Genomic DNA, 57,083 nt, shown 5'->3' with positions numbered 1-57,083 from the left:
AGCGCAGCGCGGACATGCTCAGCGTGCCGTATCGGCCGGACCAGCCGCTGCGCGAGCAGCTGTTGCAGTTGCTGCAGCAGAAGCTGCGGCTGCTCGACGATCCGGCCTTCATCGACCTGTCGCGCGTGGCCATCGCCCACGGCGTGCACTCGCCCGAGCGCGCCCGCGACCTGATCGCGCAACTGGGCAGCAAGGAAGAGGGCGCCACGCGCTGGATCCGCGCGGCCCTGGACGACGGCCGCCTGCAGCCGCTGGATCCGCAGTTCGCGTCGCAACAACTGGAAGCCCTGGTCAAGGGCTTCGCGTTCTGGCCGCAGATCGCCATGGGCCAGCCGGCGCTGAGCGCCGAGCAGCAGGCGCAGGTGGCGGAGTCGGCGGTGGACATGTTTTTGCGGCATTACGCGGGTGGGTGAGTGCGGGTGGATGCTGAGCTGCCTATGTGGCAGGCAGCTGCTAGCACTGATCGCTCTCGGGGTTCACGCCTTTTGAGCTGCCTATGCGGCAGTGAACGTTGCTCGCCGGCTGCGCTGCCAGCAGCTCGGTTCCTGAGCTATCTACGCGGCAGTGTGAACCTACGCGAAGCTGAAGGGTCGGAAAGACCCCATTTCTGGGCTGCCTACGCGGCAGTGAACGTTAGCAGGCAGATGTTCGAGTGGGCGCAGATTTTCTGAGCTGCCTACACGGCAGTGAACTCGCCGCCGCGCCGGCGCCGGAGGTGTCGGGTTTTCTGAGCTGCCTACACGGCAGTGAACGGCTGCTGGGCCGCCGCCGCGGCCTTTCCCTTTTCTAAGTTGCCTACGCGGCAGTGAACGCAGGGGCAGGCTATGCGTCCTTCGATAGCAATTTCTGAGCTGCCTACGCGGCAGTGAACGATCGACGTGGGTATCCCCGACGAGCTGCGATGTTCCTGAGCTGCCTACGCGCAGTGAACTCTGTGCCGGGCCGCCAGGACTCACGACCTGTTTTCTGAGCTGCCTACGCGGCAGTGAACCTGTGCAATCTGCCACTTCTCGCCGCGCTCCATTTCTGAGCTGCCTACGCGGCAGTGAACTTTTAGGAGCAGCACATGAGCAGCGAACCGAATTTCTGAGCTGCCTACGCGGCAGTGAACCCGCAAAGATCCAACTGGACCCGTTGTCGGAGTTTCTGAGCTGCCTACGCGGCAGTGAACGCAGGTGCAGGCACTGCGGAACTTCTACGACTTTTCTGAGCTGCCTACGCGGCAGTGAACTACAACCGGGAGAAGCGCGAGGTGCGCGCGCATTTCTGAGCTGCCTACGCGGCAGTGAACCTCAGCGATGAATTTTTTACGCTGCCATCCTGTTTCTGAGCTGCCTACGCGGCAGTGAACACTACCTGACGTCGCGGCTGATCCAGACACTTTTTCTGAGCTGCCTACGCGGCAGTGAACCATGTGTTCTACACCGCAGAGCAGGGAACCGATTTCTGAGCTGCCTACGCGGCAGTGAACACCGGAACATTCTTGGCCTGGAATGCACAGATCTTCTGAGCTGCCTACGCGGCAGTGAACGTGATGCGATCCTTGCGATCGCCAAGTTTGCTTTTCTGAGCTGCCTACGCGGCAGTGAACTCGCCGATGATCTTTAGCGGAATACCGTGCAATTTCTGAGCTGCCTACGCGGCAGTGAACCCGAAGATGAGGCCCACGATGAAGGTGTCCATTTTCTGAGCTGCCTACGCGGCAGTGAACCAGTAGCGGTTCACCGATGGCGGCCACGGGAGTTTATGAGCTGCCTACGCGGCAGTGAACTGACCTCCACTCGCAGCGTGCCGTCGCTCGTTTTTCTGGGCTGCCTACGCGGCAGTGAACATGGCCGAAGATCATCAGCCGCAGTAGGACCAGTTTCTGAGCTGCCTACGCGGCAGTGAACATGTACGTGCGCCGCCACAGGAACCGGTAATGTTTCTGAGCTGCCTACGCGGCAGTGAACTACGCGCACTGGCTCGTGTTCGGCACCTCCCTTTTCTGAGCTGCCTACGCGGCAGTGAACATGACGGCGCAGACCAAGGGCATAAATTTGCTTTATGAGCTGCCTACGCGGCAGTGAACTCGTCAACGTCTTCCAGGTCGCGCGCGACCAATTTCTGAGCTGCCTACGCGGCAGTGAACAAGCCCATCAGCGACTTGCCCATGTTCGAACGTTTCTGAGCTGCCTACGCGGCAGTGAACCCCATGCTGGCGGCGCGATGCGCGACTGCTGATTTCTGAGCTGCCTACGCGGCAGTGAACCGGCACGGACGCCTGCCACAGCAGGTTAGCTTTTCTGAGCTGCCTACGCGGCAGTGAACACGCTGGTACTTCGTGGACATCGGCCGCATCCTTTCTGAGCTGCCTACGCGGCAGTGAACTCGTTCCGGCCCTGGAAGTTCGGCCGCGCGAATTTCTGAGCTGCCTACGCGGCAGTGAACTCCGCAACGACCGGTGACTACAAGGCCGATCATTTCTGAGCTGCCTACGCGGCAGTGAACTGCCCATCATTGATGTTTGCGGCACTGACGATTTTCTGAGCTGCCTACGCGGCAGTGAACCTGCACCAGCTGCTTGACGTTCGCGTTGACCTTTTTCTGAGCTGCCTACGCGGCAGTGAACGAAGTGAAGTTGCGTTTCAACGATGACGAACTTTTCTGAGCTGCCTACGCGGCAGTGAACGTGTACGCGATCAGCTCGCCGTTGACGCGGGTTTTCTGAGCTGCCTACGCGGCAGTGAACCTGACTGTGCTCGCTCCGTCGGTTGCCGGCGATTTCTGAGCTGCCTACGCGGCAGTGAACACGCAGTTGCGCAACTCTTTCCTGGACTACGTTTTCTGAGCTGCCTACGCGGCAGTGAACATTCCCGGCGATGGCCTGGGCGAACTCGGTCGTTTCTGAGCTGCCTACGCGGCAGTGAACGATGGTCAGGTTCTTGGCGTACTCTGCGGCACTTTCTGAGCTGCCTACGCGGCAGTGAACATATTCAAAGACCCGCCGCCACTTTCTTGCGATTTCTGAGCTGCCTACGCGGCAGTGAACGCGATTGCCAGCGGCGACAGGGCCAGGCTCTTTTTCTGAGCTGCCTACGCGGCAGTGAACCCCCGAGGCCGGCGTGACCTACACCGCCCGGTTTTCTGAGCTGCCTACGCGGCAGTGAACATCCTGACCGGCAACGGGTTCGCCGTGATGGTTTTCTGAGCTGCCTACGCGGCAGTGAACCGCGGCGCACTCTCAATCGGCCGCCACTTCATTTTCTGAGCTGCCTACGCGGCAGTGAACAAACAAGGGGAAGGGCATGAATGAGATTGAGCTTTCTGAGCTGCCTACGCGGCAGTGAACTGTTCTTTGGGCTAGCGAAGGCCAAACCGAATTTTCTGAGCTGCCTACCGGCAGTGAACTTGGACATTCCCACGCTTGACTGCGCGGTCTTTTTCTGAGCTGCCTACGCGGCAGTGAACGGATGGCGGCCCGTAGCCGTTGCAATGCGAGCTTTCTGAGCTGCCTACGCGGCAGTGAACAGCATTTCATCGGCCGCCGGCGGCGTGTGCATTTTCTGAGCTGCCTACGCGGCAGTGAACATCGACGTAGTGAAGTGTGTCCGGCCGATCGTTTTCTGAGCTGCCTACGCGGCAGTGAACCCTTCTTCTGGGCAACGGTCATGTTCTGGTACTTTCTGAGCTGCCTACGCGGCAGTGAACTCGTCAACGTCTTCCAGGTCGCGCGCGACCAATTTCTGAGCTGCCTACGCGGCAGTGAACAAGCCCATCAGCGACTTGCCCATGTTCGAACGTTTCTGAGCTGCCTACGCGGCAGTGAACACCGCAGACCTGGTCTGGGTGCACCGCGATCGTTTCTGAGCTGCCTACGCGGCAGTGAACGCACCTACATCCCATCCGACGTGATCGGCAAGTTTCTGAGCTGCCTACGCGGCAGTGAACGTGCCCGGTCGCCGCCGCGTAGTCGCCGATGTTTTCTGAGCTGCCTACGCGGCAGTGAACCATGGCGTCGGCCCGTCGCGCCGTCTTGTCCATTTCTGAGCTGCCTACGCGGCAGTGAACCCATCACTTACGGCAGCCAGTACCGTGCAATCTTTCTGAGCTGCCTACGCGGCAGTGAACGTGGTGTCGTCCACGCCCTTGCGCTTGGTCCATTTCTGAGCTGCCTACGCGGCAGTGAACCATTTGGTGCAACGCTCCGGCTTCAGGTGCCATTTCTGAGCTGCCTACGCGGCAGTGAACATGATGAAGCGCCTGGGCGTGACGCCGGAGATTTTCTGAGCTGCCTACGCGGCAGTGAACAAGACAAAAATTTACCCAAGTGCTTGAAAGCTATAGTAACCAAGCGCAAAAAAGCCATCCTCCCTTCCGAGAGGATGGCGTCTAAGTGGTTGATTGTTTGAGTATTTTACTGGTGCGCTAAAAAAGGGTCAGAACCAGGGAACGGTGGCCTCATGGCTAAGGCCATAGCTGTTGAACAGACCTTGCCTGGCTTCTTGCAGCATTGGCCCATGCCGAATGAACAACGGAAAAGCCGCCTGGCCAGTGCTTCGGCTACCAAGTGTGACGAAGGGAAGCCGGAGGCGCTCGGCTGCCGCGTCGGGGAGGCGTTCGATTGCGGTATCGGCGTCCCAGCCGTGCCGTCGCATAGCGCGGCGTCGGAGGCGTGCGGGGCTGCTCTTGGCCTGGACGCGCGTCACCTGCCGGTGCGAGGTTCCGCCAGGTACTAGGGCAATGCCGGAAATCGACAGATGGTCGCCCATGCCCTTGAGCCAGGACGTCGCCATCAGCCCCTGCAATGCAGATTCTGTACCGTGCAGGCGCAGGTGCGAACCCAGGCTTGGCGCCTTGTCGTCGTAGCCGGGGAAGCTGACGCCTATATGCGAGGTGCCCAGTTCCACCAAGCCACGGTGCAGGCGTGCGTACAAGGCTCCCAACAGGTGATGGGGCGCGATGTCCGGGTCGGGCCTGAGCTGGAGGTCGAGATAGTGCTGCATCGTGCCACCTCAGCCTGCGTCGCCGAATACGCCGCCACGGATCAGCGTGGCGATGACGAAATGCTGCTGTTCCAGGCCCGGCGTCTTGTCCTTGATCACCCAGGCGTCGAGCAGGTTGTAGAAGTCCAGCTTCTCCTTCGGCTGACGGTAGGCCTTGCCTTGCGTGGTGACCGAGCCGTACGGTTCCACCGCAATCGCGCCATTTTCCTCCGCCTCCGGGTACCAGGTGTCGATGGTGCGCAGCGCATTGCCGATCTTCTGCGAATGAATGGCGGCCACCGCCTTGTCGCCTTCGCCGACCGCGTAGAGGGTCTTGCTCTTCTTGCTTGTGGCCTTGTCCAGGATCAGCTCCTGCGACGGGAACACCTCCTGGCCTGCGCCGAGGCGAACGAAGGCCGTGACTTGCAACAGCACGTGCGAGCGGCCGGCCAGTCCGGCGGCGATCAATTCGGCCAGCGTCCGCAGGTCGTCGGTTTCGCCTGCCGGTGGGGTCAGGGTGCGCAGCGCGTGGTCGTGTGCCTGGAAGCTCCATTGCGCGGCAGCGCTGCCGTCGCGCAGGTGGATCACCTGTACTTCGACCTGCTCAGCGCCGATCCGGTTGCGCCACAGGAAACGGCCATTGGCCAGGTTGGCGGCGTAGCGCCGGGCCAGCTCGTCGAAGCCGTGTTGCTGCGCATAGCCGCCGACGGTGGCGAGGAGCTTCTTGCGGTAGTCGGCGTCGTTGCAGGCCGAGGGTTCGCCGGCACCGCCCAGGATGCGCAGGGTGAACTGCACTTTCAGCGTATCGGCATCCAGCGGCAGCGCGGCCACGTCCACGGTCTGCAGGTTGGGGTTCTGGATGGCGGCATCGAGCTTGGCCGGGTCGGTCTGCTCCTTGCTCTTGTCCTTGAGCCGGTTGGAGATGGTGCCGCGCACGGATTTCTCGCGCACCTTCACTGGCTGCCAGTTGCCGGCATCGCTGCGGCCGTTCCAGCTGCCGGCGAAAAACAACGCGTCGGAGGGATCGAGCTTGCGCTCGAAGGCGAGGACGGAAGCGGTCTTGAGGGTGTCGTTGGCCATGATGGAATTCCTTGTCGTGATGGACGATCAATCGAAGTTGGTGTCGGTGGCGGGGCGGTAGTCGTTGCGGCAGCGATACAGCCCGGCATCGGGCTGGCTGTCGGCGTACCAGAGCAATTGTTGCGGGGAGTGCAGTCGGTGCGGGCTGAGCCATTCGCCGGCCGAGTACAGGCTCTCGACGAAGCGGAACGGCGTGCTGGCGTCGCGTGCGTTGGCGATGCTGCCGGGCGCATGCAGGTCGCCTAGCGCGCCATAGCCCACCGGGATCGGCACGATCCAGCCTCGGCCGGTACGGTCGTTGCGCCATTCGCCTTTGCCGTCATCTGGGTCCTGCGTGTAGCGCCAGTTGATGCGTGCCAGCGACAGCCATGCGTCCAGTCGGGTGCTGCCGGGCGCGTGTGCCTGAAGCTCGGCCAGCCGCATGTCGAGCAGGTCGTCGCGGGCCACCAGCGTGAAGCCGGGCAGCAGGCGTAGGCGCAGTTTGCGGAAGACTGCGTGCCGGTCGTCTTCGGTGCCGGTCAGGGCGATAGCTTGCGGCTGTTGGCGATGGCGGCCGACTTGCAGCGGTGGCAGCACGCTGCCTCCGGCCACGCGCATGCCTGCCAGAAGGTTGGCAACGGTGGCGAGGTCCAAGGCCTGGGTGGCCGGATCGCGTACCCAGCGTTCGCCTTGCACCGCGAACACCAAACTCAGCTCCAAGTGGATGCGGCCTTCCTCGACGATGGCGGCGGTGCCGCCGTCCTTGCTCACCGGGTTGCGGGTGAGCCGGAATGCCTTGACGAAGCCGCCCTCGGTGACCTGCTCCTGGTGGTCGTGGCAGACCACGCCGACGGCATGGAAGGCGATGTCCAGTCCGGCGGCCCGTGTCTTACGCTCCAGCGCCCACATCAGGCCCAGGAAGGCGGTCATCGATGGAAAGCCGTGGGTGAGTGGGCTGGAGACGGCGTTGGCGTTCTGTACCCGCAGGCGCGGCAGCACCAGCAGATGATCGAATGCCGGGCAGGCGCTCATGCTGCACCTCCTGCCGACGCACGGCGGCGCATCGGCACAGGCCACGCCGCATCGACGATGGCTTGGGCGGCCCAATGCTGGAACTGGTCGTCGCCGAGGCCCGCAATCCTCGCCTCGCGTAATTGGTCGTTGAGCCAGTTGGCGAAGCGCCCAGCGATCTCATCGGGCCAGTCGCCGAAGTCGTAGGCTTCTCTGAAATCGCGATCGTCTTGCTGCCATTCTGGGCGTTGCGGGTCTTCGCGGTCCGGCAGATCGATCCGAGCCGGGTCTAGCCACAGTCGCTCGCACAACGGCAGTTGGCAGTTGGGATCGCGCGTCCAGCCAGGCTCGAAACGGGCGTGGATGGTACTGGCGAAGTAGGCCAGTTGCAGGCCTAGTGCTTGCTCGATCGCTTCTCGCGTTTTCCTGATGGCGTCGTTCTTGGGAGGATTAGTCAACAGGAAGTCGCTCAGCGTCTTGATCAGTTGCCGCACGCCCTCGAACCAGGCGAAGCGTTCCAGCGCCGAGTCCAGATCAAGCAGGCTGCGCGGACGCTCCTGGGTCCAGCGCGGCGGCAGTGAGGCCAGCAGATAGTTCACGCCGCCGCGATCGCTGTTGAGCTGGCTGATGTTCTGTGGCTTGGTGCCGCCCAGCTTGCGTGCGACCAGGTGGCGGTAGTCGCGATAGATCTCGTCGAACGGCTGCTTGTCGCGATAGGCCTGTCGTGCCGCTTTGTTGTCCTCGCCGAAGCGCGCCTCCCGGATCTCGGCATGTACGGCATGTGTCAGGCTGCTGGAGAACAGCGGCTGCAGCAGGTGGTACTGGGTGTCGTCGGCCGGCTCCTCACCGGCCAGCCAGTAAACCTGCTTAGCTGCCTCGTCCGAGCTGGGCTGCGGGTCGCTGCGCACCAGGCTGCCAAATGCTCGCATCCAGTCGGTCGCCACTGCGGCATCGGCGTTCAGCGCGTCGCGCAGGTCGTCGTCGCCGGCCTGCATCCAGTCGAGCAGGCGCCGCCCCTCGATGTCCAGTTTGAGGAACTTGAACACGTCCAGCGCAGCGGCATTGCCGACCACGTCCTCGGCGTAGTCGTCGCCAAGGACGTGGCTACCGATTTCGACGTGTCGCGGTAGTGCGGCAGGCGCGACATGCAGGCTACTGCCACGTGCATCTGGGTGTGTGGCCTTGAGCACATGGGTCACCGCCTGGATCTGTCCGACCCGGCGCGCCGCATCGGCCAGCCAGATGCCATATTCGTACTTGGATGCCGTGTCGGCACCGTCGTCCTTGCCCTTCAGCTTGGCCTCGCGCCGGGTGTCGATGAATGTGGCGATGGCGGAGCGGAAATTTTTGCCTCTATCGGTCAGTTCTTTCATTCCCTCTATTCCCCTAAGATCGTGTTCCATTGATCCAAAGTGCTGTCGATCTTTACTACCCTGCTGTCTGTCCTCTTCTAGTGGATATTTACTTCTGCTTGGCGAATCCTAGCCATGGGTGGAACCTCCATCCTTGCTTGCTCTCCGGAACCTCCACCGTCGCCAGCCGTTCGGCGCAATGCTGCAGGGAGAGGTTGAGGTGCTCGGCCTGCTCGGCGAGCAATGCTATGAGGTCGAACTCGCCCCACGGCGCGATACGCGGGCCGGGATCGAGTTGGATGTCATGGCGCTGGCTGCGCTCGACGGCGGTATAGAGCTTCTCGTCGCGGCGGATGTTGCTTTCCTCGATGCGGTGCAGGACAAGCTGTTCTTCTTCATCGTCGGGTAGCAGGACCAGCGTGATCGAGGGCAGCGGATCGTCGCGGAATGGCTGTTGTTGCGGCAGTACGCCGGTCAGTGCGGCCCTTGGGTATTGCCAGGCGCACGCGGCATCCAATGGAAATGTGACGGCACTGCGGACCGAAGTGGATACGCTGGTGCGGGGCTTGGGTAGCATGCTGTCGGCCATGCGCGCGTGTTCCAGGTCTACCAGATTGTGCTGGGGCTGCTGCTTGGCGTGAGGCAATGGCTGGATACGTGGCAGCGCGGTCAGCGTGGTGTACTCGTCGGCCCGCAACAACTTGCCGAGCCGGTGGGTCTGCAGCCGGAAGCGTTCCGTGCGTGCGCCGTGGGCCTGCTCGAATCCAGGATGCACGAACGCTGGTGCGTCCTGTCCTATCTGTCGAAAATGGCGCAGATTGGTGTCGAAGATCAGCACGTTCGGCGCGGTGCCCGGCGTCCCGCGATGGCGCTGCACGCGCCCGGCAAGCTGGATCAGCGAGCGCATTGACGACGGTTCGGCCACCGCCCAGTCCGCATCCCAGTCGCGGCCGACTTCGCACACCGGGCTGGCGAGCACGATGAACACCTGTTGCTGCTCGGGGCCGGCGTCCAGCGCGGCGCGGATCGCGGGCAGGCGATAGACCGTCAAGCCGTCGCCACGACGATCAAACGCCGCGTCGAGCTGCTGCTCGATCGCCGAGCGTTGCAGCAACGGGAAGCGCGCATGGTAGACGCACAGGTGGATGCGCGTGCCCTCTGGGGCGCCAAGCCGGAACAGCGCCTGTGCCACGTCGAACAGCGGATCGATATTGGCCATGCGCACCAAGCCGAAGCTGACGCGCTTGCCGCTGACCGGATCGGCTTGCGCGTGAGCGGCGTGCAGGTCCAAGCAGGCGGTGCGGACGTGCCCCGCGAATTCGGCATGGATCTGCTCGCGCTGGCGCGACTGAAGTTGCAGCGGCAGCAGCGCGCCCCGCCGCAGCGGCTCGGCCTTCTGCAGCCGCGTGGAACGCCGGCCGACGAATTGCAGGTGCTGCTGCGCGAAGGACGCCGCGTCTGGACAGGCGGCCGTCTGCACACCGAATTCATCGGCCCACAGGCATTGCACCATCACCGCCGCATCCGCGTTGCCGCCGTCGGCGCCGCGGTTGCGTTGGTAGTGCATGCGCCCGGCGCGATAGGCCGCATACATTCCTTCGAGCAACGCTGGCGGCAACGTTGCCGAGGACAGCAGCACACGCGTGCCCAGCATCCCGGCCCAATGCACCAGTCTGGTTAACGCGGGCAGGTCGTCCAGATCGTAGTCATCCAGTTCGTCGAGGATCAGGTCGGCGCTCATCAGCCGCAGCATCGGCGCGATTTGGCGTCCTGCGCGCAGCGATTCGGTGGCCGGAACCATATGATCCACGGTGCAGACCAGCATCGGCGCGGACAGCAGCTTGCGAATTTCCGGGTCGTGCAGCGCGCGGGATAGTAGCGGGTGGTCGGCGGTGGTGCCGTCGTACAGGATGTGGCTGTCCTCCTCCAGCAGCGACTGAACCGAAGCCGATCCGTGGGACTCGGCTTTCTGTTGGTAGTAGTCGAACAGCGCTTGGCTGGCCGAGCCGCCTACGCGAATGGCCAGTTCGTCGTCGCTCAAGTGCAGGTCGGTGCGGTAGCTACGGCCGGTCTGCAAGGTCAGCGAGCGCAATCCGAGTGCATAGGTCGCGCGCATGCCGTGTTGCGGATCGGCCAATGCATAGAGGATGCGTGCATTGCCCAAGGTCTTGCCGCAGCCGGTGGATGCCATGTTGACAATGAACGCACCCTGCGCACGTGCCGCTTCGCGCAACGCGGTCGCCGCATCGGCCGCCTTGTCCTGCCAGGCGAAGCGGGGATCGGCACTGCGCTTGCGCAGGCCGCGGTGCTGAGCCAACCGAGGCAGGTGGCGCTCGAAACCGGGCAGGGCATGGGCGATCAGGCCGGTGGTATGGGTCACGCCCAGCAAGTGTTCCACCAAGGACTGGTTGGGCACCGTGGTACCGGCCTGGTTGCGGGTCGTATTGGCCATCAGCCATGTATCCGCTTGCAGATGCGGCCTGCGCTCGGGGACAGGCTGGTCGTTCTTGTCCAGTCCCAGTCTGGAGTAGGCATGATCAGCCAGCATCAGGCTGAGTCGCGCCAGGTGCATCACGTATGGATTGCCCAGCCAGTCGTCGTCGCGACGCCCGCGCAGTTCAGCCAGGCGCTTTGCCAGGCGCGCAGCCTTTGCACGCCACGCCGGCGTGGCGACCGGCAGTGGACCTGCGGGATTCCAATACGGCTCTATCCTGGTGCGTTCGAAGGGCTGGTGGATCTCGTTCCAGTCGTGCCCGACCAGCGATAGCGGCGCCTCCAGCCACATGGGATTGAAGGTGCGGGCACGGCGCCCTAGCCAGCCCTGAGTGCCGTCCTCGTTAGCGACCGGTATCAACGGCAGGCGGTGGTGCGTCAAGACCAACCAGGCTATCGCCGCAGCGAGGGGCGGCAACTGTTCGAATGGACGCCCAGGGTCGGTATCCAGGCCATCGCGGCGGTAGCGTCCGTCCGCTGTCCAGCTGAGCGCGTCGCTGCCATCCGGATCGGACAGGCGGCGTAGCCAGCCTGCATCGTCGTCCTGGCCGACGAAGGCCTGAAACATGCGCAGCGACACCCATTCGTGGCGATAGAGGTTGCGTTCCTGCAAGTGCCCGCGCAGCCGCGCCTGGAAGGCAACACTTACCTTGCCCAGGTCATGCAGCAATGCGGCTAGTTGCGCCAGCAGCTGGATGTCTTCCGCGCGATGCCAATCGTTCTCGTCGCCGCGACGCAGCACATTGCGCGTGGTGGTGCCTGTCGGCACTGCACCCTGCGCGTTGAAGCGGCCAGCGTCCCCAACGATCCACAAGAGTTCGCTGTGGTCCAGGCCGCGGATCCAATGGCAAGCGACGGCGGTATTCTTGCGCGCGGTGCGGCGCAGGAGCTTGCGCAGGGTATCCAGGCCCGTTTGGGTAATCGGCGTCTGCCAGGTGCGGTCGCCGCGGCGCTCGGCGAACTGGTCGAGGATGCGCCGGGTCTCGGTCAGTGCGCGCTTGTCGCACTGGGACACCAGCAAGATGTTCATGCTGCACCGTCGCGCTTCAGCGAGGCCGTCGCCAGCGCCACCTCCTTGAGTGTCTCGATCATGAAATCCAGCGATTCGCTGCGGGCAAGCGCTTCGATGCAGTTTTGCCGAAACGCTTGTTCGTCGTCCCCGCGCATGGCCGACAAGAACGCCTGCGGGAGGATGCTGGCATCTTTGACTAGGTCGGCGGCATCGAACACCAGCCCGCCGCGCCGGGTTTTCCCGTGCAGGACTGCCAAGCCATGCGGCAGCCCCAGCACCCATGTCGCGGTCGCCCCCAGCCCATAGGCGAGATAGTTGCCGTGATCGAGAAAACGGTTGGCCGGATCGTTGCCGGCGCCGCGTTTGGCGCGGGTGAACTCGCCGTAGCCGACGGTGTCCACGGCCAGCTTGAACAATGCCTTGGTCAGGCGTGCCTCTTCGGTCAGCAGGGCCGTGTTGTCCTGCGCCAGTTCGATGTTCCTGGAACTTCTTTCCAACAACTCCTGCAGGCGGGCGGCGGGAGGGGCGAAACCAGCATCCTTTAGTGGGCGCAACAGCCATTGCTCGCCGATGCGCCGGTTGCGTGCTTGTTGGAATGCTTTGGCCGCGCATAACCGCAGGTCGTCATCGAACCAGAACCTGACCCAGGCCTGTAGATATTCGGTAGGCCGGTATTCGCTCTGGGGAGAGAACCAAGTGACCTCGACGTCCATTTCGTTCGCCGTGAACAGCGGCGTACCGCCACCGCCGCAGAAGCCCACCAGCACGCCTGCCTTGGCCAGCTCGCGCATGGCGGCCTGGGTAATCGACGTGCCCGTTCCTAGTAACAGCGTTGTGGTGTTCGCGATCGGAATGTTCCAGTACAGCGAACGCTTTCCCGCGTCGGTCACATACTCGACGCGCCCGCCGTTGACCAGCACACGGCAATGCTGGAGATAGTAGAGATTCGCCCGTTTGGAATGCAGGATCGTTTTCAGATCCGAAGCTGGCAGTGCGTCCATGTACCCCTTGTGGGCCGGCAGCCGTTGCGCTCGCATCGGATCCGCGGCCTGTTCAGGCTTGGATATTAGACCCAAGTTGTCGTGTTCTTGGGTCTAGGTTGTGGACAAATTTTTTGGCGAGCATGGACCACTGCAACAGATGGCCGACATCGGTCGTGATCGCTCCGCCCCGTGCGCAGGTGTGGTGCTTGTGGCTCAGTCCTCCGACCACACCGCCAGCTCGTAGCCGTCCTGGTCGGCGAAATGGAAGCGGCGGCCGCCGGGGAATTCGAACAGCGGGCGGACGATGCGGCCGCCGGCGGCTTCGATGCGCGCCTGGGTGTCGGCCAGGTCGTTGGAGTACAGCACCACCAGCGCGCCGCCGGGCTGCGCGGTGCCGTGGAAGAAGCCGCCGCTGAGGCGGCCGTCGCGGAATTCGCAGTAGTCCGGGCCGTAGTCCTGGAAGGTCCAGTCGAACGCCTGGCCGTAGAACGCCTTGGCCGCGGCGATCGAGGCGACGGCGAATTCCAGGTAATCGATGCGGTGCTGCTGGTCGGCGCGGCTCATGGCGGGCTCCGTGAAAAGGGAGGCCAGTATCCATCGCCACGCCGTCGCCGGCTTGGCGAAAACGGCCAGCTCAACGCGCGTGCCGCCGCACCAGCTCGCGTGGGCTGAGCCCGGTCAGCTGGCGGCTGTCGCGAACCAGGTGCGGCGCGTCGCCGTAGCCGGCCTCCAGCGCCGCCGCGGTCAGGGTGGCGTGGCCCGATGCCAGGCGCAGGAAGCGTTGCAGGCGCAGGATGCGCTCCAGGGTCTTGGCGCCGTAACCGAACGCGTCCTGGCAGCGGCGCCGCAGCGAGCGTTCGCTGATGCCCAGGCTGCGGGTCAGTTCGGCCATCCGCGGCGCGGTGTCGCCGGCCAGCTGCGCGAACACCCAGGCCATCGGCAGGTCCGCCGCGAGCGGGCGGCTGGCGCACAGCGCGTGCAGCAATGGCAGCGGATCGGCGCCGTCCTCCAGCCGCGTCTGCCAGTCGCGGCCGCGTCCGTCCCACAGCGCCTCCAGGGCGATGCGTTGGTCGGCGATGGCATGCAGCGGGACGCCGAGCAGGCTCGCGCCCGCGCCGGCGGCCAGGCGCACGCCGCTCAGCACGCTGCCCGGTGCCAGCGCCACGCTGCTGGCGCCGCGGTCCGGCCCGGCCACGAACAGCGCGCACCCGTCCCAGATCAGGTCCACGCAGCCGTCGGGCAACACTTGTGTCGGCAGCGGATCGGCATCGCCCTGGCGGAAACGCCAGCTGCAGCGCAGGCGGTCGCGCAATGCCGGCGGTGCATCAATTTCGGCGTAACGGGAGGGCGTGGGCAAGGCGATGGTCATCGGGGCGATCGGCGTTGTGTGCACGGTACGGCCTGCGCGCGGAAGACACGAGCAGCATTCGCCAGCCGCGCGCGCTGCCGGTTCGCCGAGGGCACTGCGGCGCCGCTCGGCCGCCGGCGCTCAGCGATGGGAGCGGCCAGCGCCGAGCGCGTCGCTGCCGGCCTGCCGCTGCCGGTGGAACCAGGCCACCATCGGGGAGGCCATCAGCGTGGTCACCAGGGTCATCCCGAACAGCAGGGTGAACAGGTCCGGGCCGATCAGGCCGCTGTCCAGGCCGATCTTGATCACCACCAGTTCCATCAGGCCGCGCGCGTTCATCAGCGAGCCCACGGTCAGGCTGTCGCGCCAGTCGTGGCCGCTCAGGCGCGCGCCCAGCGTACAGCCGAGCAGCTTGCCGAGCACCGCCACGCCGATCACCAGGACGAAGCCGGCGATGCCCGCGCCGGCGAGCGCGCTGGGGCTGGTGGCCTGGCCGGCGACCGCGAACAGCACCGGCATCAGCAGGGTGATCGCCAATGGCTCGATGCGTCCGGCCAGATGTTCCAGCAGGCGGTCCTCGCGCGGCAGGCAGATGCCGAACAGGAACGCGCCGAAGATCGCATGCAGGCCGATCCACTCGGCCGCCGCCGCGCACGCCAGCAGGCCGATCAGCACCCACACCAGCGCGGTGGGCGCGTAGCCGCCGTCGCCCACGCGCGGCCTCAGCAGGCGCGCATAGAGCGGGCGCAGGACGCCGAAGACCACGGCGACCAGCACCAGCACGCCCACCGCGGTGAAGCCGACGCCGCCGTGCGTGTTGCCGCCGGTCAGGGTCAGCACGATCGCCAGGAAGATCCACACGGTGGCGTCATCGATCACCGCCGCGCCCAGCGCCAGGCGGCCGGCCGGCGTGCGCGTCATGTTGCGGTCCTTGAGGATCCGCGCCAGCACCGGAAACGCGGTGACTGACATCGCCGCGGCGATGAACAGCGCGAACGGCCAGAAGCCGATGCCGTGCGGCGCGAAGCGCGGATACAGCCATGGCGCGGCGGCCAGGCCGAGCAGCAACGGCAGCACGATGCCTGCCAAACCGACCGTCATCGACGCGCGCACCTGCGCCTTGGTGCCGTCCGGCGCGCGCAGTTCCACGCCGACGACGAACATGAAAAGCACCACGCCGATGTTGGCCAGGCCGGACAGCGGCGGCAGGCTGGCGTGTGCGAACAGCGCGCCGTGCAGCTCCGGCAGCCAGGCGCCGAACGCGATCGGCCCGAGCAGCAATCCGGCGGCCATCTCGCCGATCACCGGCGGCTGGCCGACGCGTTGCAGCAACGCTCCGCACAGGCGCGCCACGCCGAGGATCACCGCCAGTTGCACCAGCAACAGCGTCGTTGGATTCATCGCATCAGCCCTTCCACTGGATCGGAGCGGCGCGTACCTGCAGGCGGTCCGCGGTGTGCATGGTCATCGGTCCTGTCCCCGGCGCCACCCGCCGAATGCGCCGCGCGCGGACGGTGCAGCGTCCTGGCTAGTCTATGCCGACCAAGGCGCGCGAAGCAGTCGCCGCCGGTGCGGGCATCCAGCTCGCCGGCCATTGGTCCGGCCCCCCGCAGGCAGCCGTGCGGCGGCGGCCGATCCGCCACCGTTGCAACCACGCCGATCCGCACGCACCGCCATGCAGGCGTGGCGGCAGCTTGGCTCAACGCTCCGACGGCCCGCTCTCGTCGTAGCCGCGCGGGGTGAACAGGTCCGGCTGGATCAGCTCGATGAAGGCGCGCGCCTGCGGCGACAGGAACTTGCCCTTGCGCACCACCACGCCATAGCTGCGGGTGGGGAAATAGTCGCCGAGCGAGCGCGTGGCCAGCTTGCCGCGGTCGGCCTCGGTGACGCAGATGGAGCTGACGATGGAGATGCCCATGCCCATCGCCACGTACTGCTTGATCACTTCCCAACCGCCCACTTCCAGCGCCACCGTGTACGGCACCCGCGCCTGCTGGAACACCAGGTCGACCAGGCGGTAGGTCACCTGGCGCTTGGGCGGCAGGATCAGTGGATACGGCGACAGGTCGTCCAGGGTGAGCTTGGGCTTGTTCGCCAGCGGGTGGTCGCGCGGGGCGATCAGCAGTTGCTCGAAGCGGTACACCGGCGCGTAGCTGAGGTCGGCCGGCACGTCGAGCATCGAGCCCACCGCCAGGTCCACCGCGTCCTCGCGCAGCAGGTCGGTGCCGTCGGCGCTGATCGCGTTGTGCAGGGTCAGGCGCACCTCCGGGTGGCGGGCGCGGAAGTTCTCCACGATCTTCGGCAGCAGGTACAGGATGGTGGAACTGTTGGCGGCGATGTTCAGTTCGCCAGCATCCAGCCCGCGTGCCTTCTCGCGGAAATCGGACTCCAGCCGGTCCAGGCTCTCCACCAGCGGCTGCGCCATTTCGTACAGCAGCTGGCCCTCGCGGCTGGGGATCAGGCGCCGCCCGCTGCGCTCGAACAGCACCACGCCCAGCTCCCGTTCCAGTGCCTGCAGCTGCAGGGTCACCGCCGGCTGGCTGACGAACAGCGCCTCGGCGGCGCGTGAGACCGAGCCCAGTCGCACCGTCTGGCAGAACGCGCGCAGCGGCTTCAGCCGGTCGGATTTGTAAGGAAAACGAGGGGTTGCGGTGCCGCGCGTAGGCATGGCGTGATAGATATAAGGTGAGCTTATTTAATGCATTGATAAAACTGTATTGTCAAATACTTGTGGCGGACGCACGGTGGCAGCCCGGAAACATCGAGGAACCCCACCATGTACGCCGCCGCCTTCGCCGCTTCATCCCCCTCCGCCGACCGCTCCACTCCAGGCATCACCCTGACCGCCTCGCTGGCCGGCCAGGACGCCTTGCTGCCGCCGGCGGCGCTGGCCCTGCTGGTGTCGCTGCACCGGGTGATCGAGCCCGAGCGCCAGGCGCGGCTGGCGGCGCGGCGCGAGCGCCAGGCCTGGTTCGACGGCGGTGGCCTGCCGGACTTCCGCGCCGACACCCAGGCGATCCGCGACGGCGACTGGCGCGTGGCGGCGCTGCCGGCGGCGCTGCAGGACCGCCGCGTCGAGATCACCGGCCCGACCGATCCGAAGATGGTCATCAACGCGCTGAACTCCGGCGCCAAGGTGTACATGGCCGACTTCGAGGACTCGACCGCCCCGACCTGGCGCAACCTGGTCGCCGGGCAACGCGCGCTGGCCGAAGCGGTGGCCGGTACGTTGACCTTCAGCGCGCCGCCGGCGCGTGACGGCAGCCAGGGCAAGCGCTACACGCTCAAGCCATACGACGAGCAGGCGGTGCTGATCGTGCGCCCGCGCGGCTGGCACCTGGACGAGAAGCACGTGCTGGTCGATGGCCAGCCGCTGGCCGGCGGCCTGTTCGACGCGGCGCTGTTCGCCTTCCACAACGGCCGCGCGCTGCTGGCCAAGGACCGCGGCCCGTACCTGTACCTGCCCAAGCTGCAGTCGATGGAAGAGGCCGCGCTGTGGGAGGCCGCGCTGTCGCACATCGAGGCGATGCTGGGCCTGCCGCAGGGCCAGATCAAGGTCACCGTGCTGATCGAGACGCTGCCGGCGGTGTTCGAGATGGACGAGATCCTGCATGCGCTGCGCGAGCGCATCGTCGGCCTGAACTGCGGCCGCTGGGACTACATCTTCTCCTACCTGAAGACCTTCCGCCGCCACCCCGACCGGGTGCTGCCCGAGCGCGGCCAGGTGACCATGACCCAGCCGTTCCTGAAGGCGTATTCGGAACTGCTGATCCGCACCTGCCACCGCCGCGGCGCGCATGCGATGGGCGGCATGGCCGCGCAGATCCCGATCGGCCACGACGAGGCGGCCAACGAGCAGGCGATGGCACGGGTGCGGGCGGACAAGCTGCGCGAAGTCAGCGCCGGCCACGACGGCACCTGGGTCGCGCATCCGGCGCTGATCCCGATCGCCCGCGCCATTTTCGACGAGCACATGCACGCGCCGAACCAGCACGACGTGCGCCGCGAGGACGTGCAGGCCGACCGCGACACGCTGATCGCGCCGTCCGCCGGCACCATCACCCGCGCCGGCTTCGAGGGCAACATCGAGGTCTGCGTGCGCTACCTGGCGGCATGGCTGGACGGCAACGGCTGCGTGCCGATCCACCACCTGATGGAGGACGCCGCCACCGCCGAGATCAGCCGCAGCCAGCTGTGGCAGTGGTTGCACGTCGGCGGCCTGCACCTGGACGACGGTACCGCGATCGACTTCGCGCTGTTCGACGCGTGCATGCGCCAACTGCCGGCGCGCCTGGGCGAGCGCGCGCTGCTGCCCGGCGGCAATCGCCTCGACGACGCCATCGCGCTGCTGGACGAACTGACCCGCAGCGACGATCTGGCCGAGTTCCTGACGTTGCCGGCGTACCAGATGATCGATTGATTGGACGGCAGGGATTCGGGATTGGAGATTGGGGATTCGCAAATGCGGATCCGGCGTCTTCCGAATCCTGCGCCACGTCCTTGTCTCCACCGCACCACCGTTTCATCGCCGTATCCATTCCGAGGAGAACGCAAGATGAGCACCACGCTGCAGACCGCCGAACAGATCCAGCACGACTGGGCCACCAATCCGCGCTGGGCCGGGATCACCCGCAACTACACCGCCGCCGACGTGGTGCGCCTGCGCGGCACCGTGCACGTGGAGCACTCGCTGGCCCGGCTCGGCGCCGAGAAGTTGTGGAAGTACCTGCACGAAAAGGACTTCGTCAACGCACTGGGCGCACTGACCGGCAACCAGGCGATGCAGCAGGTCAAGGCCGGGCTCAACGCGATCTACCTGTCCGGCTGGCAGGTCGCCGCCGACGCCAACCTGGCCGGGCAGATGTATCCCGACCAGTCGCTGTACCCGGCCGACTCGGTGCCGGCGGTGGTCAAGCGCATCAACAACACGCTGCTGCGCGCCGACCAGCTGCACCACGCCGAGGGCAAGGACGAGATCGACTTCCTGCAGCCGATCGTGGCCGATGCCGAGGCCGGTTTCGGCGGCGTGCTCAACGCCTTCGAACTGATGAAGGCGATGATCGAGGCCGGCGCGGCCGGCGTGCATTTCGAGGACCAACTGGCCTCGGTGAAGAAGTGCGGGCACATGGGCGGCAAGGTGCTGGTGCCGACCCGCGAGGCGGTCGAGAAGTTGAACGCGGCGCGCCTGGCCGCCGACGTGCTGGGCGTGCCGACGCTGCTGGTCGCGCGCACCGATGCCGAGGCCGCCGACCTGGTGACCAGCGACATCGACGCCAACGACCGTCCGTTCACCACCGGCGAGCGCACCGTCGAAGGCTTCTTCAAGACCAACAAGGGCCTGGACCAGGCGATCAGCCGCGGCCTGGCCTACGCCCCGTACGCCGACCTGATCTGGTGCGAGACCGGCAAGCCGGACCTGGAGTTCGCGCGCCAGTTCGCCGAGGCGATCCACGCCAAGTTCCCGGGCAAGCTGCTGGCCTACAACTGCTCGCCGAGCTTCAACTGGAAGAAGAACCTGGACGACGCGACGATCGCCAAATTCCAGAAGGAGATCGCGCGCTACGGCTACAAGTTCCAGTTCATCACCCTGGCCGGGTTCCATGCGCTGAACTACTCGATGTTCAATCTGGCGCACGGCTATGCGCGCCGGCAGATGAGCGCCTTCGTCGAGTTGCAGGAAGCCGAGTTCGCCGCCGCCGATCGCGGCTTCACCGCGGTCAAGCACCAGCGCGAGGTCGGCACCGGCTACTTCGATGCGGTGGCCCAGGCGATCCAGCAGGGCCAGTCCTCCACCACCGCACTGAAGGGCTCGACGGAGGAAGAGCAGTTCCACGGCGAAAAGGCCGCCTGACCTGCAGCCGGGCGTTCGTTGTCGCCGATCCCCACGGGAGGGGAGAGCCCGGGTTCGCCCGGGCTTTTTTTGTGCCGGCCGCGGTGCGTGCCGCCCTCTGTGTGGTGTCTACGAGATGCGCCAGCTCGCATCCGGCCAAGGCGCGCTCGCCAGCCTGGCGTGCGTTCTTTTGCCATCTCCGCTGCCGCGAGATCGGCTGTGACCTGGCCGTCGGTGCGTCGTGCAGATGCTATGCTTTGTGCACGATGGCGAGCGACGCCAGGAGCCAGTGGGGGCCCGGATGAGTTGCGACAGCGCCGCATCCAACGTACGCGAGACAATTCCGACGGTTGGTGTGGTCGCCCCCAAGCCTAGCGAGCTGGCGGTGCTGACTGCGGCGGAGCTGCGCCTGTTCTCCGAGTTCGGCCGCACGCGGACGGTGCGTGCCGGCGACGTGCTGTTCCGGCGCGGCGACGGCGGCAGCGCCATGTTCGTGATCAGCAGCGGCGTGATCGACCTGGATTTCGGCGAGGACCTGGTGGTCAAGCATCTCGGACATGGCGAGTTCTTCGGCGAACTCGGACTGTTGATCGGCAGCCACATGCGCAGTGCCGATGCGATCGCCGCCAGCGACGGCGTGCTGGTGGAACTGGACCACGACGACTTCCAGCGCCTGGTGGAGCGCGACCCGGGCCTGGTCGCCTACTTCCTGCGCCGTACCATCATGCGCGTGGTGATGAACGAGCAGACCCTGATCCGCCAGTTGCGCCGCCGCAACCACGATCTGGAAGCGGCGCTGGACAATCTCTACGCCACCACCCACCAGCTCAGCCAGACCGAAGAACTGGTGCGCACCGACGAGCTGACCGGCCTGCACAACCGCCGCGGCCTGATCCTGCGTCTGCAGGAGTGCCGCCGCGACGGCCGCTCGCCGGGACCGGGCCTGCTGCTGATCGACTGCGACCGCTTCAAGCACATCAACGACGAACACGGTCACCTGGTCGGCGACCGCGTGCTGCAGAACGTCGCCAACATCCTGCGTTCCGTCGCCGGCGAGGACGACATCGCCTGCCGCCTGGGCGGCGACGAGTTCTGCCTGCTGGTGGCGACCGGCAACGCGGAAGACCTGCGCCGCATCGGCGAGTTCGTGATCGCCACGGTGCAGAACCTGCTCGGCGTGCCGCATCCCTCGCCGCATATCTGTCCGGTCAGCATCGGCATCAGCCGGGTCGATCCGCAGTCCGACTGGAACGACTGGTACGCCAATGCCGACGCCGCGTTGTACGAGGCCAAGCGCCTCGGCGGCAACCGGCTGTACTGGCACGACGTCGCCTCCGCCCCCTACTGACGCGCGCGCGTCCTCGAGCCGCCATGAACGACGCCCACCAGCCCCAGCCCGAGGTCCCGCAGCTCCGCACCCTGCTGCTGACCGACCTGTGCGATTCGGTGGCGCTGGTGGAGCGGCTCGGCGACGCCAACGCCGCCGAACTGTTCAAGCTGCACGACTCGCTGGTGCTGGAACTGCAGCAGCGTTGGCGCGGGCGCCTGATCGACCGCTCCGACGGCCTGCTGCTGCTGTTCGAACGCCCGATCGACGGCCTCGGCTTCGCCCTGGACTACAGCCGCGGCCTGCACGCGCTGGGCGCGCAGCGCAAGCTGGAGCTGAAGGTGCGCGCCGGCCTGCACGTCGGCGAGGTGCTGACCTGGCGCAACAGCGATGCCGCCGTGCAGGTCGGCGCCAAGCCGCTGGAAGTGGAGGGCCTGGCCAAGCCGACCGCGGCGCGGCTGATGACCCTGGCGCGGCCCGGGCAGATCCTGCTGTCGGCGGTGGCCGAGTCGCTGACCCACCGCGCCGCGCGCGAACTGGGCGAGCGCGGCGAACGCCTGCTGTGGAAGTCGCACGGCCGCTGGCGCTTCAAGGGCGTGCCGACGCCGCAGGAGATCTACGAAGTCGGCGAAATCGGCAACACCCCCCTGCGCGCGCCGAAGCCGACGCCGAAGGCGTGGCGTGACATCCCGCTGTGGCGCCGCCCGGCGGCGCTGGTGGCGGAGGCGATGCTGACCCTGACGGTGGTCGCCGCGCTGCTGTTCTTCGGCCGTCCGGAGCCGGCGATCGCGTTCGCCGAACGCGACTGGATCGTGGTCGGCGACCTGCGCAACCTCACCGGCAACGCGACGCTCGACGCCTCGCTCGACCAGGCGTTCCGGATCAGCCTGGAGCAATCGCGCTACGTCAACCTGCTCAGCGACCTCAAGGTGCGCGACACCCTGGGCCGGATGAAGCGCAGCCCCGACAGCAAGATCGATCGCGCGCTCGCCTCGGAGATCGCGCTGCGCGACGGCGCGCGCGCGGTGATCCTGCCGACCGTCGCCGAAGTGGGCGGGCGCATCCGCGTCACCGTGGAAGTGGTCGATCCGGCGACGCAGGCGACGGTGTATACCGAGACCCAGACCGGACGCGGGCTCGAATCGGTGCTGGCGTCGGTGGACACGGTCAGCGGCCAGTTGCGGCGCCAACTCGGAGAAGCCATCCAGTCGGTCGATCAGGCGTCCAAGCCGTTGCCGCAGGTGACGACATCCAACCTGGACGCGTTGCGTGCGTATGCGCTTGGCATCGATGCCACGGGCAACGCCAACTGGAAGCAGGCCGAACAGAATTTCCGTGCGGCGCTCAACCTCGACCCGCAGTTCGCGCTGGCCTATGTCGGCATTGCCCGGGTGTTGATGGCGACCTCCGACCGTGCCGCGGCGGTACCGTACTTTCAGAAGGCGCTGGCGTACAAGGCGCGTCTGCCAGCGCGCGACCAGCTCTATCTCGATGCCTATTCGGCCGAACTCAGCGACAGCCCGGCCGCACTGGGCGGGTGGCAGCAGTTGGTGCATCTGTATCCCGACAGCTTCGCCGGACACGGCAATGCGTTCTGGCACCTGTTCCAGGCCAACCGCTTCGCCGACGCGTTGCCGCATGCCGTTGCCGCCGACACCGCGCAGGATCCGTATCGGTCGATCGCCATCGACGACATCGGCCGCATCTACCTGGTGCAGGGAAAGCTGGAGCAGGCCAAGGCCCAGTTCACCCAGATCGCACTGCAGGACAAGAGCGGTCCCGGCCGACGCCTGGCCAACGTACTGGCGTTGCAGGGCAACTACGCCGAGGCCGAGGCGCGGTTGCGCGCCATTCCCAAGAGCGACTATGCCAACGACGACATGGTGCCGCGGCTGGACCTGATCGCGCTGAAGGTGGACCAGGGCAAGTGGGACGAGGTCGCCGTCGAGCTGGACGATGCGCTCAAGGCGAGCCGCGCGGGCAACGATTTCACCCAGGCCCAGTTCGGCTTCTTGCAGCTATCGATCCAGGCGTTGACGCAGCAGTCCGGCAAGGTGCTGCCACGGCTGCGGCAATGGCAGCACGCCCAACTGCAAAGACAGGAGCGGGCGCTTCCTGGCGAGCCGTATGCCAGCGATCGCGCCGCGCTGATTCTCGCCGCCGCCTATCTGGCGCAGCGCCTCGGCGACGACGCGTTGTCGGCGCGTGCGCTGCAGGTCGTGGGTCCGTGGGTGGAGGTCTCGGCGGATCCGACCCTGGGCAAGCTGCTGCGCATCGTGCAGGCCGGGCAGTACCGCTTGCGCGGCGACTACACGCAGGCGCTCGCCTTGCTGGCGCCGCGCGAGGACGACCTGCTGCAGGCGCGGGTGGCGCTGTATCACACCCTGCAGGCGGCCGGCGAGCATCGCCAGGCACTGGCGCAGGCGGATTGGATCGGCGCGCACCGAGGCCTTGCCTATGGCGAGGCCTCGGTGTCGCAGTCGTTGCAGACCTTGAATGTCGCCGATACGCGCATGGCCGATCGCTGGGCGGCGCAAGCCCTGTCGGATCTGGACAGGGCCCCGGATGCGCGGCGGCGACTCGACGCGCTGTTCGCCGCCTGGCCCAGCGCCGCGATGCCGGCTTACTTGAGGGAGACGGTCGAGGCGACCTTGCCGGCTTCGAAACAGAAGACGACGTGATGGTTGCCGTCCACCGTCAGGTGGCTGACCAGTTCCTTGCGCGCCTTGGCGATTTCTTCCTTCGACGCCAGTTCCTGCGAGGTCATGCAGAAGAACGGCGCGCCCTGCTTGGGCGGCGCCGGGTCCGCAGCCAAAGCATGGTCGGCAGGCTTGTAGCCGAGGCTGGCCAGCGCGGCGACCGGATTGTCCTGGAAGCTGGCGCGGAAAGCGTCGTCGGTGCTGAGCAGCTCCAGCAGGCGATCGGCGATGTCGGCGGGCAACGGGTCGTGAGGGGCGCTAGTCATGGCAATGTCATCTCGCAGGGAAGGGTGGTGTTCGGCGTGGCGTGTAAGGCGCAGCCACTATATCTCTATCGGCATAATCCCCTGCCAGGTTGAGTAGGTCTTTCCGTATGCGCGTGCGCCGTTGTTTTCATCTGTTCCTCGAGCCACGTGAGGTCAGCCGCTTCGACATGGCTTCGTTGCTGGCCGGAGGCAATGGCCTGGCGCGCGGGCGCCAATGGGTGGTGCTGGCCCCGCATCTGGAGCAGGAACTGGAAGTCGATGCACTGGAGCGCGAGCTGCTGGGTGCGCTCAGCGCGGGCGATTGGACCGACGCGCAGGCCTTGCCGGCGCAGTGCGCCGCCGCCAGCGCGCGCCTGCTCGAGGTCGGCCTGCTGCTGCGCGACGACGACGATGCGCCTGGCGGTTTCGCCGAGCGCGATGCCGCCATGCGTGACGCCTATTGGTGGGGTCCCGCCGCGCTGGCGCACCGGTTCGGGCGTTGGCAGGGCAGCGACAGCGTCGTGGCGATGGAGGCCAATGGGCTGACCACGGTCGCCGGCCTGTGCGAAAAGCTCGGACCGCCGCCTGCGGAGGTGGGCGCGCGCTGCGCGCCTTCCGCGCGCCTGCCGCTGCCGCGCGAGCAGGAAGACGACTTCGATGCGCTGCTCGCGCGGCGCGCCACCTGCCGCAATTTCGATACCGCACGGCCGTTGCCGCTGGCCGCGTTCGCGCAGCTGATGCAGCGCGTGTTCGCGGCACGCGCCAGGGTCGAGGCCGACGGCATGGCCGCGTTCCTGAAGAAGAACGCGCCCTCGGGCGGCGGCCTGCATGCCACCGAGGCCTATCTGATCGTGCAGCGCGTGGAGGGTCTCGCGCCGGGCCTGTATCACTACCATCCGCTCGATCATGCCCTGGAGCCGCTGCCCGCCGCGGATACCGCATTGGATACGTTGGCGCGGACCGCAGTGGCCGGCCAGCACTGGTTCGCCGATGCGCCGGTGCTGGTGGTGATGGCGCCGCGTTACGCGCGCATGAACTGGAAGTACCGCCACCATCCCAAGGCCTACCGCGCCTTGCTGCTGGATATCGGGCACCTGTCGCAGTTGCTGTACCTGTGCGCGACGCAGGCGCAGTGGGGCGCGTTCGTGACCTCGGCGATCAACGAGGTGGATATCGAGCGCGCGTTCGGCATGGACCCGCTGCGCGAAGGGCCGCTCGCGGTCTGCGGCTTCGGTTGGCGGGCGCCGGCGTTGACCACCGCCGAGTTCGATCCGGCCGGCGCAGTCTGGCAGGCGAGCGCCTGATGCGGGTCCGCGTGTGGCGGACGGCGGCATGGGGATGTTGCTGCGAGTGCGAATGACATGGCGGCCGCACTGCTGCGTCGTGCCTAGGCGACTCTTGCCCGTCGCCCGTCGCCCGTCGCCTCGCGCTCAGTGCGCCTCGCTGCGCGGCGCTTCGGTCGCGGCCACCGTCGCCTCGTCGGGCGCGGTCGACGTTGCCGGCTTGTCGCGATGCTCGAGCAAATCCAATCGCTTGCCGCCGGGCAGCCGGTAGTCCAACTGCTGCTCCAACGCATCCAACGCGGCGACCTGCACGCAGAGCGCATCGGCCTTGGCTTCCAGTGCCTTGCCGCGGGCGTCCATGCGCCGCTCCAGGTCCTTCTCCATCGCGTCGGTGCGTTTTTCGATGGCGTCGGCGCGACCGGTGAACACCGCGAACATCACCCCGCGGGTCAGCGCGCTGGCCATTTCCTCGGCGGCGGCACTGACGTCGGCTTCGAACGCCTTGTCGAACAGCTCCTGCTGCCAACGGCCCCGGCCGAGCGTGCGGTCCACATGGGCGAGGGCGGCGTCGCGGTGCACCTCCAGCTTGCGCGCCTTGCTGCGGCTGCCGGTGATGGCTTCGACCACGCCGCCGAAGGCGTCGAAGGTGATGCCGACCGTCTCGCGGGCGATGCCGGCCACTTCGGGCATCAGCGCCTGCGCGCCGCGTTCCATCTGCCGCAGGCGTTGCGCATCGGCGCTACCGAGCGCTTGCGCGACGCCGTCCACCTGCAGCCGTCCGTCGTGCAGGAACACCGTCTTCGGCATGCCGTCGCTACGGGTCAGCATGACGCCGGTACGGTCGACGATGACGTCGTAGGGCGTGGAGAAGCCGCATTGCTGCGAGGAGAACTGCGGGCCGGCGGCGGCGCTCGCGGCGGCGCCGAGCAGGCAGAGCGTGCACACGGAGGGCAATAGGCGCATGGCGGCGATTCCTTTGAACGTGGCAGCAGCATCGGCGCTGGACCGTGCCGTGTCGTCTGCGGGAAGTCAGGGTGCGGGAAGTCATGCCTGCCCGGCGCGCCGCGCCTGCAAGGAGCGCGTGGAATCAGCCCGATGCTGCGGGCATCCGCCATTGCTCGTGCAGCGGGCCATCCCGGCCGGCGACCGGATCGCGAGGCGGCAACGGCAGCTGCGCGATGCGGCGGATCGTCTCGGGCGTGGGCGCCTGCCGGCAGACGTCCCAGTCCTGGCCGTCGGGATACGCGCCGACCACCAGGAAATCGGCGCTGGAGGCGATGCAGCAATGGCCGGTGCCCGCCGGCAGCAGCAAGGCGTCGCCGGCCGCCAGCGTGGTCTCCGGCCCGCCCGGGCCGCCGACGACCAGCCGCGCGCTGCCGCGGGCGACGCCCAGGACCTCATGCGCGGTGGAGTGATAGTGGTGATAGTCGTAGATGCCGTCGCGCCATTGCGGCGGCCAGCCGTGCTCGGCGAAGCGGCGTTCGAAGCCCTCGGCACCGCCGTCGGGATCGACCTCGCGATACAGCAGCACCGGCAGGAACGGATGATTGGGTACCCAGTCGTGCGGCGGCAGGAGCCAGTGTTCCAGGTGCATCGTCGGATCCTCGCGGCATGCAACAACGGCGCAGCGGCGCTGAACGCCACGAGCATGCTAGCCAGGCCGTGTCGCGGTCGTGTCATCGCCCGGCGCGGCGATGGCGCGGCTCACAATCTCCTCACTATTTGCGCGCAGAATGTGGCAATCGGATTGCACGACGTGGAGCGCCGGCGGATGAACGATTTACGCATCGACCAGATCGACGGCGCCTTGTCCGCGCTGGACCAGGCCGACCCGCACCTCAAGGCGGCCCTGTGGCAGTGGGCGTATCTGGAGATGCTGCACGAAACCCTGAGCGCGATGCATCAGTTGTCGCACCGGGTCGGCGTGGCCGAACTGGTCGCCGACGCCTGGTTGGCGCCGGTGGACGTGATCGCGCTGGAACAGCCGTTCCTGGATCGCGCCACGCTGGCCGACCCGCGCGTGCAGGCGTTCGCGTTGGCGCTGGGCGAGGCGTCCTCGCGGCAGTCGCGCGCCGCGTTGTGGCGCAGCGGCTACGCCAGCGCGGTGCAGGCCACGCTGCAGGGCATGCAGGCGTTGGCGGGCAAGCACCGGATCGATGCGCAGGTCGCGGCGCAGTTGTCGCCAGCCTAGTGGTGCCGCGCGCCGACGCGGCGCACAGCCAGTCGTGGTCGCCACCAGCGGGTTGCACCATCAGCCGCTCCCAACCCGTGCTCGATGCATCGCTAACGCACTGGACACGTCGCGTTCACCCTGCGGCAACGCCGCCGCCGACAGCCTTGTGCGCATGGCCGACCCCCACCGCCATCCGTCTCCGCAATCGCATCCCGCGCAGCAGACGCCGCAGGCGCCAGGCGCCACTCCCGCCGATGCGCCAGGCATCTCCGAGGCAGGAGCCTGGTGGCGGCAATTGCGCGCCAGCAGGGCATTGCGCGTGTTGGGCGCCCTGCTGCTGGCGGCATTGCTGATCGCTGCCCTGCTGGTCTGGCATGCGCATGCTTGATCGCGCCCCTTCCTGCTCCCGCGGAGTGTCGCCCATGGCCTTTTTCGTCGTCCGTGACCACGTGCGCCTCCACAGTGTGCGGACGCATCCGCCAGGCGGGCACGAGGCCGCGACGCATGCCTGGGTCGCCGCCGAGGTCGCGCGGCTGATGCGCTTGCCGCTAGGCGAGGCAACGATAGGCCGCGGCTTCTACGTGCCCGACGACACCTTGACCGCCGAACAGGCGCTGCAACTGGGCGTGCGCGATGCCAGCGGCCTGCTCGGCGGCGTGGTGCCGCATGCGTTCGTCGCCACCAAGGCGATCAGCCATCCGCTGGTCGCGCCCGACGCGGCCGCGCCACAGGGCTGGAGCCGCGCGCTCGGCGCCGCACTGGGCGAGGCGACGGTGCCCGGCTATACCGCGTTCGCCGTTGCCGACGCGCGCGAGGCGTATGCGCGCCTGCGCCGCGGCGGCCAGGTGCGCTTGAAGCTGCCCCATGGCATCGGCGGACAGGGCCAATCGCTGCTGCACGATGCGCACGCGCTGGATACGGCCCTGGAGGCGGTGGCGCCCGCGGATCTAGCGCAGCAGGGCGTCGTGCTGGAGCGGCAACTTGACCGCTCGACCACCTTCAGCGTCGGCGAGGTGGAGTGCGCCGGAATGACCATCGCCTACTACGGCACCCAGTCCGTCACCCGCGACGGTGCCGGTCGCGAGACCTATGGCGGTTCGCAGCTGTTCGTGATCCGCGGCACGTTGGACGCCCTGCTCGAACGCGAGTTGCCGCCACCGCAGCGCGAGGCGGTCTTGAAGGCGCGCCACTACGACCGCTGCGTTGCCGAGGCCTATCCCGATTTCTACGCATCGCGCCGCAACTACGACGTGATCGATGGCGTCGCGCAGGACGGCACCCGCATGTGCGGCGTGCTCGAGCAGTCCTGGCGCATCGGCGGCGCGACGCCGGCGGAACTGGCCGCGGTCGATGCATTCCAGCACGAACCGGCGATGCACGCGGTGATTGCGGCCACCGTCGAACGCTATGGCGACGCCGCACTGCCGGCCGGCGCGCAGGCGTATTACGTGGGCGAGGATCCGCGCGTCGGCCGCCTGACCAAGTACCGCTACGTGAACGTTGCAGACTGACGATGGAAACCAAACTCTCCAGCATCGATATCGCGGTGGATGGCGACGCATTGAGCGGCACGCTGTTGACCCCGACCAACGGCATGCCCGGGGTGCTGTTCGTGCACGGCTGGGGCGGCAACCAGCATCACAACCTGGTACGCGCACGCGAAGCGGTCGGCCTGGGTTGCGTCTGCCTGACCTTCGATCTGCGCGGCCACGAAGGCATGGCGTCGATGCGCGAGACGGTGACGCGCGCGCAGAATCTGGACGACATCAAGGCCGCCTACGACCGCCTGGTGGCGTCGCCGCAGGTGGATCCGGAGTCGATCGCGGTGGTGGGCCTGAGCTACGGCGGCTACCTCGCCTCGCTGCTGACCCTGGAGCGGCCGGTGGAATGGCTGGCGCTGCGGTCGCCGGCGCTGTACAAGGACGCGCACTGGGATGGACCGAAGGTGGCGCTGAACCAGGATCCGGACCTGATGCCGTACCGGCGCCGCACGGTGGCGCCGGCGGACAACATCGCCCTGGCCGCGTGCCAGCGCTTCCGCGGCGACGTATTGCTGGTGGAGGCCGAGCAGGACGTGATCGTGCCCGGCCAGGTGCTCAAGAACTACGCCGCGGCGTTTTCCAATGCGCGTTCGCTGACCTCGCGGGTGATCAAGGGCGCCGATCATGCGCTGACCCAAAAGGAACACCAGCTCGAATACACCCGTTACCTGATCGACTGGCTGACCGAGATGGTGGTCGGGCGCCGCGTGGCGCTGGCCAAGAACGTGGTCGAGCGGCGCAAGCAGAGCCTCAAGCACACCCAGGGCGATGCGGCGACCTCGCCCGGACAGGGCTCGAAGGAGTTCCACGGCCAGATCGAGGCCAAGGAGCGCACGTCCGACGCGACGCCATCGCGATAACGAGCGCAGGCGCGGCGCAGTGGCGCCGCAGCGGATACGCGACAGCAACTGCCGCGTTGCTGTCGGCAGCGTGCCTAAGGCCCGTCCGCGCCTGTCAATGACTGCTGGCGGATTGCTCCAGGTGGTGCCAGGCGTGGCGTACCAGCCAGCGCGCTTCGTCCCACGGCACCGACAGCGACGGCGCCAGCAGGTGGTAGGACTCCTGCAGCACGCGATACAGCTGCGCCTCGGTGGCGCGCGGATACGCCAGATAGACGTCGTAGCCCATCTTCAGCAGCAGCGAATAATCGGAAAAGCCATGCTGGCCGAGGCGTCCGCTGGCATGGGCATCCTGCCAGTAGGCCATTTCGGCGTTCAGATCGATGGCGGGACGCGTGCGGGCAGGACGAGCGAGAGCGGAAGCGGTCTGCATGGGTAGGGCTCCTCTCGAGTGCTACCCCCTGTCGGTCCGATCCTAGCGGATATTTCCGGCGGATTCCGCAACACGGCGGCAGATTGCGGACGAATCGCTGAATCGATCAGGCTGGTGAGTGCCAGCAACGCTTTGGAAGCGTTTGCAGTGCGGCGATACGCAGCGCGCGGCGACGTCCTGGCGCATTGCGCTGTGGCTTCCATGCCGGATGCGATGCACACTGGCGCCGCACGCCCTGCATACATCCGATTCGCCGCCATGCGCTGGCTGGCCAGGCGCTGCGGAGGCGTGCGCCGGAACTGCGCGCTGCACCGCCACGGTGATTCCGGCAACGATGCAGCGCCCGGGTTGCGACGGCAGCACACGCTGGACATGCGCCAGCCGATCCACGGCGTCTACTACCGCAACACCGCGGTCTCGGCGCGCATCGCATCGTTCCTGGACCATCTGGCCGACGGGCTGGGCCGACGCCGTTCGCTGGGTGACGCATGCATCTGCCACGCGCGCATCGGTGCGGGGCAAGGCCGTCGCCGAATCGGGTTCGCTGGAGCGCGCCACGATGCCGTGAAGATGCGCAGCCGAAACCGGTCACGCATGCACGTCGTGCAGACGCGGACGCCAATAACCTGACTACATCCGAACGACGCCGTGTGCCGCGCCCATGCGCGAAACCGCGGCCGCGGTTCGCCGCCGTGCCGAGCACCGGCACTGGACATCCGTTTGTATATGTAACTATGATTGTTACATGAAACGAAACACACAGCTTTCCGATGTACTGCACCTGCTGGTCCACATGGCCCAGCATGGCGAGCCGATGACGTCCGAGCAGATGGCGGCCTGCCTGCAAAGCCACGCGGTGGTGGTGCGGCGCTTGCTGGCGCGGCTGCGCGACGCGCAACTGGTCGACTCCAGCCGTGGCCATGGCGGCGGCTGGCAGCTGGCGCGCACGCCGGAGACGATCAGCCTGTACGACGTGTACGTCGCCCTGGGCGAGCCGCTCTTGCTCGGCCACGGCGTGCGCGGCCCGCATCCGGGATGCGCGATCGAGCGCGCGGTCAACGACGCGCTCGACGACGGCTACCGGCAGGCACAGGCGGCGCTGGCCGCACAGCTGCAGGCATTGACGCTGCGCAAGCTGGGCCAGCGCGTGCAACGCAAACTCAAACAGGAGCAGAAGACCCATGCAGCATGATGCCGTGATCGTCGGAGGCAGTTTCGCCGGCCTGTCTGCCGCACTGATGCTGGCGCGCGGGCATCGCAAGGTGCTGGTGGTCGATGCGGGCTTGCCGCGCAACCGCTACGCCCCGCATTCGCATGGCCTGCTGGCGCTGGACGGCATGCCGGGCAGCGCGGTGCTGGCGCAGGCCAGGGCGCAGCTGCTGGCCTATCCCACGGTCGAATGGTGGGACGGGCAGGTAGAAGATGCGACGGCCTTGCCCGGCGGCTGGGACGTGGCCTTGGCCGACGGCCGCCAGGTGCGCACGCGCGGCATGGTGCTGGCGACCGGCGTCGCCGACCAGTTGCCGGAACTGCCTGGCGTGGCGGAGCGCTGGGGGCATAGCGTCATGCACTGCCCGTACTGCCACGGCTACGAACTGGGCCGGCAGTCGCGCATCGGCGTGCTCGGCAACGGCACCACGGGTTCGGCGGAACATGCGCTGATGCTGGCCGACTGGGGCCAGGTGACGCTGTTCGCGCAGGGCATGCCGCTGGACGACGCCGAGCTGATGGCCAAGCTGGCCAAGCGTGGCGTGCAGGTGGAGACGCGCCAGGCGGTGGCGCTGGAAGGCGAGGGCACCGCGATCGACGGCATGCGCGTGGCCGATGGCGAGCGCGTGGCGATCCAGGCGCTGTTCCTGGCCGCACCGATGGCCATGGCCACGCCGCTGGCCGAGCGCCTGGGTTGCGCCTTCGACGACGGCCCGCTCGGGCCGTATCTGCGCGTGGACGAGAAAAAGTCGACCAGCCTGCCGCGGGTGTATGCGGCCGGCGACGCCGCGCGCATGTTCGGCAACGCGACCCTGGCCTCGGCCGACGGCGTGCTTGCCGGCATCGGCCTGCATCACGCGCTGATCGCCGAAGACAGCCAGTTGGATACGGCGAGCGGCGGATAAAAAAGGCCGTCCGCGAACGGACGGCCTGCGCCTGCCGGTGCCGCCGCGATCGCCGCGACAGCCTCAGCCCTTCACGCACAGCACCTGGCGCAGCGTGTGCACCACTTCCACCAGGTCGCGCTGCGCGGCCATCACCGCATCGATCGACTTGTAGGCCGCCGGCGATTCGTCGATGACCGCCGCGTCCTTGCGGCATTCCACGTGCGCGGTGGCCTCGCGGTGCTGGGCCAGGGTGATCTGCTGGCGCGCGGCGGTGCGGCTCAGCACCCGGCCGGCGCCGTGGCTGCAGCTGTGGAAGCTGTCGCCATTGCCCAGCCCGCGCACGATGAAGCTCTTCGCGCCCATGCTGCCCGGGATGATGCCCAGTTCGCCGGCACGTGCGCTGACCGCACCCTTGCGCGTGACCAGCAGTTCCTCGCCGGCGTGCGTTTCCTTCTGCACGTAGTTGTGGTGGCAGTTCACCGCCAGCTTCTCCAACTGGAACTTCGGCAAGCGGTGGCGCATCTCCGCCAGCACCCGCGCCATCATTGCCTCGCGGTTCTCGCGGGCGTAGTCCTGCGCCCACGACACCGCCTCGACGTAGTCGTCGAACAACGGCTCGCCTTCCATGAAGAACGCCAGGTCCTTGTCCGGCAGGTGGAAGCCGAGCACACGGTGCGCCAGCTGCTCGCGCGCCTGTTCGATGAAATAGCTGCCGATCAGGTTGCCGGTGCCGCGTGAGCCGCTGTGCAGCATCACCCACACCGCATCGCTTTCGTCCAGGCACACTTCGATGAAATGGTTGCCGCCGCCGAGCGTGCCGATCTGGCAATCCAGCTTGTCGGTGCGGATCCGGCGATGCCTGGCCTTGATCGTGTCCAGGCGCTCGACCAACCCCGACTGCGCGATGCGCGTGGCGATGCTGTCGGGCAGCTTGCGGTGCTCGCCGCCACGGCCGTTACCGACCGGCACGCTGCGCTCGATGCTCGAGCGCAACTGCGCCAGGTTGTCGGGCAGGTCGGATGCGCGCAGCGTGGTGCGCACCGCGGCCATGCCGCAGCCGATGTCCACGCCGACCGCCGCCGGGATGATCGCGCCGCGGGTCGGGATCACCGAGCCCACGGTCGCGCCCTTGCCCAGGTGCACGTCGGGCATCACCGCCACCCACGGCCCGACGAAGGGGATCGCGGCGATGTTGCGCAGCTGTTCGTGGGCCTGCGCTTCCAGCGGCACGCCGCGCACCCAGCCCTTGATCGGGGTGGTGCCCTCGGCATGCAGCAATTCGTAGTTTTGCGTACTCATGCTGTCATTCCTTCGAAGCCATGCGCGGCGATTCCCTCCGCCGCGCAAGGCGGTGTCACTTCATCGTCACCAACTGCTTCAGCACGCCATCCAGGCCGCCGAACACGGTGAGCTTGTCGATCTTCTCGGTGACCTTCTCCAGCGCCTCCAGCTCCTTCAGCCGCATCAGCACCGGGTTGTCCTCGATCAGCTTGGCGGTGTTGAGCAGCGAACGCGTGGCGTTGGCCTCCTCGCGCCGGCGGATCACGTTGGCCTGTGCCGACTTCTCCGCCTGCACCACCGCGTTGAGGATCTCCTTCATCTCGCCGGGCAGGATCACGTCCTTGACGCCCACGCCCAGCACCTCGATGCCGAAGCCGGCGACCTGCTCGCGCACGTAGCCGAAGATGTCCGCGTCCAGCGAGGCCTTGTCGCCGAGCAGCTCATCCAGCGTCTTGGCCGACACCGCACGGCGCAAACCGTACTGCAGCTCGCGATACAGCTGGTCGCCGTACTTGGCCACCCGCGTCCGCGCCGCGACCGGGTCGGCGACGCGCATGCTCGCGGCAAGGTTGACGCGCAGGCTGACCTTGTCGCGGGTCAACAGCTCCTGCCCGGAAACCTCCACCGACTGGATTCGCAGCTCGATCACCTCCGCAACGATGTTCTTGCGGAAGTTCCAGAACGCGTAGTGGCCCGGCGTCAAAGTCTGCTGCAGGCGTCCATCGACGAACACCAGTCCCGCCGACTCGGCCGGAACGTCCAGCGCGACCGCGAAGCGCGACAGCACGCCAAGCTGGCGCAGGCGCTGGGCGACATCCGGCGGCACCGCCAGGCTCTCGCCCAGCGGCAGGCGCATCACGTCCACCGAAACCAGCCCACGCCAGTACAGCCGGCGCGTGCCGGGCGGCAGCACGTCCTCGAGCTTGCCCTGCTTGAACACCAGGCCCACCTCGTCGCTGCCCAGGTCGGCCAGCACGAACAGTTCGTGCAACTGTGCGCCCAGGCGCGCGATCAGCGCGTCGACGTCGTTGCCGGCGTAGTCGGGTACGGCGATATTGAAGGTCTTCACCTCGATACGCCGCGCTGGGTCGAACAGGCGGTAGACGCCGGGCGCGAGCACGCGCTCGAAACGCCGGTTGCGATACATCAGGCCGCGCTCGCTATCGCCGATCACGACCCGCTTGGTCCAGAACATGGCACGTTCTCCTTGTGTGTGGCTCTGGTGATCCGGTCCTGTGAATGAAGTCGCCGCGCCGGACCGACGAGCGCGAGGACGTCGCGTTGCGCACGCCGTCGGCGACGCAACGCTGGAATGGATGCAAGTGCGCGCACGGCGTCGCTGCGGCGGCCGACGGGCGCTGTCGGTGCGGAGGCCGGCGCAGGCGAGCGCATCGCGTTGCATTGCGATGCGATCGTTTGCGCCGGCACGCACGTCCAGGGCGGCGCGGCGGCGGCAGCGACGCTGCGGTGCACGCGGTACGCAGCGCCGGTGGCGATGCGTGCGGCGCGTCCCGCGCGGCGCGACTTGCTGGGCTTGCGCCCGGTATTGCACATGACGTGAAAGGTCATGGTTCTCGGAGCGGGAATCGAACCCGCGACAGTCGGATTAAGGTTCCGATGCTCTACCAGCTGAGCTATCCAAAGCGACGTGCCGGAGTCGAACCGGCGACCAGTGGACGCGCCACCGCTCTACCTCTGAGCTAACGTCTGGTGGAAACTGCACATCCCGGCCGCAGGCATACGCGACGGCAGTGCCGTGCGCACCGGACGGGAATCGCATCCCGTACCGCTAGCGACCATTAAGTACAGTTTCCCGATTGACGCCTCCTTCGAAGCGGCAATTCCTGCGTCGATCCTTTCCCCGCCGCCCGCGTCCGGCACCTGGACGCAGCGCTTGCGCGCCTCGCGAGCGAAACTTCCCTGTTTCCGGGCATTCCATGCCCGGGTGCCTGGGATGTTGGATCGACAAAAACAAAAAACGGCATGCGAACGCGCAAAGCAAAACGCCCCCGGCATGGTGTCCGAGGGCGTTCGCGTTCCTCGGAGATCGATGCAACCGATCTCCGTAATGGAAGATCAGTCGATCAGGGGGTGTGACCCAGCCGCAGCGCATCGCCGCACAGCGCACGTGGCGACGCTGCGCGCGTTTCGCGCTGCAGGCTGGGCACAAAGGCGTTGAAATGGCGGGGTTTCATGGTCGTCGGCTGCGTTGTTGCCGAACACGTCGGCTGATGGGCGCGCACATTACCTGCGTTATTTTCATTGCGCAAGGGGTTTCTGCAATTATTTTCATTATCTCGGCGTCGCACCGGCGGACATGCCGAACGCGATGCCATCGCGATCGATCAACGTCGCGGCAGATATGCCGGCACCGTGCGCAACAAGCGTTCCACCAACGCCGGTGCCATGAATGCGTAGTCGTCGGGAATCCCGAGACACACCACGCGCTTGCCGCGCAGGTGGCGCTTGAACGTCGCCGACAGCCTGCTGCGGTGCCGGCGCTCCATCACAAAGATCAGATCGGCCCAGGCGAGCAGTTCGGGCGTCAGCGGCGTGTCGGCGTCGGCCTGGATGCCGGCCGATGCGGTCTCGATGCCCGGCCAATCGGCGAACATCTGCTCGGCGGTGGGGCTGCGCAGCCGGTTGCGGGCGCACACGAACAGGACGTTGCGGATGGACGACATGGCCTGCGCCGCGATGCTGGGATACGCGATGGTAAACGTCCAATGACGCAAGCGGCGACATGTTGCCGCTTGCGTGCATCGTCAGCGTGGGCTCTGCACGCGGGAGGCTGGGTGGCATGGCCAGCATCCAGACTGGCTGGATCGATCGACTGGGGCCGTTGTGGCGTGCGCCGTCGTGTCGCCGCGCCTGCGGGATGAGACGTCACTCGGAAATGCGCCCGACCATGGCGAATCGATCGCCGCGATGCGCTCGTCCTGCCGATGGAAGATGTCGCCTCGAAAGACAACGCGGCGGTCGCGAACCGCCGCATGCTCACTCCACGCCGGCCTGTTCCTCGAGCATCGCGCGCAGCGCCGCTTGGATGCCAATCTCGCCCTTGCGCGACTCCGCATGCGTATCGCCGCCCTGCGCGAAATCGATCCAGCCGGCGTTGAAGCCGTCCAGCATCTGCATGCGCGGCAACGGATGCTGCATGCCCTGGGCACGGAACAGGTCTTCCCACGTGTCGCGCGGCACGGTCTGGGCGGTCACGTCGCGGCCGAGCAAGCGGCCGAATGCGGCGGCGATGTCGTCCGGGCTGGTTCGTTGCGGGCCTTCCAGTTGCACGATGCGGTGCCCTTCCCATTGCTCCTGCAGCATGTCGGCGGCGGTGCGGCCCACGTCATGGATCGAGACCATCGCGATGGCGCGCGATGCCGGCTGCAGATAGCTGGCGATGGCGCCGCTGCGGGCGGCGTCGATGTCCCAGCGTGCGTTCTCCATGAACCAGGCCGCGCGCAGGAAGGCCGTCGGCATCTGCAGCGTGGCGAACTGTTGCTCCATGATGCGCAGCTGGTTGAGCAGGTTGGGGCGCTCTGCGTCGGCACCGACGGTGGACAGTGCCACCACCTTTTCCGGTCGTGCCTGTTCCAGCGCTTCGCGCAGCGCGGCGATGATGCGGCGCGCGGCCGGAAACCCCGGTTCGGGGTCGAAGGCCGGCGGCAGCAGGATGAAGACGCCTTCGGTGCCGCTGAAGGCGCGGACCAGGGCCGGCACGTCGGTCAGTTCGGCCAGTGCCACCGTGCAGCCTTGTGCGGCCCATCGCTCGCTCTTTGCGGCATCGCGCAACACGGCGCGCACTTGGTGGCCCGCCGCCAACAGGCTGCGGGCCAGCGTGCCACCGACCTGCCCGGTGATTCCGGTGATTGCGTACATGTGCGTTCCTTTCGTGGGTGCCCGCCGCGGCGGCAGGCATGGACGCATTCTGGGCGTCGTCGGCGCCGCTTCCGATATCATCGGTGTCAGTTCATTGATGACGCAGGGTCAGTAATCCCATGGGCGGAATCTGGTATGACCTTTGACGAACGCCTGGCCAACGGCATCGGCGTGCTGTGCGCCATCGTCGACAGCGGCAGCTTCGCCGCCGCGTCCGAGCGGCTGGACATGACGCCTTCCGGGGTCAGTCGTGCGGTTGCGCGACTGGAAGCACGGCTGGGCATCCGCCTGTTCGATCGCACCACGCGCGCGATCGCGCTCACCGACGAGGGCCGTCGCTTCCACGGCGAAGTGGCGCCCTTGCTGGCGGCGCTGGAAGAGGCGGCCGCCTCGGCGCAGCAAGGAGCGAATGTCGTGCGCGGCCGATTGCGGGTCAACGTCGATCCGTTCTTCTCGCGCCTGGTACTGGGCCCGCGGCTCGGCGCCTTCCTGCAGGCGCATCCGGACCTGAAGCTGGAGCTGATCACGCGCGACGAACCCGGCGACATGGTGGCCGACGGCTACGACCTGGTGCTGCGCTTCGGCCATCCGCCGCCGTCGACGCTGGTGGCGCGCAAGCTGATGGACTGCCGCGTCGTCACCATCGCCGCACCCGCTTATATTCAGCGCCATGGCCGGCCGGCATCGCCGCAGGAACTGCAGGATCGGCGCCACACCTGCATCCTGTTCCGCGACGCGCACACCGGGCGGCCCTTCACCTGGGAGTTCGTGCGCGGCAGGAAACGCATCGAACTGGACATGGCGGGGCAGCTGACCGTCAACGATGCCGGCTCGCTCTACAGCGTGTGCCTTGCCGGCTACGGCGTGGCGCAGGTGTTCGATCTGGGCCTGCGGCCGATGCTCGACGACGGCCGGCTGATCGACCTGTTTCCCGACTGGCCCGACGAGCGATTTCCGCTGTATGCGCTGTACGCATCGCGCCAGCACATGCCGGCGAAGGTGCGCGCCTTCCTCGACTTTGTGCTGGCGCTGCTGCACTAGCCAACGGCGCTTGGCGATGTTGGCCGTGCGTCGGCGCGGCGACGTGCCGGCCCGACGCGAAACCCGTGCAGTGCGCCCGCGCCGCACGCCCCGTTGTGGTGGAGGTTGCATGCTGCGGGCCTGGGGCATCCCCCTGCGCCAAGAGCGCTAGACTCCGCTGGCGGCCGACAGTCGCGCCCCTCATTCGACATCGCCGCCATGCCCTTCCTCGAACTTCCCACGCACCGCCTGCACTACCGCATCGACGGCAGCGAAGGCCGTCCCTGGCTGACCTTCTGCAACTCGCTGGGCACCGACCTGCACATGTGGGACACGCAGATCGATGCGCTGGCGCCGTACTACCGGGTGCTGCGCTACGACCGCCGCGGCCATGGCGCCTCGAGCACGGCGCCGGGACCGTACCGGGTCGAGGACCTGGCCAGGGATGTGCTGGCATTGCTCGATGCGCTGTCGGTCGAGCGCACCCACTTCTGCGGCCTGTCGATCGGCGGGCTGACCGGGCAATGGCTGGGGCTGCATGCCGGCGCGCGCCTGCAGTCGCTGACCGTATGCGCGACCGCGGCCAGGATCGGCACCGAGGACAGCTGGCGCGCGCGCATCGCCCAGGTCCGCGCCGAGGGACTGGCGGGGCTGCTGGATGGCACCCGCGAGCGCTGGTTCACGCCGGCCTTCGCCGCCATGCAGCCGGCGGCGGTCGAGGCGATCCTGGCGACGTTCCTGGGTACCGATGCGCAGGCCTACGTGGCCTGCTGCGAGGCAGTGGCCGGCGCCGATTTCCGCGGTGCGCTGGGCGGAATCGCCACGCCGCTGCTGGCGCTGGCCGGGCACGACGATCCGGTGTGTCCGCCCGATGGTCTGCAGGCGATCGCCACGCAGGCGGTACGCGGCAGCTTCGCCCAGGTGCACGGCCGGCACCTGTGCAACCTGGAGTCGCCGCACGCCTTCAACGACGCGTTGCTGCGCTTCCTGCTGCAATAACGGGCCGGCTGCAGAGACAGTTGCCGCCTGGTCGCGACTTGCAGCGCCGCTCAAATCCCGAATCCCGAATCCCTAATCCCGGCTCTCGTCCAGCTGCACCACCAGCTTGCCGAAGTTGCCGCCGCCGAGCATGTCGATAAAGGCCTGCGGCGCGTTCTCCAGCCCATGCACGACGTGTTCGCGGTAGCGCACGCGGCCGTCGGCCAGCCACGCGCCCATCTCGCGCAGGAACTCCGGGTAGAGCTTGACGAAATCGCCGACGATGAAGCCGCGCAAGGTCAGCCGCTGGCGCAGCACCTGGTTCATCAGCGCCGGCACGCGGTCCGGTCCCGCCGGCAATTCGCCGCGCGTGTTGTAGGTGGCGATGGTGCCGCACACCGGCACCCGCGCGAAGTCGTTGAGCAACGGCAGCACCGCATCGAACACGTGCCCGCCGACGTTCTCGAAGTAGACGTCGATGCCATCCTTCGCGGCGCCACGCAGCTGCTCGGCGAAATCCGGGGCGCGATGGTCCAGCGCCACATCCAGGCCCAGTTCCTCGCGCAGGTAGCGGCATTTTTCGGCGCCGCCGGCGATGGCGATCACCTTCGCGCCGCGCAACCTGGCGATCTGCGCCACGGTGGCGCCGACCGGGCCGGTGGCGGCGGCGACCGCCACGGTCTCGCCGCTCTGCGGCTTGCCGATCTCGTGCAGGCCGGCATAGGCGGTGAAGCCAGGCATGCCGTAGACGCCGAGCGCGGTGCTCGGCGGCAGCGGCGACTGCGGATCGAGCTTGCGCCGCAGACCGGCGCCGTCGGCCACCAGGTGTGTCTGCCAGCCGCCGCTCTGCACCAGCACCAGGTCGCCGGGCTTGAGGTCGGGATGGTGCGATTCCAGCACTTCGGCGACGGTGCTGCCGACCATCACCTGGTCCAGCTGCACCGGCGGCGCGTAGGACGGCGCATCGCTCATGCGCCCGCGCATGTACGGATCCAGCGACAGCCAGCGGTTGCGCAGCAGCACCTGGCCAGGGCCGGGCACGGCCAGCGGCGCCTGTTCGAGACGGAAATTCTGCGCGCTCGGCGCACCCTGCGGACGCGAGGCGAGCACTACGCGGGTGGTGTGGGAAACGGAACTCATGGGGTCTCCTTGCTGGCGGCATCCAGTTGCGCGACGTCGTCGGCCGACAGCTGCAGGCGGGCGGCGGCCAGCAGTTGCTGCAACTGCTCGACGCTGGTCGCGCTGGCGATCGGCGCGGTGATGCCGGGACGCGCGATCAGCCATGCCAGGGCCACCTGGGTCGGCGTGGCCGAATGCTTGCCGGCGACGTCGTCGAGCGCGGCCAGGATGCGCAGGCCGCGTGCGTTGAGGTAGCGCGCGATCACGCTGTCGCCGCGCGCCGGGCTCTTGGCGGCATCGGCGGAACTGCGGTACTTGCCACTGAGGAAGCCGCGGGCCAGCGCGTAGTAGCAGATCACGCCCAGGCCCTGGTCGCGTACCAGCGGCTCCAGGCCGTTTTCGTAGCCGCCGCGGTCGTACAGGTTGTACTCGGGCTGCAGCGTCTCGTAGCGCGGCAGCCCGTATTGCGCCGAGACCTTCAGCGCCTCGGCCAGGCGTTCGGCGCTGTAGTTGGAGGCGCCGATCGCGCGCACCTTGCCTTGCTCGATCAGCCGCCCGAACGCGGCCAGCGAGGCTTCAAGCGGCACCGATTCGTCGTCCTCGTGCGCCTGGTACAGGTCGATCACATCGGTCTGCAGGCGTTGCAGCGACTCCTCCACCGCCGCGGCGATGTTGTCGGCGGCCAGGCCCGGGCGCTCGGCCCACTTGCCGACCTTGGTCGCGATCAGCACCTTGTCGCGCTTGCCGCTGCGCTTGAGCCACTGGCCGATGATGGTTTCCGATTCGCCGCCGCGGTTGCCGGGCACCCACGCCGCATACGCATCGGCGGTGTCGATCAGGTTGCAGCCCGCCTCGACGAAGGCGTCGAGCAGCGCGAAGGAGGTCTTGGCGTCGGCGCTCCAGCCGAACACATTGCCGCCGAAGGCGAGCGGTGCCGCGTGCAGGCCGGAACGGCCGAGTTCGCGCGTGTGCAGCATGGGGGATGCTCCGCTGTGAGGAAGAGCGACAGGATAGTCGCCCAAGGTTTCGGGATCGGGGCGATGGTGGCGAAAACAGCGTTCCGCCGGCGTGATTCGCGCTAACGCGAAGGCAACATTCAGGCGTGCGCGCATGCGTGCTAGGCTCGCGCCACATCTCCAGCGGACGCACGCCCATGACTCTTCGAACGACGCTTGCCTGTGCTTGTACCCTGGCCATTGCCGCGGCGCTGGCGATCCCGGCCGCGCAGGCGATCAAGCCTGCCGACAGCGCCACCCTGCCGGCGCCGGATGCCGCGCTGCAGGCGGCCATCAACGGCAGCTGGCGCGACCGCACCTATGTCGCGCGCGACGCCTACCGGCATCCGGGGCAGACCCTGGCGTTCTTCGGCATCAAGCCGACGCAGACGGTGATCGAGATCACTCCCGGCGGCGGCTGGTATTCGGAAATCCTGGCCCCTTACCTGCGCGAACGCGGCCAGTACATCGCCGCGGTGGTGGATCCGGCGGCGGTGCCCGAAGGCCGCGGCCGCGACTACCAGCAGAAGGCGCGCACGGGGCTGGAACAGAAGTTCGCCGCCGCGCCGGCGCAGTACGGCAAGGCCAAGCTGGTCGGCTATTCGCCGACCGCGCCGGTGTTCGGCCCGGATGCATCGGCCGACCTGGTGCTGACCTTCCGCAACGTGCACAACTGGCGCACCTCCGGGCAGGCGGAAGGCATGTTCAAGGGCTTCTACCAGGTGCTCAAGCCCGGCGGCGTGCTCGGCGTGGTCGAACACCGCGCCAAGGCCGACGTGCCGGCCGACGACAAGAGCGGCTACGTCGGCCAGGCGCAGGTGATCGCGATGGCCGAGGCGGCCGGCTTCAAGCTGGCCGGCAAGAGCGAGGTCAACGCCAACCCGCGCGACACCAAGGACTATCCGGGCGGCGTGTGGACGCTGCCGCCGAGCAACAGCCACGAGGCCGCCGACGAGGCCAAGTACAAGGCGATCGGCGAGAGCGACCGGATGACGCTGAAGTTCGTCAAGTCCTGAGCGACGGCCGCGGTCGGCGGGAAAAGGGATCCGGCGTGGGAGAATGTCCCCGCGCCGCATGTGCCGTCGATGTGCGGCCAATCCCGAATCCCTTCATCCGCAATCCCCGCTTTAATGCTGATCGCGTTCAACAAGCCGTTCAATGTGCTGTGCCAGTTCACCGATCGCAGCGAACCGCCGCGGCGCACGCTGGCCGGGTTCGGCCTGCCCGCCGACGTGTACGCGGCGGGCAGGCTGGACTACGACAGCGAGGGCCTGCTGCTGCTGACCGACGACGGCGCGTTGGCGCACCGCTACACCGATCCGCGGCACAAGCAACCGAAAACGTATTGGGTGCAGGTGGAAGGCATGCCGCAGCCCGAGCAGCTGCAGCGCCTGCGCGACGGCGTGGTGTTGAACGACGGGCCGACCGCGCCGGCCCAGGCCAGCGTGCTGGAGACGGCGCCGGAACTGTGGCCGCGCGATCCGCCGGTGCGGTTCCGCAAGACGGTGCCCGACGCATGGCTGCAGATCGTGCTGCGCGAAGGGCGTAACCGCCAGGTCCGGCGCATGACCGCGGCCGTCGGCTTGCCGACCTTGCGCCTGGTGCGCGCGGCGATCGGCACGCACCGGCTAGATGGGTTGGCGCCGGGTGCATGGCGCGGGCTGTAGCGCTACGGGTTACCGCGGGCTTTCGGGTGAACGCCATGGCGGCCTGCCGCATGCGCAATGCACGCGGAATGTTGGCGTAGCAGCCGCTCTGGATGGCGTTGGACTATCGGTTGCGACGGGCGAAGCGCTTTGTCCGGATCGACGAGCGGTGCCGTGACCGGTGGAGTCGACGCATCGGCTGCGCCGGTATAGCGCAGTTGTGGATGGCTCGGCCATCGGCCGCGACCGGTGACGCGATGGGGCTGCCGGACGGAACTGGTCGCGGCTGAAGCCGCTCCTACAGGTGAACGGTGCGGTCTGCTGTACGAGGCATTCGGCAGGCCGCTCGCATGCTGGGCTGCCTGCGAAACGCGCATAAAAAAGCGACCGGGTTTTCGCCCGGTCGCCATGTTCGCTATCGCTATCGCACTGCGGCGATACCGCAGAAATCTAGTCTTCGCTGCCTTCCTGTGCGGCCGCGGCGCGACGCGACACCCGGCTCGCCGCCGTACGGCGTGCGCCGGCATTGCCGCGCTTGCTGGCTTCGATGCGCTGCGAATCGCCTTCGATCGCGCCGTTGCGGTCGCGCTGGCGCTTGCGGTAGATCGCGTAGCCGAGCAGGCCGGCGCCCAGCGCCGCGGCGGCGATCGCGATGACCGGGTTGCGCCGCACCACGGTGCGCGCGACCTTGGTGCCGGTCTTCACCGCACCCATCGCCGCGCCGGTCTTGAGCGCGCCCATCGCGGCGCCGGACTGCAGCCACCTGTTCGCCTGCGGGCCGATGTGGCGCAGGCTGTCGCCGGCATGGCTGGCGAGATCGAGTGCGCGGTCGGTAATGATGGTCAGCTTGCTCATGGGCGTCCCTACTGGCAGGAATAAGGACTGCAGTGTCCCTTGCGTCCCGTATAGATGGCGTTAGCGCGTCGCCGCGGAATCGTCTGGCGGCTGAACATGGCCGGTGCAGGGGGCGGGAATGGGCGCGCCGCGCTGGCGGGCGGCGTCCGAAGTGGCCAGCCCGGGCAGGTGCCGAGGGCGGCCGGTGACGGGCACGCTGATGCTGGTCGCGCGTCACGCACCCCGTCTGGATGACGCGCGTGTTCGCCCGCCGTAGGCCAGGCGCGCCGGTCCGGCCGTCGTCCACGTTCGGCGCAGCCACCAATCCCGTGCGCAGCGCCGCCTCAGGTGCCGCGCGGTTTGGCGCGATGGCTGGCGGTGGCGGTCCATGGGTCGTCCGGCCACGGATGACGCGGGTAGCGGCCCTTCATCTCCTTCTTCACTTCCGGATAGGTGCTGGACCAGAAGTTGCGCAGGTCCTGGGTGACCTGCAGCGGGCGCCCCCCGGGCGAGAGCAGGTGCAGCACCAGCGGCACGCGGCCGTCGGCGATGCGCGGGGTGTCGGCCAGGCCGAACAGTTCCTGCAGCTTCACCGCCAGCACCGGCGGCAACGGCTGGCCGTCGTGGTCGAGCGCGTAGTCGATGCGCCGTTCCATGCCCGAGGGCACCGTGATCCGGGGCGGCGCCTGCCGATCAAGCGCCTGCCGCCGGTCCCATGGCAGCAGCGATTTCAGCGCTTCGCCCAGCTCGTCCTCGCCGAGCGCGTCGAGCCGGGTCTTGCCGGCGAAGGCCGGGCGCAGCCAACGGTCCAGGTCGTCCAGCAGCGCCGCGTCGCCGAGATCGGGCAGGGCCAGTTCGGGCATCCACACGCGCAGTCCGGCCGCGCGCGCGCGCCACTGGGTCAGCGCCTCGCTCCAGGGCAGCGCCGCCAGCCCGAGTTCGCGCACCGCTTCGGTCAGCGCCGCCGCGGCATGCGCCGGATCGACGCGGCCGGCGGGGCGGCTGTCGAGCACGATGCGGTCGAAGCGGGTTTCGCGCAGCGCGCTCAGCGCGCGCCGTTCGGCGTCCCAGCGCACCACGTCCTGTTGCACGAAGCGTTGCGGGAAATCGGCGCGCAGCCGCGTCTCGTCCACCGGCGCGGCGCGCAGCAGCAGCGCGTCCTTGGCCTCGTAGCGCAGTTCGGTGGCGACCAGCCACGGCTCGCCGCGCAGGTCGCTGTGGTCGAACAGGCGCGCGCTGCGGCCGTTGGCCAGCAGGTAGCGCAACGGATCGGCGGGATGGCGGGTGGCGATGCGGTCGGGGAAGGCGTGGGCGAGCAGGTCGCCGAGCGCGTGCGCTTCCACGCTGTCCGGCGGCGCGGCGTCGTTGCGCAGGCGCCGCCGCCATTGCTTGGCGGCCGCGTCGATCGCGGCCAGGCCGCCGCGGTTGGCGTCGTGCGGGGCGCGGCCGCGGCGGAACGCGGCCAGTGCGCGCCAGCGCGCGGCCAGCGCATCGCCGCCCTGGCGCAGCGGATCGCGCGCCTCGACCAGCGCGGCCAGGTCGCAGGCCAACGCCTGCGCGCGCGCATCCGGCGCGGCCAGCAGCATCGCCGCCAGTCGCGGGTGCGTGCCCAGCGCGAGCATGCGCCGGCCGCTCGCGGTGATCGCGTGGTTTTCGCTCAGGGCGCCGAGCCGTTGCAGCAGCTCGCGCGCGGCGGCCAGCGCGCCGGCCGGCGGCGGATCGACGAAGCGCAGCGCGTCGCTGCCCCAGGCCGCCAGTTCCAGCGCCAATCCGGCCAGCTCCACCTGCAGCATTTCCGCACGGCGCTGCGCCTCCAGGCGCTGCGACTGCGGCCACAGCCGGTACGCCCAGCCCGAAGCGACGCGGCCGGCGCGGCCGGCACGCTGGTCGGCCGAGGCCTGGGCGATGGCGGTCACGTCCAGACGCGAGAAACCGCTGTTGGGGTCGTAGTGCGGCTCGCGCGCCAGCCCGGCGTCGATCACCACGCGCACGCCGGGCAGGGTGACCGAGGATTCGGCCACGTTGGTCGCCAGCACCACGCGGCGGCGGCCGTGCGGATCGGGCTGCAGCACCTTGGCCTGCTGCTCGACCGGCAACTCGCCATGCAACGGCAAGACATCGACGCCGCCGCCACTCCCTTCTCCCCCCGGGAGAAGGGGGCGCGCAGCGCCGGATGAGGGTACGGCAGAGGCGGTGCTTGAGGGCATCCCCAAACCCATCCCAGACCCCTCCAGCGCCGCCTGCACCCGCGCGATCTCGCGCTGCCCGGGCAGAAACACCAGCACGTCGCCGGGATGCTGCTGCAGCGCGTGTTCCACCGCGCGGCGGCTCTGCGCCTCCAGCGATTCCTCGCGCCGCGCCGGGAAATGCGCGATCTCCACCGGATAGCTGCGGCCGGCGCTGGACAACCTGGGCGCCTCCAGAAACTGCGCCAGGCGTTCGCCGTCCAGCGTCGCCGACATCACCACGATGCGCAGGTCCTCGCGCACCTGCGCCTGCACGTCCAGCGCCAGCGCCAGGCCCAGGTCGGCGGCCAGGTGGCGTTCGTGGAATTCGTCGAACAGCAGCGCGCCGACGCCGTCGAGCATCGGGTCGTCCTGGATCATCCGGGTCAGGATGCCTTCGGTGACCACCTCGATGCGGGTGCGCGCGGACACCTTGTTCTCGAAGCGGATGCGGTAGCCCACGGTCTCGCCTGGCGCCTCGCCGCGTTGCCGCGCCATGAATGTGGCGGCAACGCGCGCGGCGACCCGGCGCGGCTCCAGCATCACGATGCGGCGGCCCTGCAGCCACGGCGCCTCCAGCAGCGCCGGCGGCACCTGGGTGGTCTTGCCGGCGCCGGGCGGGGCCTCCAGCACCAGCCGCGGATGCGCGGCGAGGCTGTCGCGGATCTGCGGCAGCAGCGGATCGATCGGAAATGCAACGTGCGTCATGCGCGGCAAGGATACGTGGAATGCGCCGTGGCGGCGTGCGCGGCGGCGCTTGACGCGCCGTCAACCGCGGCGTCGCCCGCTTGACGCTTTGGTACTGCAACGCGCCGGCGGCCGTCGCCAGACTGCGCTGCATCCGGTGGCGTGCATGCCGCCGGCAACCACCACGTTCTCCAGGGGCCCACCAATGATCAGCATTCCCGTTTCCGAAAAATCCCATGCCGTGCTGCGCACGCTGTCCAAGTGGCTGTGCGTGGCGGCGTTCGTCGTCGTCGCCGCGTTCTTCGGCCTGTCCGGTTTCGCCGGCTATCGCCAGGCCAACGCGATCCTGAAGGATCACAGCGTGGTCGACGCGCCGGTGCACCTGGACGACATCGAGGAGAAGCGCGGCCGCAAGGGTCGCGTCTCGCACATCTACCATTTCGGCTATGCGTTCGAGGCCGGTGGCAACACCTACGAAGGCACGTTCGAGACCTCCGAGGACAACGCGACGCCGTATACGAAGGAGGGCGCCAGCGTGCGCGTGGCCTACGCCAATGCCGAGCCGTCCCGGTTCGAGCGGCTGGAAAAGCTGGAGCGCAGCAAGAGCCTGGGCGCCACGCTGCGGCGGCTGGCGGTCGCCCTGGCGCTGCTCGGCGTGCTGATCTTCGTCGCGCACCTGCTGATCACCCGCCGCCTGTTCGTGGCGCAGGCGCTGCCGGCGCCGCCCGCGGCCTGAGCGCGACCGGGGAGCGCGGGCATGCCGCCGATTGACAGCCGCGATGCGGCCGGTAGGGTGGCCTGCCGCCTGCTGATTCGAATCCACTGCATGCCCGTCTCGGAGTTCCCCGACCTGCTGACCCGCCACATGCGCCGGATCCGGGCCAGCGCCGCCGGCGTGGCCAGCGAGATCGGCATCAGCCGCGAGGCGGTCAACAACTGGCGGCACGGCTATTCGCTGCCCAACCGCAAGCATCGCGACAAGGTGCTGGCCTGCGCCAACTACCTGCGCTTGACCGAAGCGGAAGCCAACGGGTTGCTGGCCGCGGCCGGGTTCGAAGCCGAATTCCCGGCCGAGGCGGAGGCCGCGGCGGCCGCCGGCGCGGCGCCGGCGTGGCCGGCGTCGGTCGCCGAGACGGTCGCCGGATTGTTCGAGCGGCTGCAGCAGCAGCGCCCGTATCCGGTCCTGCTGCTGCTCACCCAGGCGCACTGGGGGCAGCCGCCGGAGCGGGCCGCGATCCTGGCACAGGCGGACGCGCGCTACGGTCGCGAGCGGGTCCTGCACCTGCAGCCGTCGTTCAGTGCCGGCGAGGACGCCGACGCCTACTTCGCCGCGCTGGGCCGGCAATGCGGCATGGCCGGGGTGGCATCGGACTACGACTTCGAGACCGGTCTGGCGGGCCTGCTGCAGGCACCGGCGCCGCTGTTCTGCCTGGTCAGCCGCTTCGAGCAGGGCGCACCCGCGCAGCGCCACCTGCTGGCCGGGATCCTGCGCAGCCTCAGCGAGATGTACAGCGGACAGCTGCACCTGCTGATCTGCGGCGGCGCGGCGCTGGCCGACCTCAAGTACCAGGGCGGCGACCTGTCGCTGCTCAACATCGCCGCCACGGAGACCTGGCCGGAACTGACCGTGGCCGACCTGCAGCGCATGGCCACGGATTCCGCCCCGACGCTGCAGGCGGCCACGCGCGCGCTGCGCCTGTCCGGCGGCCATCCGCTGCTGGCCAGTGCCGCGATCGCGCTGCTGGCGCAGGACGATCCCAGCGACGAGGCGGCGACCGAGCACCTGGCCGGTCACCCGCCGCTGTGGCAGGCACTGCTTCCGCTGCTGCGCGACCCGGCGCAGCGCGGCATCGTGCAGGGCTGGCTGGAGCAGCCGCGGCTCGCACCGGCACGCCCATACCTGCTCGATCCGCTGCTGCGCCATCTGTACTGGAGCAACCTGCTGGTGGCGCGCAGGCATACCGACGGCAACTGGCTGGAATGGCGGTGCGAGGCGATCCGCCGCGCGGCCCGGACCATCGTCGAGCAGCTCGACGGCACCGCCGCGTGAGGACCGCCGCTGCGCGCCCGCGCTGGCGCTGGCTGCGGCCGCTGCTGATCGCGCTGGCGACCTGGTTCCTGGCCAGCCTGCTGTTCGCGCCCTGGCTCAACCCCTGGGTGGCGTGGCGCGCGCAGCGCGACGGCCAGACCCTGATGCTGCTGCAGCGCAGCCGCATCGACATGCTGCTGATCCGCGAGGAGGCGCTGTCGCATTGGCTGATCCATCGGCAGTGGCCCGCGGCGCCGGCCTTGCCCGGCGTGCACGATGCGTCGCAGGCGGTGGTGACGGTGGACGCGCCGGCCGAGTTCGAACTGCGTTTCCGCTATACCGAGCTGTTCCCGCCGCACTCCGGCCTGCGCGGGCGGGTGCTGGTCTATCGGCTGGATCCTGCGTCGCAGGCATGGCACTGCCGCCCCGGGATTCCGGCCCCCTCGTCGGCGCTGATACCGCAGGAATGCCGCAGCTCGGCGCCATGGACCATCGCCGAATGGCTGGCGCTGCTGCTCGGCGTGGCGATCGCACTGCTGCTGGCGCTGGCGGTGATATGGGTGCGCGTGCGCCCGGCGGTGCTGGACATCGTGCGCGTGCCGCGCCGCGTGTTCCGGCATCCGGTCGGCGCACTGCCGGTGCTGCATCGGCAACTTGGCTGGATCCGGGCGCGCGCCGGGGTACTGCTGGCCGCCGGCATCCCGGAGATGCGCTGGCGCGAGGCAATCGCTTATGCGCGCGGCGCTGCGGACATGCGTGCGGCGGCGCTGGCGGCGCGCGTGGATGCCGTGGCCACCCGCGCGACCGACTGGACGCTGCCCGGCCAGGTCTGGCTGTGGACGTTGCCGCAGACCCTTCCCGTCGCGCTGGAGCGCCTGTGGCTGTACCAGCCCGATCCGGGCCTGCCCGGCGCGGCGATCGTCGAGCAGTTGCGCGCGATGCCCAGCGGCCAGGACGTGGTGCTGGTGATCAGCCCTGACGCGCAGGCCGATGCGCACCTGCTGGCCTTCGCCAGCGATCCGGCCAACCTGTGCGCGTGCCTGGACCAGGCCGGCCAGAGCGAATGGCTGCTGCGTCCCAAGGCCGCCGAGGTGCTGGTCGCACTGCTGGCACGGCAGCTGAAAGCGACCCGCATCTCGCCCTACCAGACCCATGGCGGCATCACCCGCCCGGCCGCGTTCTTCGGCCGCGAAGCGCTGTTGGCGCGCGTGCTCAATCGCGAGCCCGGCAACTACCTGCTGGTCGGCGGCCGGCAGTTGGGCAAGACCAGCCTGATGAAGGCGATCGAGCGGCGCTTCGCCGGACATCCGCGGGTGCACTGCACCTACCTGTCGCTGCGCGATCACCGCCTGTCGGCGCGCTTGGCCGCCGAGTTGCGGATGCCAGGCGACAGCGGCATCGACGCGCTGGTCGATGCGCTGGCGCAGCGCGCCGGCGGGCGCCGCCTGTTGCTGCTGGTGGACGAGACCGACCTGTTCCTGCGCGAGGAGGCGACGAGTGGCTACACGCAGCTCGCCGCGCTGCGCGCGCTGAGCGAGGAGGGCCGCTGCCACTTCATGCTTGCCGGGTTCTGGGACCTGTACGAAGCCGCAGTGCTGGACCACGCCTCGCCGATCCGCAACTTCGGCGAGGTCATCCACCTGGCCGGCCTGGAGCGCGAAGCCTGCGTGGCGCTGGCAACCGAGCCGCTGGCGCGCCTGGGCATCCACTATGGCGACGGCGGCCTGCCCGCGGCGCTGGCCACGGCCTGCGGGCAGCGCGCGAACCTTGTCGCCATCGCCTGCCAGCAGGTGCTGGAGCGACTGCCGCGCGCGCATCGCCTGATCGATGCGCAGGCCGTGCATGCGGCGACGCACTCGGACGCGATGGCCGATGCGCTCGCCGGCTGGGCGCGGCTGAGCCCCGACCCGGTGGCGTGCCGGATCGACCGGATCCTGGTCTACCGCGTGGCCCAGGCGCACCATGCCGGGCCGGCGGCGCAACCGGCGACGGCACTGGAGCGGATGCTGGCCGATTTCGACGCGGCCGGCGTCGCGATGGACGCGGAGCTGCTGCGCCGCGCGCTGGCCCGCCTGCAGCTGGCCCATGTGCTGTGCCGCGCCGAGGATGGCGCGCACTACCGGTTCGCGGTGCCGCTGTTCGCCGCGCAGTTCCAGCCCGGCGAAGTGGACGCGTTGCTGGCGCGCGAACTGCGCTCGCTACGCGCGGAGATGCCGCCGCTGGCCTAGGAGCGTGGGCGGCAGAAGCCGTCCGGGCTGCGAAGCCCGCTGTGCGGTCCGTTTTTGCGCCGCTTCTTGGCCTGTAGCGCGGCTACAGGCCGGCGAATCGTCACAAAAGCGGTCTCGCACAGCGAACTTCTCGCCTCGAACGTTTCTGCCGCCCACGCTCCTAGCGGCGCACGCGGCCAGCGGCGGTGTCCCTGGGCCGCGCACCGGACCGCTACAATCCGCGCCACTTCATTCTTGCAGCCGCCCGCCCCATGCAGTTGATCGATATCGGCGCCAACCTCACCCACGATTCCTTCGATCGCGACCGCGACGCGGTGCTGCAGCGCGCCCGCGATGCCGGCGTGACGCAGATGGTGGTCACCGGCGCCAGCCGCGAGCACTCGCCGCTGGCGCTGCAGTTGGCGCAGCGGCACCCCGGCTTCCTGTACGCCACCGCCGGCGTGCACCCGCACCATGCGTTGGAATACACCGCCGAATGCGATGCGGAGATGCGCGCGCTGCATGCGCATCCGCAGGTGGTGGCGGTGGGCGAATGCGGCCTGGACTACTTCCGCGATCTCGCTCCGCGCCCGGCGCAGCACCGCGCGTTCGAACGCCAGCTGCAGCTGGCCGCCGAGACCGGCAAGCCGCTGTTCCTGCACCAGCGCGACGCGCACGCCGACTTCCTGGCGCTGATGCGCCAGTTCGACGGCAAGCTCGGCCCGGCGGTGGTGCATTGCTTCACCGGCACCCGTGAGGAGCTGTTCGACTACCTGGACCGCGACTGGCACATCGGCATCACCGGCTGGCTGTGCGACGAGCGCCGCGGCGCGCACCTGCGCGAGCTGGTCGGCAACATCCCGGCCTCGCGGCTGATGATCGAGACCGACGCGCCGTATCTGCTGCCGCGCACGCTCAAGCCGCTGCCCAAGGACCGCCGCAACGAGCCGGCGTTCCTGGCCCACATCGTCGAGGAACTGGCACGCGACCGCGGCGAGGACCTGGCCACGACCGCCGCGGCGAGCACCGCCACCGCCCGCGCGTTCTTCGCCCTGCCCGCCGCCGCCTGACGCCGGTGGCGGCGCCGGCCGTCCCACGCTGGACTTGTTAGTACAATCGCCCGGCACCGATCCGGCTGCACCGTCTACGGAAAGCCCTGCATGCCTGTTCGCCCGTTCTCGATCGTGGTGCTCTGTTCCGGCGCGTTGCTGGCCCTGGCCGGCTGCGGCAAGCCCGCCGAACCGGAGCCCGATGCCGACGCCTCGGCGCTGGCGGTGACCTTGGTGCGCGCCGAGCCGCGTTCGATCCAGCGCACTGTGCTGGTGTCCGGCCCGGTCTCGGCGTACGAGGAAATGCAGCTGGGCGTGGAGATCAGCGGCGCGCGCGTGACCGCGCTCAACGTCGACGTCGGCCAGGCGGTGCGCCGCGGCCAGGTGCTGCTGGAACTGGACCATCGCACCCTGGACAGCGACCTGCAGCAGGCACGCGCCGGCCTGGCGGAAGCCGATGCCAGCGTGGCGCTGGCGCAGGCCAACCTGTCGCGCGCGGAGAAGCTGGTCAAGGACAAGTACATCAGCGCCTCGCAGCTGGACGAGCTGCGCGCCGCGCGCACCCAGGCCGAGGCGCAACGCAACACCGCGCGCGCCGCACGCGATGCGGCGCAGCTGCGTCGCGACTTCGCCGAACTGCGCGCGCCCGCCGACGGCATCGTCTCCAAGCGGCTGGTGCAGCCCGGGCAGGTGGTCGCGTCCGGGACCGAACTGCTGCGCCTGATCCGCGACGGACGCCTGGAATGGCGCGCCGAACTGCCCGAGGCTGAGCTGGCGCTGGTCGCGCCGGGCGCCAGCGTGGCCCTGCCGGCCGCCGCCGGCAGCGTCGCCGGGCGCATCCGCGCGGTCAGCCCGGGCGTGGACAGCCAGACCCGCACCGGCACCATCTATGCGGACCTGCCCGAACCCGGGCCGCTCAAGCCTGGGACCTACGTCGAGGGCCGCATCGTGGTCGGCGCCGGCCCGGCGCTGATGGTGCCGGCCGCCGCAGTGGTGCAGCGCGACGGCCATCCGTACGTGTTCGCGGTCGACAAGCAGATCGCGCGACGCCTGCGCGTGCGCACCGGCGCCACCGTCGATGGCCGCATCGAGATCGTCGAAGGGCTCAAGGCCGGCGACGCGGTGGTCGAGCAGGGCGCCGGCTTCCTCGGCGACGGCGACCGGGTGCGGGTGGTGGCGAACGCGGCCGCGGCCGCGGCGAAGCCGGCGCCATGAACTTCTCCGCCTGGGCGATCAAGCGCCCGCTGCCGGCGCTGATGGTGTTCCTGGTGCTGTGCGTGGCCGGCCTGTGGGGGTTCCACAAGCTGCCGGTGGCGCGCTTCCCGGACATCGCCTTCCCGATGACCACGGTGACCATCACCCAGCCCGGCGCATCGCCGAGCCAGCTGGAGACCGAGGTCACGCGCCGAATCGAGGATTCGGTGGCGACCATCCCCAACGTCAAGCGGGTGATGTCCACCGTCAACGAAGGCGTCAGCGTCACCACCATCGAGTTCTTCCTCAGCGCCGACCTGGCCACCGCGCTGGACGACACCCGCGACGCGGTCACCAAGATCCGCACCGACCTGCCGCAGGACATCCAGGAACCGGTGGTGTCCAAGGTCGATATCGGCGGCTCGCTGATGACCTACGCGGTGGTCGCGCCGGCGCTGACGCCCGACGAGCTCAGCTGGTTCGTCGACCGCGAGGTCAGCAAGGCGATGTACGGCGTGCCGGGCGTGGCCCAGGTGACCCGCGTCGGCGGGGTCGAGCGGCAGGTGCGGGTGGACCTGGACCCCAACGCGCTGCAGGCCTTCGGCGTCACCGCCGGCGACGTGTCGCAGCAGCTGGCGCGGATCCAGGTCGAACGCGCCGGCGGCAAGGCCGAACTGGACGGCAGCCAGCAGGTGATCCGCACCGTGGGCACCATCGCCGACGCCGCGGCGCTGCGCGACTACAGCATCAGCGTGGCCGACGGCCGCGCGGTGCGCCTGTCGGCGCTGGCCAGGATCAGCGATGCCGCCGCCGACCCGACCCAGGCCGCGCTGCTGGACGGCAAGCCGGTGGTGGCGTTCTCCATGTCGCGCACCCGCGGTTCCAGCGAGGTCGACGTGGCCAAGGGCGTGGAGGCGGCGCTGGAGACGCTCAAGGCGGCGCATCCGGGCGTGGGCTTCAAGCTGGTCACCACGGTGATCGACGAGACCCTGCGCTCGTACGACTCGTCGATGACGATGCTGTGGGAAGGCGCGCTGCTGGCGCTGCTGGTGGTGTGGCTGTTCCTGCGCGACTGGCGCGCGACCTGGGTGTCGGCGGTGGCGTTGCCGCTGTCGATCATCCCCACCTTCGCGGTGATGTACTGGTTCGGCTTCAGCCTCAACCTGATCACGCTGCTGGCGCTGAGCGTGGTGGTCGGCATCCTGGTCGACGATGCGATCGTGGAGATCGAGAACATCGTGCGCCACCTGCGCATGGGCAAGCCGCCGCTGGAAGCCGCGCGCGACGCCGCCGCCGAGATCGGCACCGCGGTGATCGCCACCTCGCTGACGCTGGCGGCGGTGTTCGTGCCGGTGGCGTTCATGCCCGGCATCGCCGGCAAGTTCTTCCGCGAGTTCGGCTGGACCGCGGCCACCGCGGTGCTGTTCTCGCTGCTGGTGGCGCGCCTGCTGACGCCGATGATGGCCGCCTACACGCTCAAGGCGCATCCGGAAACGCACCGCGAGTCGCGGCTGATGACCTGGTACCTGGGCTGGGTGGACGCGGCGCTGCGCCATCGCGCGCGCACGCTGTGGATCGCCACCGGGCTGTTCGTGGCGTCGCTGGCGATCGTGCCGCTGATCCCCACCACCTTCATCCCCACCTCCGACCTGGGCCGCAGCAACCTGAGCCTGGAACTGCCGCCGGGTACCACGCTGCAGCAGACCTTGGCGGTGGCCGAACGCGCCCGCACGCAGCTGCGCGGCATTCCCGAGCTCAAGCAGGTGTACACCTCGGTGGGCGCGGTGCTGGACGTGGGCGATCCGTCCAAGTCCGGCGTCGGCGAGCCGCGCAAGGCCATGCTGATCCTGGACTGGGGTCCGGCCGAGGACCGCGACCGCGACCAGAAGACGCTCGAACGGCTGGTGCGCACGCAGCTGGCGAACCTGGCCGGGGTGCGGGTGAGCTACCTCAGCTCCGAAGCCGGCGAAATGATGCAGCTGGTGCTGGCCGGCGACGATCCGCAGCGCCTGCAGGACGCGTCGATCGCACTGGAACGCGACCTGCGCACGATCCGCGGCCTCGGCAGCGTAACTTCCTCGGCGTCGCTGCTGCGCCCGGAAATTGTGATCGCGCCGGACTCCGCGCGCGCCGCCGACCTGGGCGTGGCCACCGCCGCCATCGCCGAGGCCGCGCGCATCGCCACCGCCGGCGACTACGAACAGCGCCTGGCCAAGCTCAACCTGCCCGAGCGGCAGGTGCCGATCCGGGTCGGCTTCGCCGAGGCGCAGCTGGCCAATCCGGCGCTGATCGGCCAGTTGCGCGTGAACGGCCGCTACGGTCCGGTGCCACTGGCGGCGGTGGCCGACATCAGCGCCGGCAGCGGTCCTGCGCAGATCTCGCGCTACCAGCGGCAGCGCAACGTCACCCTCAGCGCCGAGCTCAACGGCCGTCCGCTGGGCGAGGTGATGGACGAAGTGCAGGGGCTGCCCAGCGTGCAGAAGCTGCCCGACGGGGTCAGCTTCCTCAATACCGGCGATGCCGAGGTGTTCGTCGAACTGTTCGTCGGCTTCCTGCTGGCGATGGCCGCGGGCCTGGTGTGCATCTACATGGTGCTGCTGTTGCTGTTCAACCACGCGCTGATGCCGCTGACCATCCTCACCGCGGTGCCGCTGTGCGCCGGCGGCGCGTTCGGCGCGCTGCTGCTGACCCAGAACCTGCTGTCGTTGCCGGCGCTGATCGGCCTGCTGATGCTGATCGGCATCGCCAGCAAGAACTCGATCCTGCTGGTGGACTACGCGGTGATCGCCGAGGACGAACACGGCCTGAGCCAGCACGACGCGCTGATCGACGCCTGCCGCAAGCGCGCCCAACCGGTGATCATGACTACCCTGGCGATGGGCGCGGGCATGATGCCGATCGCGCTGGGTTGGGCCGGCGATTCCAGCTTCCGCGCGCCGATGGCGATCGCGGTAATCGGCGGGCTGATCACCTCCACGCTGCTGAGCCTGATCGTGATCCCGGCCGCGTTCACGGTGCTCGACGATCTGGGCGAATGGATGACGGGGCGTTTGCGCCGCGCGCCGGCACCGACGCCGACCGACTAGCGCGCCGCGCCGCTCACTCGACCTGCTTGTCCTCGCGCTTGGCCTCGGCCATCGCTTCCGGCTCCAGCTCCTCGGCGCTGCGGTTGAGCTTGACGAACACGCCCCAGGCGATCAGCAGCAACGCCGCGCACAGGCCGACCGCGGTGGCGTACGGCAGCTTGGCCGG

At 68.4% G+C, this 57,083-nt stretch carries 46 protein-coding genes, 1 tRNA gene and 3 CRISPR repeat arrays (2 of these 50 only partly in view); of the genes, 23 read left to right on the top strand and 24 right to left on the bottom strand.

What is annotated here, in order from left to right:
• Positions 1-413, top strand: partial view of a TetR/AcrR family transcriptional regulator gene (locus tag VDQ83_RS10550; RefSeq protein ID WP_309919356.1) — the 3' portion only. 220 nt of this gene lie to the left of the window's left edge; only the last 413 of its 633 coding nucleotides appear in the window; its start codon lies beyond the left edge, outside the window; its stop codon occupies positions 411-413.
• Positions 414-604: 191 nt separating this feature from the next.
• Positions 605-871: direct repeats of the CRISPR family, unit length 28 nt; unit sequence TTTCTGAGCTGCCTACGCGGCAGTGAAC.
• Between the two features lie 91 nt (positions 872-962).
• Positions 963-3,331: direct repeats of the CRISPR family, unit length 28 nt; unit sequence TTTCTGAGCTGCCTACGCGGCAGTGAAC.
• Positions 3,332-3,421: 90 nt separating this feature from the next.
• A CRISPR array of direct repeats spans positions 3,422-4,290; the repeat unit is 28 nt; unit sequence TTTCTGAGCTGCCTACGCGGCAGTGAAC.
• Between the two features lie 128 nt (positions 4,291-4,418).
• Here the strand turns inward: VDQ83_RS10550 and cas6f are convergent.
• From cas6f to VDQ83_RS10500, 10 genes are all read right to left on the bottom strand, one after another.
• On the bottom strand, positions 4,419-4,985 hold the full coding sequence (gene cas6f, locus VDQ83_RS10545) for a type I-F CRISPR-associated endoribonuclease Cas6/Csy4 (protein ID WP_309919353.1): 567 nt from the start codon (positions 4,983-4,985) through the stop codon (positions 4,419-4,421).
• A 9-nt stretch (positions 4,986-4,994) separates the two neighbouring features.
• A complete protein-coding gene (csy3, locus tag VDQ83_RS10540) occupies positions 4,995-6,044 on the bottom strand; it encodes a type I-F CRISPR-associated protein Csy3 (protein WP_309919350.1) in 1,050 nt (349 codons plus the stop codon).
• A gap of 27 nt (positions 6,045-6,071) precedes the next feature.
• Positions 6,072-7,055 (bottom strand): type I-F CRISPR-associated protein Csy2, encoded by a 984-nt coding sequence (gene csy2 / locus VDQ83_RS10535; protein WP_263396230.1) that lies wholly within the window; start codon positions 7,053-7,055, stop codon positions 6,072-6,074.
• Positions 7,052-8,407 carry a type I-F CRISPR-associated protein Csy1 gene (gene csy1, locus VDQ83_RS10530; RefSeq protein ID WP_455434880.1) on the bottom strand — a complete coding sequence of 452 codons (1,356 nt, stop codon included), beginning with the start codon at positions 8,405-8,407 and terminating at the stop codon, positions 7,052-7,054. Before csy1 ends, csy2 begins: the two co-directional genes overlap by 4 nt.
• Before the next feature lie 88 nt (positions 8,408-8,495).
• Complete coding sequence (cas3f, locus tag VDQ83_RS10525) at positions 8,496-11,909, bottom strand: type I-F CRISPR-associated helicase Cas3f (RefSeq protein ID WP_309919344.1); 3,414 nt, start codon at positions 11,907-11,909, stop codon at positions 8,496-8,498.
• The gene (gene cas1f / locus VDQ83_RS10520; protein ID WP_263396227.1) at positions 11,906-12,892 is read right to left on the bottom strand and encodes a type I-F CRISPR-associated endonuclease Cas1f; all 987 of its coding nucleotides are present in this window, start codon (positions 12,890-12,892) and stop codon (positions 11,906-11,908) included. Before cas1f ends, cas3f begins: the two co-directional genes overlap by 4 nt.
• A gap of 195 nt (positions 12,893-13,087) precedes the next feature.
• The gene (locus VDQ83_RS10515) at positions 13,088-13,438 is read right to left on the bottom strand and encodes a VOC family protein (RefSeq protein WP_309919339.1); all 351 of its coding nucleotides are present in this window, start codon (positions 13,436-13,438) and stop codon (positions 13,088-13,090) included.
• A gap of 70 nt (positions 13,439-13,508) precedes the next feature.
• On the bottom strand, positions 13,509-14,237 hold the full coding sequence (locus tag VDQ83_RS10510; RefSeq protein ID WP_455434886.1) for a helix-turn-helix domain-containing protein: 729 nt from the start codon (positions 14,235-14,237) through the stop codon (positions 13,509-13,511).
• A 126-nt stretch (positions 14,238-14,363) separates the two neighbouring features.
• Positions 14,364-15,623 carry a cation:proton antiporter gene (locus tag VDQ83_RS10505; protein WP_263396224.1) on the bottom strand — a complete coding sequence of 420 codons (1,260 nt, stop codon included), beginning with the start codon at positions 15,621-15,623 and terminating at the stop codon, positions 14,364-14,366.
• Between the two features lie 298 nt (positions 15,624-15,921).
• Positions 15,922-16,890: a LysR family transcriptional regulator gene (locus VDQ83_RS10500; RefSeq protein ID WP_455434879.1), complete on the bottom strand. Its 969-nt coding sequence runs from the start codon at positions 16,888-16,890 to the stop codon at positions 15,922-15,924.
• Positions 16,891-16,998: 108 nt separating this feature from the next.
• On the opposite strand from VDQ83_RS10500, the gene aceB reads away from it, so the two are divergent.
• From aceB to VDQ83_RS10480, 4 genes are all read left to right on the top strand, one after another.
• On the top strand, positions 16,999-18,642 hold the full coding sequence (aceB, locus tag VDQ83_RS10495; protein WP_455434878.1) for a malate synthase A: 1,644 nt from the start codon (positions 16,999-17,001) through the stop codon (positions 18,640-18,642).
• 135 nt (positions 18,643-18,777) lie between these two features.
• Positions 18,778-20,073 carry an isocitrate lyase gene (gene aceA / locus VDQ83_RS10490; RefSeq protein WP_455434877.1) on the top strand — a complete coding sequence of 432 codons (1,296 nt, stop codon included), beginning with the start codon at positions 18,778-18,780 and terminating at the stop codon, positions 20,071-20,073.
• Positions 20,074-20,353: 280 nt separating this feature from the next.
• Positions 20,354-21,400: a GGDEF domain-containing protein gene (locus VDQ83_RS10485; protein ID WP_309919321.1), complete on the top strand. Its 1,047-nt coding sequence runs from the start codon at positions 20,354-20,356 to the stop codon at positions 21,398-21,400.
• 23 nt (positions 21,401-21,423) lie between these two features.
• Positions 21,424-24,060, top strand: coding sequence for a putative peptide modification system cyclase (locus VDQ83_RS10480; RefSeq protein WP_455434876.1), 2,637 nt, complete (start codon positions 21,424-21,426; stop codon positions 24,058-24,060).
• Here the strand turns inward: VDQ83_RS10480 and VDQ83_RS10475 are convergent.
• Positions 24,003-24,344, bottom strand: coding sequence for an NHLP-related RiPP peptide (locus VDQ83_RS10475; RefSeq protein ID WP_309919316.1), 342 nt, complete (start codon positions 24,342-24,344; stop codon positions 24,003-24,005). The two genes, VDQ83_RS10480 and VDQ83_RS10475, sit on opposite strands and share 58 nt — an antisense overlap.
• 107 nt (positions 24,345-24,451) lie before the next feature.
• Here VDQ83_RS10475 and VDQ83_RS10470 point away from each other — a divergent pair, with 107 nt between their 5' ends.
• Positions 24,452-25,627: a putative peptide maturation dehydrogenase gene (locus tag VDQ83_RS10470; protein WP_455434875.1), complete on the top strand. Its 1,176-nt coding sequence runs from the start codon at positions 24,452-24,454 to the stop codon at positions 25,625-25,627.
• A gap of 126 nt (positions 25,628-25,753) precedes the next feature.
• Here VDQ83_RS10470 and VDQ83_RS10465 read toward each other — a convergent pair whose 3' ends face one another.
• Both VDQ83_RS10465 and VDQ83_RS10460 read right to left on the bottom strand, forming a co-directional pair.
• On the bottom strand, positions 25,754-26,569 hold the full coding sequence (locus tag VDQ83_RS10465) for a DUF2884 family protein (RefSeq protein ID WP_455434874.1): 816 nt from the start codon (positions 26,567-26,569) through the stop codon (positions 25,754-25,756).
• A 124-nt stretch (positions 26,570-26,693) separates the two neighbouring features.
• The gene (locus tag VDQ83_RS10460; protein ID WP_455434873.1) at positions 26,694-27,200 is read right to left on the bottom strand and encodes a cupin domain-containing protein; all 507 of its coding nucleotides are present in this window, start codon (positions 27,198-27,200) and stop codon (positions 26,694-26,696) included.
• A gap of 177 nt (positions 27,201-27,377) precedes the next feature.
• On the opposite strand from VDQ83_RS10460, the gene VDQ83_RS10455 reads away from it, so the two are divergent.
• The 4 genes from VDQ83_RS10455 to VDQ83_RS10440 all read left to right on the top strand — a co-directional run bounded on the left by VDQ83_RS10455 (position 27,378) and on the right by VDQ83_RS10440 (position 30,180).
• A complete protein-coding gene (locus VDQ83_RS10455) occupies positions 27,378-27,797 on the top strand; it encodes a hypothetical protein (RefSeq protein WP_263396177.1) in 420 nt (139 codons plus the stop codon).
• Positions 27,798-27,951: 154 nt separating this feature from the next.
• Complete coding sequence (locus VDQ83_RS10450) at positions 27,952-28,167, top strand: hypothetical protein (protein ID WP_263396176.1); 216 nt, start codon at positions 27,952-27,954, stop codon at positions 28,165-28,167.
• Between the two features lie 34 nt (positions 28,168-28,201).
• Positions 28,202-29,290: a DUF3182 family protein gene (locus tag VDQ83_RS10445; protein WP_455434872.1), complete on the top strand. Its 1,089-nt coding sequence runs from the start codon at positions 28,202-28,204 to the stop codon at positions 29,288-29,290.
• Between the two features lie 2 nt (positions 29,291-29,292).
• Positions 29,293-30,180 carry an alpha/beta hydrolase family protein gene (locus VDQ83_RS10440; RefSeq protein WP_455434871.1) on the top strand — a complete coding sequence of 296 codons (888 nt, stop codon included), beginning with the start codon at positions 29,293-29,295 and terminating at the stop codon, positions 30,178-30,180.
• A 94-nt stretch (positions 30,181-30,274) separates the two neighbouring features.
• On the opposite strand, the gene VDQ83_RS10435 is transcribed toward VDQ83_RS10440, so the two are convergent.
• Positions 30,275-30,592: a hypothetical protein gene (locus VDQ83_RS10435; RefSeq protein ID WP_309919294.1), complete on the bottom strand. Its 318-nt coding sequence runs from the start codon at positions 30,590-30,592 to the stop codon at positions 30,275-30,277.
• A 114-nt stretch (positions 30,593-30,706) separates the two neighbouring features.
• Between VDQ83_RS10435 and VDQ83_RS10430 the strand changes: the two genes are divergently transcribed.
• From VDQ83_RS10430 to VDQ83_RS10420, 3 genes are all read left to right on the top strand, one after another.
• Complete coding sequence (locus tag VDQ83_RS10430) at positions 30,707-31,222, top strand: hypothetical protein (RefSeq protein WP_455434870.1); 516 nt, start codon at positions 30,707-30,709, stop codon at positions 31,220-31,222.
• A 115-nt stretch (positions 31,223-31,337) separates the two neighbouring features.
• Positions 31,338-31,784: an Rrf2 family transcriptional regulator gene (locus VDQ83_RS10425; protein WP_455434869.1), complete on the top strand. Its 447-nt coding sequence runs from the start codon at positions 31,338-31,340 to the stop codon at positions 31,782-31,784.
• Complete coding sequence (locus VDQ83_RS10420; RefSeq protein WP_455434868.1) at positions 31,774-32,706, top strand: NAD(P)/FAD-dependent oxidoreductase; 933 nt, start codon at positions 31,774-31,776, stop codon at positions 32,704-32,706. Before VDQ83_RS10425 ends, VDQ83_RS10420 begins: the two co-directional genes overlap by 11 nt.
• A 63-nt stretch (positions 32,707-32,769) precedes the next feature.
• On the opposite strand, the gene VDQ83_RS10415 is transcribed toward VDQ83_RS10420, so the two are convergent.
• The 5 genes from VDQ83_RS10415 to VDQ83_RS10395 all read right to left on the bottom strand — a co-directional run bounded on the left by VDQ83_RS10415 (position 32,770) and on the right by VDQ83_RS10395 (position 37,848).
• On the bottom strand, positions 32,770-33,987 hold the full coding sequence (locus tag VDQ83_RS10415; protein ID WP_455434867.1) for an RtcB family protein: 1,218 nt from the start codon (positions 33,985-33,987) through the stop codon (positions 32,770-32,772).
• 55 nt (positions 33,988-34,042) lie between these two features.
• Positions 34,043-35,164, bottom strand: a complete 1,122-nt coding sequence (locus tag VDQ83_RS10410) for a slipin family protein (protein WP_309919285.1) — start codon at positions 35,162-35,164, stop codon at positions 34,043-34,045.
• 373 nt (positions 35,165-35,537) lie between these two features.
• Positions 35,538-35,613 (bottom strand) — tRNA-Lys (locus tag VDQ83_RS10405).
• 701 nt (positions 35,614-36,314) lie between these two features.
• On the bottom strand, positions 36,315-36,653 hold the full coding sequence (locus VDQ83_RS10400; protein ID WP_455434866.1) for a low molecular weight protein tyrosine phosphatase family protein: 339 nt from the start codon (positions 36,651-36,653) through the stop codon (positions 36,315-36,317).
• A 313-nt stretch (positions 36,654-36,966) separates the two neighbouring features.
• The gene (locus tag VDQ83_RS10395) at positions 36,967-37,848 is read right to left on the bottom strand and encodes an NmrA family NAD(P)-binding protein (RefSeq protein ID WP_455434865.1); all 882 of its coding nucleotides are present in this window, start codon (positions 37,846-37,848) and stop codon (positions 36,967-36,969) included.
• Positions 37,849-37,983: 135 nt separating this feature from the next.
• On the opposite strand from VDQ83_RS10395, the gene VDQ83_RS10390 reads away from it, so the two are divergent.
• Together VDQ83_RS10390 and pcaD are read left to right on the top strand one after the other, a co-directional pair.
• Positions 37,984-38,889: a LysR family transcriptional regulator gene (locus VDQ83_RS10390; RefSeq protein WP_455434864.1), complete on the top strand. Its 906-nt coding sequence runs from the start codon at positions 37,984-37,986 to the stop codon at positions 38,887-38,889.
• 198 nt (positions 38,890-39,087) lie between these two features.
• Positions 39,088-39,867, top strand: coding sequence for a 3-oxoadipate enol-lactonase (gene pcaD / locus VDQ83_RS10385; RefSeq protein WP_455434863.1), 780 nt, complete (start codon positions 39,088-39,090; stop codon positions 39,865-39,867).
• Between the two features lie 72 nt (positions 39,868-39,939).
• On the opposite strand, the gene VDQ83_RS10380 is transcribed toward pcaD, so the two are convergent.
• Positions 39,940-40,986: an NADP-dependent oxidoreductase gene (locus tag VDQ83_RS10380; protein WP_455434862.1), complete on the bottom strand. Its 1,047-nt coding sequence runs from the start codon at positions 40,984-40,986 to the stop codon at positions 39,940-39,942.
• On the bottom strand, positions 40,983-41,942 hold the full coding sequence (locus tag VDQ83_RS10375) for an aldo/keto reductase (RefSeq protein ID WP_455434861.1): 960 nt from the start codon (positions 41,940-41,942) through the stop codon (positions 40,983-40,985). Before VDQ83_RS10375 ends, VDQ83_RS10380 begins: the two co-directional genes overlap by 4 nt.
• 176 nt (positions 41,943-42,118) lie before the next feature.
• Here VDQ83_RS10375 and VDQ83_RS10370 point away from each other — a divergent pair, with 176 nt between their 5' ends.
• Together VDQ83_RS10370 and VDQ83_RS10365 are read left to right on the top strand one after the other, a co-directional pair.
• Positions 42,119-42,976, top strand: coding sequence for a class I SAM-dependent methyltransferase (locus VDQ83_RS10370; protein WP_455434860.1), 858 nt, complete (start codon positions 42,119-42,121; stop codon positions 42,974-42,976).
• Positions 42,977-43,090: 114 nt separating this feature from the next.
• Positions 43,091-43,627 carry a pseudouridine synthase gene (locus tag VDQ83_RS10365; RefSeq protein ID WP_455434859.1) on the top strand — a complete coding sequence of 179 codons (537 nt, stop codon included), beginning with the start codon at positions 43,091-43,093 and terminating at the stop codon, positions 43,625-43,627.
• A 429-nt stretch (positions 43,628-44,056) separates the two neighbouring features.
• Here the strand turns inward: VDQ83_RS10365 and VDQ83_RS10360 are convergent, their stop codons facing one another.
• Both VDQ83_RS10360 and hrpB read right to left on the bottom strand, forming a co-directional pair.
• On the bottom strand, positions 44,057-44,461 hold the full coding sequence (locus tag VDQ83_RS10360; protein WP_263396161.1) for a hypothetical protein: 405 nt from the start codon (positions 44,459-44,461) through the stop codon (positions 44,057-44,059).
• Positions 44,462-44,784: 323 nt separating this feature from the next.
• Positions 44,785-47,373, bottom strand: a complete 2,589-nt coding sequence (hrpB, locus tag VDQ83_RS10355; protein ID WP_455434858.1) for an ATP-dependent helicase HrpB — start codon at positions 47,371-47,373, stop codon at positions 44,785-44,787.
• Positions 47,374-47,557: 184 nt separating this feature from the next.
• Between hrpB and VDQ83_RS10350 the strand changes: the two genes are divergently transcribed.
• The 6 genes from VDQ83_RS10350 (at position 47,558) to VDQ83_RS10325 (ending at position 56,917) form a co-directional block, all read left to right on the top strand.
• Positions 47,558-48,088: a hypothetical protein gene (locus tag VDQ83_RS10350; RefSeq protein WP_455434857.1), complete on the top strand. Its 531-nt coding sequence runs from the start codon at positions 47,558-47,560 to the stop codon at positions 48,086-48,088.
• Positions 48,089-48,178: 90 nt separating this feature from the next.
• Complete coding sequence (locus VDQ83_RS10345; RefSeq protein WP_455434856.1) at positions 48,179-49,402, top strand: hypothetical protein; 1,224 nt, start codon at positions 48,179-48,181, stop codon at positions 49,400-49,402.
• Complete coding sequence (locus VDQ83_RS10340; RefSeq protein ID WP_455434855.1) at positions 49,399-51,609, top strand: hypothetical protein; 2,211 nt, start codon at positions 49,399-49,401, stop codon at positions 51,607-51,609. Before VDQ83_RS10345 ends, VDQ83_RS10340 begins: the two co-directional genes overlap by 4 nt.
• Before the next feature lie 251 nt (positions 51,610-51,860).
• The gene (locus tag VDQ83_RS10335; protein ID WP_455434854.1) at positions 51,861-52,658 is read left to right on the top strand and encodes a TatD family hydrolase; all 798 of its coding nucleotides are present in this window, start codon (positions 51,861-51,863) and stop codon (positions 52,656-52,658) included.
• A 90-nt stretch (positions 52,659-52,748) separates the two neighbouring features.
• A complete protein-coding gene (locus VDQ83_RS10330; protein WP_455434853.1) occupies positions 52,749-53,852 on the top strand; it encodes an efflux RND transporter periplasmic adaptor subunit in 1,104 nt (367 codons plus the stop codon).
• Positions 53,849-56,917 (top strand): efflux RND transporter permease subunit, encoded by a 3,069-nt coding sequence (locus VDQ83_RS10325; protein WP_455434852.1) that lies wholly within the window; start codon positions 53,849-53,851, stop codon positions 56,915-56,917. Before VDQ83_RS10330 ends, VDQ83_RS10325 begins: the two co-directional genes overlap by 4 nt.
• 13 nt (positions 56,918-56,930) lie before the next feature.
• Here VDQ83_RS10325 and VDQ83_RS10320 read toward each other — a convergent pair whose 3' ends face one another.
• Positions 56,931-57,083, bottom strand: partial view of a hypothetical protein gene (locus VDQ83_RS10320; protein ID WP_263396156.1) — the end only. Its footprint extends 360 nt past the window's final position; 153 of the gene's 513 nt are visible here — the last part of the coding sequence; its start codon lies beyond the right edge, outside the window — the gene reads right to left on this strand; its stop codon occupies positions 56,931-56,933.

Source organism: Xanthomonas sp. WHRI 7945, from assembly GCF_035026585.1.
The sequence above is the reverse complement of the archived record's forward strand: the minus strand, read 5'-3'. Positions and strand labels throughout refer to the sequence as shown.

Bases quoted from the DNA above. Each gene is read 5' to 3' on its own strand.
- VDQ83_RS10400 (WP_455434866.1), bottom strand. From the start codon at position 36,653: ATGTCGTCCATCCGCAACGTCCTGTTCGTGTGCGCCCGCAACCGGCTG.
- aceB (WP_455434878.1), top strand. From the start codon at position 16,999: ATGTACGCCGCCGCCTTCGCCGCTTCATCCCCCTCCGCCGACCGCTCC.
- csy1 (WP_455434880.1), bottom strand. From the start codon at position 8,407: ATGAAAGAACTGACCGATAGAGGCAAAAATTTCCGCTCCGCCATCGCC.
- hrpB (WP_455434858.1), bottom strand. From the start codon at position 47,373: ATGACGCACGTTGCATTTCCGATCGATCCGCTGCTGCCGCAGATCCGC.
- pcaD (WP_455434863.1), top strand. From the start codon at position 39,088: ATGCCCTTCCTCGAACTTCCCACGCACCGCCTGCACTACCGCATCGAC.
- VDQ83_RS10375 (WP_455434861.1), bottom strand. From the start codon at position 41,942: ATGCTGCACACGCGCGAACTCGGCCGTTCCGGCCTGCACGCGGCACCG.
- VDQ83_RS10460 (WP_455434873.1), bottom strand. From the start codon at position 27,200: ATGCACCTGGAACACTGGCTCCTGCCGCCGCACGACTGGGTACCCAAT.
- aceA (WP_455434877.1), top strand. From the start codon at position 18,778: ATGAGCACCACGCTGCAGACCGCCGAACAGATCCAGCACGACTGGGCC.
- cas6f (WP_309919353.1), bottom strand. From the start codon at position 4,985: ATGCAGCACTATCTCGACCTCCAGCTCAGGCCCGACCCGGACATCGCG.
- VDQ83_RS10390 (WP_455434864.1), top strand. From the start codon at position 37,984: ATGACCTTTGACGAACGCCTGGCCAACGGCATCGGCGTGCTGTGCGCC.
- VDQ83_RS10440 (WP_455434871.1), top strand. From the start codon at position 29,293: ATGGAAACCAAACTCTCCAGCATCGATATCGCGGTGGATGGCGACGCA.
- VDQ83_RS10395 (WP_455434865.1), bottom strand. From the start codon at position 37,848: ATGTACGCAATCACCGGAATCACCGGGCAGGTCGGTGGCACGCTGGCC.
- VDQ83_RS10365 (WP_455434859.1), top strand. From the start codon at position 43,091: ATGCTGATCGCGTTCAACAAGCCGTTCAATGTGCTGTGCCAGTTCACC.
- VDQ83_RS10450 (WP_263396176.1), top strand. From the start codon at position 27,952: ATGGCCGACCCCCACCGCCATCCGTCTCCGCAATCGCATCCCGCGCAG.
- VDQ83_RS10350 (WP_455434857.1), top strand. From the start codon at position 47,558: ATGATCAGCATTCCCGTTTCCGAAAAATCCCATGCCGTGCTGCGCACG.
- VDQ83_RS10415 (WP_455434867.1), bottom strand. From the start codon at position 33,987: ATGAGTACGCAAAACTACGAATTGCTGCATGCCGAGGGCACCACCCCG.
- csy2 (WP_263396230.1), bottom strand. From the start codon at position 7,055: ATGAGCGCCTGCCCGGCATTCGATCATCTGCTGGTGCTGCCGCGCCTG.
- VDQ83_RS10470 (WP_455434875.1), top strand. From the start codon at position 24,452: ATGCGCGTGCGCCGTTGTTTTCATCTGTTCCTCGAGCCACGTGAGGTC.
- VDQ83_RS10410 (WP_309919285.1), bottom strand. From the start codon at position 35,164: ATGTTCTGGACCAAGCGGGTCGTGATCGGCGATAGCGAGCGCGGCCTG.
- VDQ83_RS10370 (WP_455434860.1), top strand. From the start codon at position 42,119: ATGACTCTTCGAACGACGCTTGCCTGTGCTTGTACCCTGGCCATTGCC.
- VDQ83_RS10485 (WP_309919321.1), top strand. From the start codon at position 20,354: ATGAGTTGCGACAGCGCCGCATCCAACGTACGCGAGACAATTCCGACG.
- VDQ83_RS10325 (WP_455434852.1), top strand. From the start codon at position 53,849: ATGAACTTCTCCGCCTGGGCGATCAAGCGCCCGCTGCCGGCGCTGATG.
- VDQ83_RS10330 (WP_455434853.1), top strand. From the start codon at position 52,749: ATGCCTGTTCGCCCGTTCTCGATCGTGGTGCTCTGTTCCGGCGCGTTG.
- VDQ83_RS10475 (WP_309919316.1), bottom strand. From the start codon at position 24,344: ATGACTAGCGCCCCTCACGACCCGTTGCCCGCCGACATCGCCGATCGC.
- csy3 (WP_309919350.1), bottom strand. From the start codon at position 6,044: ATGGCCAACGACACCCTCAAGACCGCTTCCGTCCTCGCCTTCGAGCGC.
- VDQ83_RS10425 (WP_455434869.1), top strand. From the start codon at position 31,338: ATGAAACGAAACACACAGCTTTCCGATGTACTGCACCTGCTGGTCCAC.
- VDQ83_RS10465 (WP_455434874.1), bottom strand. From the start codon at position 26,569: ATGCGCCTATTGCCCTCCGTGTGCACGCTCTGCCTGCTCGGCGCCGCC.
- VDQ83_RS10500 (WP_455434879.1), bottom strand. From the start codon at position 16,890: ATGCCTACGCGCGGCACCGCAACCCCTCGTTTTCCTTACAAATCCGAC.
- VDQ83_RS10420 (WP_455434868.1), top strand. From the start codon at position 31,774: ATGCAGCATGATGCCGTGATCGTCGGAGGCAGTTTCGCCGGCCTGTCT.
- VDQ83_RS10445 (WP_455434872.1), top strand. From the start codon at position 28,202: ATGGCCTTTTTCGTCGTCCGTGACCACGTGCGCCTCCACAGTGTGCGG.
- cas3f (WP_309919344.1), bottom strand. From the start codon at position 11,909: ATGAACATCTTGCTGGTGTCCCAGTGCGACAAGCGCGCACTGACCGAG.
- VDQ83_RS10515 (WP_309919339.1), bottom strand. From the start codon at position 13,438: ATGAGCCGCGCCGACCAGCAGCACCGCATCGATTACCTGGAATTCGCC.
- VDQ83_RS10505 (WP_263396224.1), bottom strand. From the start codon at position 15,623: ATGAATCCAACGACGCTGTTGCTGGTGCAACTGGCGGTGATCCTCGGC.
- cas1f (WP_263396227.1), bottom strand. From the start codon at position 12,892: ATGGACGCACTGCCAGCTTCGGATCTGAAAACGATCCTGCATTCCAAA.
- VDQ83_RS10345 (WP_455434856.1), top strand. From the start codon at position 48,179: ATGCCCGTCTCGGAGTTCCCCGACCTGCTGACCCGCCACATGCGCCGG.
- VDQ83_RS10455 (WP_263396177.1), top strand. From the start codon at position 27,378: ATGAACGATTTACGCATCGACCAGATCGACGGCGCCTTGTCCGCGCTG.
- VDQ83_RS10335 (WP_455434854.1), top strand. From the start codon at position 51,861: ATGCAGTTGATCGATATCGGCGCCAACCTCACCCACGATTCCTTCGAT.
- VDQ83_RS10380 (WP_455434862.1), bottom strand. From the start codon at position 40,986: ATGAGTTCCGTTTCCCACACCACCCGCGTAGTGCTCGCCTCGCGTCCG.
- VDQ83_RS10480 (WP_455434876.1), top strand. From the start codon at position 21,424: ATGAACGACGCCCACCAGCCCCAGCCCGAGGTCCCGCAGCTCCGCACC.
- VDQ83_RS10360 (WP_263396161.1), bottom strand. From the start codon at position 44,461: ATGAGCAAGCTGACCATCATTACCGACCGCGCACTCGATCTCGCCAGC.
- VDQ83_RS10435 (WP_309919294.1), bottom strand. From the start codon at position 30,592: ATGCAGACCGCTTCCGCTCTCGCTCGTCCTGCCCGCACGCGTCCCGCC.